Source organism: Alteromonas australica (assembly GCF_000730385.1).
Classification (GTDB): Bacteria; Pseudomonadota; Gammaproteobacteria; order Enterobacterales; family Alteromonadaceae; genus Alteromonas; species Alteromonas australica.
Genome location: NZ_CP008849.1, coordinates 1 through 57,671 on the forward strand (window position 1 = coordinate 1; position 57,671 = coordinate 57,671).

Annotated in this window: 47 protein-coding genes, 3 rRNA genes and 3 pseudogenes (1 of these 53 running past the window's edge); 26 read left to right on the plus strand and 27 right to left on the minus strand. The window is 45.2% G+C overall.

All coding sequences use genetic code 11. The features are described 5' to 3' along the window. Positions 1 to 103 precede the first annotated feature (103 nt). The 4 genes and pseudogenes from dnaA to gyrB all read left to right on the plus strand — a co-directional run bounded on the left by dnaA (position 104) and on the right by gyrB (position 6,391). Positions 104 to 1,666, plus strand: coding sequence for a chromosomal replication initiator protein DnaA (dnaA, locus tag EP13_RS00005; RefSeq protein ID WP_044055395.1), 1,563 nt, complete (start codon positions 104 to 106; stop codon positions 1,664 to 1,666). A gap of 32 nt (positions 1,667 to 1,698) precedes the next feature. After that, entirely contained in the window at positions 1,699 to 2,799 is a 1,101-nt protein-coding gene (gene dnaN, locus EP13_RS00010; protein ID WP_044055396.1) for a DNA polymerase III subunit beta, read from the plus strand. 73 nt (positions 2,800 to 2,872) lie between these two features. Next, positions 2,873 to 3,961, plus strand: a complete 1,089-nt coding sequence (gene recF, locus EP13_RS00015; protein ID WP_044055398.1) for a DNA replication/repair protein RecF — start codon at positions 2,873 to 2,875, stop codon at positions 3,959 to 3,961. Between the two features lie 8 nt (positions 3,962 to 3,969). After that, positions 3,970 to 6,391: pseudogene (gyrB, locus tag EP13_RS00020) on the plus strand (DNA topoisomerase (ATP-hydrolyzing) subunit B). A gap of 205 nt (positions 6,392 to 6,596) precedes the next feature. On the opposite strand, the gene EP13_RS00025 reads toward gyrB, so the two are convergent. The 3 genes from EP13_RS00025 to glyQ all read right to left on the minus strand — a co-directional run bounded on the left by EP13_RS00025 (position 6,597) and on the right by glyQ (position 10,126). Beyond that, complete coding sequence (locus EP13_RS00025) at positions 6,597 to 7,040, minus strand: hypothetical protein (RefSeq protein WP_044055399.1); 444 nt, start codon at positions 7,038 to 7,040, stop codon at positions 6,597 to 6,599. Positions 7,041 to 7,142: 102 nt separating this feature from the next. After that, on the minus strand, positions 7,143 to 9,218 hold the full coding sequence (gene glyS / locus EP13_RS00030; RefSeq protein WP_044055401.1) for a glycine--tRNA ligase subunit beta: 2,076 nt from the start codon (positions 9,216 to 9,218) through the stop codon (positions 7,143 to 7,145). A gap of 2 nt (positions 9,219 to 9,220) precedes the next feature. After that, on the minus strand, positions 9,221 to 10,126 hold the full coding sequence (glyQ, locus tag EP13_RS00035; protein WP_044055403.1) for a glycine--tRNA ligase subunit alpha: 906 nt from the start codon (positions 10,124 to 10,126) through the stop codon (positions 9,221 to 9,223). Between the two features lie 138 nt (positions 10,127 to 10,264). Here glyQ and EP13_RS00040 point away from each other — a divergent pair, with 138 nt between their 5' ends. Continuing rightward, positions 10,265 to 10,849, plus strand: a complete 585-nt coding sequence (locus tag EP13_RS00040; RefSeq protein WP_044055405.1) for a DNA-3-methyladenine glycosylase I — start codon at positions 10,265 to 10,267, stop codon at positions 10,847 to 10,849. 77 nt (positions 10,850 to 10,926) lie between these two features. Here the strand turns inward: EP13_RS00040 and EP13_RS00045 are convergent, their stop codons facing one another. From EP13_RS00045 to EP13_RS00060, 4 genes are all read right to left on the minus strand, one after another. Beyond that, positions 10,927 to 11,391, minus strand: coding sequence for a DUF2489 domain-containing protein (locus EP13_RS00045; RefSeq protein ID WP_044055407.1), 465 nt, complete (start codon positions 11,389 to 11,391; stop codon positions 10,927 to 10,929). Positions 11,392 to 11,410: 19 nt separating this feature from the next. Then, positions 11,411 to 11,923: a Der GTPase-activating protein YihI gene (gene yihI, locus EP13_RS00050; protein WP_044055409.1), complete on the minus strand. Its 513-nt coding sequence runs from the start codon at positions 11,921 to 11,923 to the stop codon at positions 11,411 to 11,413. A 53-nt stretch (positions 11,924 to 11,976) separates the two neighbouring features. Next, positions 11,977 to 12,624, minus strand: coding sequence for a class I SAM-dependent methyltransferase (locus EP13_RS00055; RefSeq protein ID WP_044058612.1), 648 nt, complete (start codon positions 12,622 to 12,624; stop codon positions 11,977 to 11,979). Between the two features lie 338 nt (positions 12,625 to 12,962). Further along, entirely contained in the window at positions 12,963 to 13,586 is a 624-nt protein-coding gene (locus tag EP13_RS00060) for a c-type cytochrome (protein WP_044055410.1), read from the minus strand. Between the two features lie 174 nt (positions 13,587 to 13,760). On the opposite strand from EP13_RS00060, the gene yihA reads away from it, so the two are divergent. Then, positions 13,761 to 14,402 carry a ribosome biogenesis GTP-binding protein YihA/YsxC gene (gene yihA / locus EP13_RS00065; protein WP_044055411.1) on the plus strand — a complete coding sequence of 214 codons (642 nt, stop codon included), beginning with the start codon at positions 13,761 to 13,763 and terminating at the stop codon, positions 14,400 to 14,402. 396 nt (positions 14,403 to 14,798) lie between these two features. Here yihA and polA read toward each other — a convergent pair whose 3' ends face one another. Beyond that, positions 14,799 to 17,594, minus strand: coding sequence for a DNA polymerase I (gene polA / locus EP13_RS00070; protein WP_044058613.1), 2,796 nt, complete (start codon positions 17,592 to 17,594; stop codon positions 14,799 to 14,801). 411 nt (positions 17,595 to 18,005) lie between these two features. Here polA and elbB point away from each other — a divergent pair, with 411 nt between their 5' ends. Further along, positions 18,006 to 18,659, plus strand: a complete 654-nt coding sequence (elbB, locus tag EP13_RS00075) for an isoprenoid biosynthesis glyoxalase ElbB (RefSeq protein WP_044055412.1) — start codon at positions 18,006 to 18,008, stop codon at positions 18,657 to 18,659. A 134-nt stretch (positions 18,660 to 18,793) separates the two neighbouring features. After that, the gene (locus EP13_RS00080; protein WP_044055414.1) at positions 18,794 to 20,245 is read left to right on the plus strand and encodes a TrkH family potassium uptake protein; all 1,452 of its coding nucleotides are present in this window, start codon (positions 18,794 to 18,796) and stop codon (positions 20,243 to 20,245) included. A gap of 14 nt (positions 20,246 to 20,259) precedes the next feature. Here EP13_RS00080 and trkA read toward each other — a convergent pair. From trkA to def, 4 genes and pseudogenes are all read right to left on the minus strand, one after another. Beyond that, positions 20,260 to 21,640, minus strand: a pseudogene (gene trkA, locus EP13_RS00085) (Trk system potassium transporter TrkA). Between the two features lie 24 nt (positions 21,641 to 21,664). Beyond that, positions 21,665 to 22,987, minus strand: a complete 1,323-nt coding sequence (gene rsmB, locus EP13_RS00090) for a 16S rRNA (cytosine(967)-C(5))-methyltransferase RsmB (protein ID WP_044055416.1) — start codon at positions 22,985 to 22,987, stop codon at positions 21,665 to 21,667. Next, a complete protein-coding gene (gene fmt, locus EP13_RS00095; RefSeq protein WP_044055417.1) occupies positions 22,987 to 23,943 on the minus strand; it encodes a methionyl-tRNA formyltransferase in 957 nt (318 codons plus the stop codon). The genes rsmB and fmt overlap by 1 nt, the downstream gene beginning before the upstream one ends. Positions 23,944 to 23,951: 8 nt before the next feature. Continuing rightward, complete coding sequence (def, locus tag EP13_RS00100) at positions 23,952 to 24,461, minus strand: peptide deformylase (protein WP_044055418.1); 510 nt, start codon at positions 24,459 to 24,461, stop codon at positions 23,952 to 23,954. A gap of 190 nt (positions 24,462 to 24,651) precedes the next feature. Here def and EP13_RS00105 point away from each other — a divergent pair, with 190 nt between their 5' ends. The 7 genes and pseudogenes from EP13_RS00105 to EP13_RS00135 all read left to right on the plus strand — a co-directional run bounded on the left by EP13_RS00105 (position 24,652) and on the right by EP13_RS00135 (position 30,311). Then, positions 24,652 to 25,743: a LysM peptidoglycan-binding domain-containing protein gene (locus EP13_RS00105; RefSeq protein WP_231497897.1), complete on the plus strand. Its 1,092-nt coding sequence runs from the start codon at positions 24,652 to 24,654 to the stop codon at positions 25,741 to 25,743. A 36-nt stretch (positions 25,744 to 25,779) separates the two neighbouring features. Then, complete coding sequence (dprA, locus tag EP13_RS00110) at positions 25,780 to 26,901, plus strand: DNA-processing protein DprA (RefSeq protein ID WP_044445859.1); 1,122 nt, start codon at positions 25,780 to 25,782, stop codon at positions 26,899 to 26,901. Position 26,902: 1 nt separating this feature from the next. Further along, positions 26,903 to 27,379 carry a DUF494 family protein gene (locus tag EP13_RS00115; protein WP_044055419.1) on the plus strand — a complete coding sequence of 159 codons (477 nt, stop codon included), beginning with the start codon at positions 26,903 to 26,905 and terminating at the stop codon, positions 27,377 to 27,379. 27 nt (positions 27,380 to 27,406) lie between these two features. After that, entirely contained in the window at positions 27,407 to 27,961 is a 555-nt protein-coding gene (locus EP13_RS00120) for a DNA topoisomerase family protein (RefSeq protein ID WP_044055420.1), read from the plus strand. 18 nt (positions 27,962 to 27,979) lie between these two features. Next, positions 27,980 to 28,555 (plus strand): Sua5/YciO/YrdC/YwlC family protein, encoded by a 576-nt coding sequence (locus EP13_RS00125; protein ID WP_044055421.1) that lies wholly within the window; start codon positions 27,980 to 27,982, stop codon positions 28,553 to 28,555. Further along, on the plus strand, positions 28,552 to 29,484 hold the full coding sequence (gene hemF / locus EP13_RS00130) for an oxygen-dependent coproporphyrinogen oxidase (RefSeq protein ID WP_044055422.1): 933 nt from the start codon (positions 28,552 to 28,554) through the stop codon (positions 29,482 to 29,484). Before EP13_RS00125 ends, hemF begins: the two co-directional genes overlap by 4 nt. Positions 29,485 to 29,637: 153 nt before the next feature. Then, positions 29,638 to 30,311, plus strand: a pseudogene (locus EP13_RS00135) (OmpW/AlkL family protein). Between the two features lie 49 nt (positions 30,312 to 30,360). Here the strand turns inward: EP13_RS00135 and EP13_RS00140 are convergent. Further along, positions 30,361 to 30,792, minus strand: a complete 432-nt coding sequence (locus EP13_RS00140) for a group II truncated hemoglobin (protein WP_044055423.1) — start codon at positions 30,790 to 30,792, stop codon at positions 30,361 to 30,363. Here EP13_RS00140 and aroE point away from each other — a divergent pair. Then, positions 30,791 to 31,612, plus strand: a complete 822-nt coding sequence (gene aroE, locus EP13_RS00145; protein ID WP_044055424.1) for a shikimate dehydrogenase — start codon at positions 30,791 to 30,793, stop codon at positions 31,610 to 31,612. The genes EP13_RS00140 and aroE overlap by 2 nt on opposite strands. Positions 31,613 to 31,680: 68 nt before the next feature. On the opposite strand, the gene EP13_RS00150 is transcribed toward aroE, so the two are convergent. Then, the gene (locus EP13_RS00150) at positions 31,681 to 32,232 is read right to left on the minus strand and encodes a gamma carbonic anhydrase family protein (RefSeq protein ID WP_081869405.1); all 552 of its coding nucleotides are present in this window, start codon (positions 32,230 to 32,232) and stop codon (positions 31,681 to 31,683) included. 54 nt (positions 32,233 to 32,286) lie between these two features. On the opposite strand from EP13_RS00150, the gene EP13_RS00155 reads away from it, so the two are divergent. From EP13_RS00155 to rrf, 3 genes are all read left to right on the plus strand, one after another. After that, a 16S ribosomal RNA gene (locus EP13_RS00155) occupies positions 32,287 to 33,818 on the plus strand. 233 nt (positions 33,819 to 34,051) lie between these two features. Then, positions 34,052 to 36,927, plus strand: a 23S ribosomal RNA gene (locus tag EP13_RS00160). Positions 36,928 to 36,967: 40 nt separating this feature from the next. Next, positions 36,968 to 37,083: ribosomal RNA gene (rrf, locus tag EP13_RS00165) — 5S ribosomal RNA — on the plus strand. The 16S, 23S and 5S rRNA genes sit together here, the layout of an rRNA operon. Before the next feature lie 83 nt (positions 37,084 to 37,166). On the opposite strand, the gene EP13_RS00170 is transcribed toward rrf, so the two are convergent. From EP13_RS00170 to EP13_RS00215, 10 genes are all read right to left on the minus strand, one after another. Continuing rightward, complete coding sequence (locus EP13_RS00170; protein ID WP_044055425.1) at positions 37,167 to 38,018, minus strand: DUF2785 domain-containing protein; 852 nt, start codon at positions 38,016 to 38,018, stop codon at positions 37,167 to 37,169. A gap of 158 nt (positions 38,019 to 38,176) precedes the next feature. Beyond that, a complete protein-coding gene (locus EP13_RS00175) occupies positions 38,177 to 38,704 on the minus strand; it encodes an acyloxyacyl hydrolase (RefSeq protein WP_044055426.1) in 528 nt (175 codons plus the stop codon). A 163-nt stretch (positions 38,705 to 38,867) separates the two neighbouring features. Further along, entirely contained in the window at positions 38,868 to 39,602 is a 735-nt protein-coding gene (locus tag EP13_RS00180; protein ID WP_231401211.1) for a substrate-binding periplasmic protein, read from the minus strand. Positions 39,603 to 39,704: 102 nt separating this feature from the next. Next, complete coding sequence (locus tag EP13_RS00185; RefSeq protein ID WP_044055428.1) at positions 39,705 to 40,496, minus strand: type 2 periplasmic-binding domain-containing protein; 792 nt, start codon at positions 40,494 to 40,496, stop codon at positions 39,705 to 39,707. Positions 40,497 to 40,542: 46 nt separating this feature from the next. Further along, positions 40,543 to 43,614, minus strand: coding sequence for an error-prone DNA polymerase (locus EP13_RS00190; protein ID WP_044055429.1), 3,072 nt, complete (start codon positions 43,612 to 43,614; stop codon positions 40,543 to 40,545). Continuing rightward, on the minus strand, positions 43,614 to 45,014 hold the full coding sequence (locus EP13_RS00195) for a Y-family DNA polymerase (RefSeq protein WP_044055430.1): 1,401 nt from the start codon (positions 45,012 to 45,014) through the stop codon (positions 43,614 to 43,616). Before EP13_RS00195 ends, EP13_RS00190 begins: the two co-directional genes overlap by 1 nt. A gap of 2 nt (positions 45,015 to 45,016) precedes the next feature. Continuing rightward, positions 45,017 to 45,700: a translesion DNA synthesis-associated protein ImuA gene (imuA, locus tag EP13_RS00200; RefSeq protein ID WP_044055431.1), complete on the minus strand. Its 684-nt coding sequence runs from the start codon at positions 45,698 to 45,700 to the stop codon at positions 45,017 to 45,019. A 126-nt stretch (positions 45,701 to 45,826) separates the two neighbouring features. Continuing rightward, positions 45,827 to 46,342, minus strand: coding sequence for a hypothetical protein (locus tag EP13_RS00205; protein WP_231401212.1), 516 nt, complete (start codon positions 46,340 to 46,342; stop codon positions 45,827 to 45,829). Beyond that, entirely contained in the window at positions 46,339 to 48,099 is a 1,761-nt protein-coding gene (locus EP13_RS00210) for a DUF885 domain-containing protein (RefSeq protein ID WP_044055432.1), read from the minus strand. The genes EP13_RS00205 and EP13_RS00210 overlap by 4 nt, the downstream gene beginning before the upstream one ends. 42 nt (positions 48,100 to 48,141) lie before the next feature. Further along, complete coding sequence (locus EP13_RS00215) at positions 48,142 to 48,477, minus strand: DUF1820 family protein (RefSeq protein WP_044055433.1); 336 nt, start codon at positions 48,475 to 48,477, stop codon at positions 48,142 to 48,144. Between the two features lie 158 nt (positions 48,478 to 48,635). Here EP13_RS00215 and EP13_RS00220 point away from each other — a divergent pair, with 158 nt between their 5' ends. Continuing rightward, a complete protein-coding gene (locus EP13_RS00220) occupies positions 48,636 to 50,273 on the plus strand; it encodes a M28 family metallopeptidase (RefSeq protein ID WP_044058618.1) in 1,638 nt (545 codons plus the stop codon). An 87-nt stretch (positions 50,274 to 50,360) separates the two neighbouring features. Here the strand turns inward: EP13_RS00220 and EP13_RS19315 are convergent, their stop codons facing one another. Continuing rightward, positions 50,361 to 51,200 (minus strand): adenylyltransferase/cytidyltransferase family protein, encoded by an 840-nt coding sequence (locus EP13_RS19315; RefSeq protein ID WP_231401213.1) that lies wholly within the window; start codon positions 51,198 to 51,200, stop codon positions 50,361 to 50,363. 117 nt (positions 51,201 to 51,317) lie between these two features. Here EP13_RS19315 and EP13_RS00235 point away from each other — a divergent pair, with 117 nt between their 5' ends. Next, positions 51,318 to 52,382 (plus strand): CDP-glycerol glycerophosphotransferase family protein, encoded by a 1,065-nt coding sequence (locus EP13_RS00235; protein ID WP_044055434.1) that lies wholly within the window; start codon positions 51,318 to 51,320, stop codon positions 52,380 to 52,382. 90 nt (positions 52,383 to 52,472) lie between these two features. Here the strand turns inward: EP13_RS00235 and slmA are convergent, their stop codons facing one another. Further along, a complete protein-coding gene (gene slmA, locus EP13_RS00240; protein WP_044055435.1) occupies positions 52,473 to 53,060 on the minus strand; it encodes a nucleoid occlusion factor SlmA in 588 nt (195 codons plus the stop codon). A 128-nt stretch (positions 53,061 to 53,188) separates the two neighbouring features. Then, complete coding sequence (gene coaBC / locus EP13_RS00245; protein WP_044055436.1) at positions 53,189 to 54,391, minus strand: bifunctional phosphopantothenoylcysteine decarboxylase/phosphopantothenate--cysteine ligase CoaBC; 1,203 nt, start codon at positions 54,389 to 54,391, stop codon at positions 53,189 to 53,191. A 180-nt stretch (positions 54,392 to 54,571) separates the two neighbouring features. Between coaBC and radC the strand changes: the two genes are divergently transcribed. From radC to EP13_RS00270, 5 genes are all read left to right on the plus strand, one after another. Further along, positions 54,572 to 55,249: a RadC family protein gene (radC, locus tag EP13_RS00250; RefSeq protein ID WP_044055437.1), complete on the plus strand. Its 678-nt coding sequence runs from the start codon at positions 54,572 to 54,574 to the stop codon at positions 55,247 to 55,249. A gap of 93 nt (positions 55,250 to 55,342) precedes the next feature. Then, positions 55,343 to 55,702: a hypothetical protein gene (locus EP13_RS00255; RefSeq protein WP_044055438.1), complete on the plus strand. Its 360-nt coding sequence runs from the start codon at positions 55,343 to 55,345 to the stop codon at positions 55,700 to 55,702. A gap of 100 nt (positions 55,703 to 55,802) precedes the next feature. Further along, positions 55,803 to 56,495 carry a YjbF family lipoprotein gene (locus EP13_RS00260; protein WP_044055439.1) on the plus strand — a complete coding sequence of 231 codons (693 nt, stop codon included), beginning with the start codon at positions 55,803 to 55,805 and terminating at the stop codon, positions 56,493 to 56,495. Further along, positions 56,492 to 57,232 (plus strand): capsule biosynthesis GfcC family protein, encoded by a 741-nt coding sequence (locus EP13_RS00265; protein ID WP_044055440.1) that lies wholly within the window; start codon positions 56,492 to 56,494, stop codon positions 57,230 to 57,232. The genes EP13_RS00260 and EP13_RS00265 overlap by 4 nt, the downstream gene beginning before the upstream one ends. Beyond that, on the plus strand, positions 57,229 to 57,671 hold the start of the coding sequence (locus EP13_RS00270) for a YjbH domain-containing protein (RefSeq protein ID WP_044055441.1). 1,675 nt of this gene lie beyond the right edge of the window; the window shows 443 of its 2,118 coding nt (coding positions 1-443); the start codon lies at positions 57,229 to 57,231; its stop codon lies beyond the right edge, outside the window. Before EP13_RS00265 ends, EP13_RS00270 begins: the two co-directional genes overlap by 4 nt.

Here is a 57,671-nt window from a genome sequence, read left to right on the forward strand (position 1 = left end):
CTACCCGACACAATTTCCACCGTTCTTATTAAGGTGCGCATTTCGGTGCCTTGTTTTCTATGTTGTGGGTTTCCTAGCGAGTCACGGGAGCTGTATACCTACCATGTCATTATGGAATCAATGTCTTGAGCGACTTCGCCAAGAATTACCAACCCAGCAATTCAGTATGTGGATTAGGCCATTAGTTTCTCAAGAAGAAGAAGGGACTGTTGCCTTATATGCACCTAACCGTTTTGTATTGGATTGGGTGCGAGATAAGTATTTAGATAACATTACAGGGTTACTTCGCGAGTTTGCAGGTAGTGACGCTCCGCAACTGCGCCTTGAAGTGATGAGTCGAGAGTCATTAAGTCGAAGCAGAGCTAGTTCGCCTAATTCAAGCGGAACGACAGGGTCTAATGCGTCTGCTGGCCATGGCAATTCGAGCCATGCTAGTCACCATGTTACTGCGCCTAGTGCACCCGTTTCGTATAGCGAGAATCAGGGCGTTCCGTCTACGCGATCGCAAAATAATCCTTATGTGGGATCGCCACAAAATCAACAGTATGATCAAAGGCGGGATCATGCTGCACATGCACCAGTGCAACCACAGCGATCGCAACCTGCTTCACCCAAGGTGATCCCGATCCCTGAAGCAATGAAGCATAAAAGTAATATCAACCCAACCTATCAGTTTGATAACTTCGTAGAAGGTAAATCTAACCAGCTTGCGCGTGCTGCAGCCACGCAAGTGGCTAACAATCCAGGCGGTTCATATAATCCACTGTTTATTTATGGTGGTACGGGTTTAGGTAAAACTCACTTATTGCACGCTGTGGGTAATGGCATAGTCGCAAACAATGCTGATGCTAAAATTGTTTATATGCACTCTGAGCGTTTTGTGCAAGATATGGTTAAGGCGTTACAAAATAATGCTATTGAAGACTTTAAGCGTTTTTATCGTTCAGTCGATGCTTTGTTGATTGATGATATTCAATTTTTTGCCAACAAAGAGCGTTCGCAAGAAGAGTTCTTTCATACCTTTAATGCGTTGCTAGAAGGTAATCAACAAATCATACTCACCTCAGACCGTTATCCTAAAGAAATTGATGGGGTAGAGGATAGATTAAAATCTCGTTTTGGTTGGGGACTAACTATTGCTATAGAGCCACCAGAACTGGAAACCCGTGTTGCCATTTTAATGCGCAAGGCAGCAGAGAACAGAATTCACTTACCTAATGAGGTCGCCTTCTTTATTGCTAAACGTTTACGTTCGAATGTACGTGAGTTAGAAGGCGCATTAAACCGTGTCATTGCCAATGCAAACTTTACTGGCCGCCCTATTACTATAGATTTTGTCCGCGAAGCGTTACGAGATCTATTGGCGTTACAAGAAAAGTTAGTCACAGTGGATAATATTCAGAAAACTGTCGCAGATTATTATAAGATTAAAGTTGCTGACATCTTGTCTAAGCGCAGAAGTCGAAGTGTGGCCCGTCCAAGGCAAGTCGCCATGGCGCTAGCGAAGGAGCTAACCAATCATAGTTTACCTGAATTGGGTAATGCTTTTGGTGGCCGAGACCATACGACGGTTCTACATGCATGTCGTAAAATAGAGCAGCTTAGAGAGGAAAGTCATGATATAAAAGAAGACTATAAGAACCTCATACGGACTTTGTCTTCGTAAAAAATGACCTTGAGAGGCGAGATAGCACTGCGATGAAATTTTCTATAAGCCGCGAACAGTTTTTACAACCCCTGCAATTGGTATCGGGTGCCGTTGAGCGCCGTCATACTTTGCCTATTCTTTCAAACATACTCATAAAAGTGAGTGAAGACGCACTTTGGCTAACGGGTACAGATTTAGAGGTTGAGTTAATCTCAAGCGCTAAATTAGACGGTGATTTTACTGAAGGTGAAATTACCGTTCCAGCCAAGAAGCTCTTCGACATCATTCGAGGAATATCTGAAGGTACAGATATTCATTTCAGTTTAGATGGCAATAAAGCACTCATTCGTGCTGGTCGTGGTCGCTATACGTTATCGACGTTGTCAGCAAATGATTATCCTAACCTTGAAGATTGGGAAGGCGAAGTAGAGTTCGAGCTATCTTGCACGGATATGAAACGCCTTATCGATGCCACCAGTTTTTCGATGGCGCAGCAAGATGTTCGCTATTATTTAAACGGTATGTCGCTAGAGACTGAAGAAAACGTTATTCGTACTGTCGCTACTGACGGTCACCGGTTAGCCTTATGTCGTCTCAATTACGAAACCTCATTGCCATCTCGCCAAGTTATTATCCCGCGAAAAGGGGTGTTAGAAATATCTCGTCTAATTAGCGAAGATGATAAATCGATAAAAGTACAAATTGGTGCAAATCACCTTCGTATTTTTTCGAACGACTTTATTTTCACCTCTAAGCTAGTAGATGGTCGTTTTCCTGATTATCGACGAGTGCTACCACAAAATGGTGACAAAGAAATTACTGCCAGCAAAGCGGTATTAAAAGACGCGTTCTCTCGTGCGGCTATTCTCTCAAATGAAAAATTCCGAGGCGTCAGGCTAAATCTAGCCTCAGGTGAGTTGAAGATTACTGCGAATAACCCAGAGCAGGAAGAAGCAGAAGAAATTGTTGATGTGCAGTATCAGGGCGATGATTTAGAGATTGGTTTCAATGTTGCCTACCTTATTGATGTCTTAAACTCACTAGGGTCTGACACCGTTAAAGTCAGTTTGTCTGATTCTAATGCCAGTGCATTAATAGAGGATAATGCTGACGACGCGGCTTTGTATGTGATCATGCCAATGCGTCTTTAATTTTGTATTCTTGTCTTAAGGTGAGCTGTATACATACTGCAGCTCACTTTCGCGTTTTAGTTAGAGTTTCCTCATGAAACTGGACCAAGTCCAGCTTACGAATTTTCGTAATATAAAGTCAGCTTCGTTTTCACCTTCATCTTCATTGAGTGTGTTTCGTGGAGTAAATGGTAGTGGTAAATCATCAATTATAGAGGCTTTATATTATTTAGGGTTTGGGCGGTCGTTTCGTACTGGCAAGCCAAGCTCTGTCATCCAGCATGGGGAAGAAGGATTTAGTGTCTTTGCATCGTGTAAAGATGAAAATGATGTGCCAATGAAGCTGGGGTTTCAAAGAAGTAGAAGTGATAGCTTTCTTTGCAGCATTAACGGTGAACATTCGTCTAAGCTTTCTAAACTTGTCAGCCTAGTACCCACGCAACTCTTTACGCCACAAAGTACCGATTTGATTATAGGGTCGCCTTCAGAGCGTCGAAAGTTTTGTGATTGGGGATTGTTCCACGTGGAACATGGTTTTCAAAAGCTAGCCAATCAATACACAAAAGTATTGAAACATCGCAATGCGTTGTTGAAGCAAGGCGCGAATTTACAGCGTCCGGAAAATCGTTATTGGGAACATATTTTCATTGAAAATGCTGAAGCACTATCGAAAAAACGCGTAGCGTATGTGGAATCGCTCATTCCAATCTTCGAGCGTTATGCTAATGAATTTCTACCAGACTTCGATGTGGTACTTTCATATCAAAAAGGTTGGGAAAAAGACGCCTCTTTAGCAGAAAGCTTAGTTAAAAAAAGTGAGTATGATGTTAAAATGGGACATACCACTTCTGGGCCTCACAAAGCCGATGTACGGTTAAAAGTGAATGGGGTTAATGCACAGGAGTTATTATCGCGGGGACAACTGAGAATGGCTGTCGCTGCGTTACAAATGGCGCAAACTGCGTTGTTTAATTCGCTTACCAACAGAAAAAGCATATTTTTGCTAGATGATGTTGGTGCGGAACTAGATGCTGAAAAGCGAGAACGATTTATTGACGGGTTGTTATTTATGGATACGCAGGTTTTCGTTACTGCTATTGAATCTTCGCAACTCGAATTTATACAAAAATACAACGAAAAGAAAATGTTTCACGTGGAACATGGAAGCGTGAAAGAGGAGTAAAAGCTAGTATGTCAGAACAGAACAACTACGACTCGTCGAGTATTAAAGTACTTAAAGGATTAGACGCCGTACGTAAACGTCCCGGTATGTATATCGGTGACACAGATGATGGTACGGGACTTCACCACATGGTATTTGAGGTGGTCGATAACTCAATTGACGAAGCACTAGCTGGGCACTGCTCAGATATTGTCGTGCAAATACATTCAGACGGTTCTGTCTCTGTCTCTGATGATGGTCGAGGGATACCCACCGAAATCCATTCGGAAGAAGGCGTTTCTGGAGCGGAAGTTATCATGACCGTACTCCATGCCGGCGGTAAGTTCGATGATAACTCTTATAAAGTATCAGGTGGATTACACGGCGTAGGTGTATCGGTAGTAAATGCGCTTTCAAGCCGATTAAAATTGCGTATTCGCCGAAATGGTAAAACCCATGAGCAAGAATACAAGCATGGTGTGCCTCAAGAGCCATTAGCCGTAGTAGGTGAAACGGAAAAAACTGGGACTACCATTCGTTTTTGGCCTAGTGAAGATACGTTCACGAACACGCTATATCACTACGATATCTTAGCTAAACGTCTTCGCGAGCTTTCATTCCTAAACTCTGGTGTTTCAATTCGTCTTAAAGATGAACGCGACGGTAAAGAAGACCACTTCATGTATGAAGGCGGTATCCAGGCATTTGTGGAATATTTGAATCAAAAGAAAACACCCGTGCATCAAAAGGTGTTCCATTTTGCTTTGGAGCGAGAAGATGGCATTTCAGTAGAAGTGGCCATGCAATGGAACGATAGCTTCCAAGAAAACATCTTTTGCTTCACAAACAATATTCCTCAGCGCGACGGGGGTACTCACTTAGCGGGGTTCCGTGGTGCATTAACGCGAACGTTAAATAACTACATGGAAAAGGAAGGCTTAAATAAAAAGGCTAAAACCAACGCCAGTGGGGATGATGCCCGAGAAGGTTTAACGGCCGTTATTTCGGTGAAAGTTCCTGATCCTAAGTTCTCGTCTCAAACCAAAGATAAGCTAGTATCTTCAGAAGTGAGACCAGCCGTAGAGTCAGCGATGAATGAAAAGCTTGCAGAGTTTCTACTGGAAAACCCAGTAGAAAGTAAAATAATTGCAGGCAAAATTATTGATGCAGCGCGTGCGCGAGAAGCAGCACGTAAAGCCCGTGAAATGACCCGTCGTAAAGGCGCGTTAGACTTAGCAGGCCTTCCTGGAAAGCTCGCAGATTGTCAGGAAAAAGACCCGGCACTCAGCGAACTGTACATAGTGGAGGGTGACTCTGCCGGCGGTTCAGCTAAGCAGGGTCGTAACCGTAAAAACCAAGCAATACTTCCGCTTAAAGGTAAGATTTTAAACGTAGAGAAAGCGCGTTTTGATAAAATGTTGTCTTCACAAGAAGTGGCGACGCTAATTACCGCATTAGGCTGTGGTATCGGTAGGGATGAATATGACCCTGAGAAATTAAGATACCATAGCATCATTATCATGACTGATGCGGACGTGGATGGTTCACACATTCGTACACTGCTGCTAACTTTCTTCTATCGTCAAATGCCTGAGATAATTGAGCGTGGTTATGTATATATTGCTCAGCCGCCACTTTATAAAGTGAAGAAGGGTAAACAAAGAACAGTATCTGAAAGACGATGATGCGCTGACCAACTATCTCACCTCTATTGCAATAGATGGCTCTTCGCTGCATACAAGCTCGGATGCGCCAGGGATCACAGGACTTGGTTTAGAAAATTTAGTGAAGCAGTACCAGAATATTGAAAAGATGATTGCGCGTATGAGACGTGTAATGCCTTCTTCAATTCTATATCGCATGCTATACACACCTACGCTAAATCTAGCCGATTTAAAAGATGAGGCAACACTATCTAATGTAGCTGAGCACTTTGTCGCACAGCTTACCGAGCGTGAGAAGGATGGTGCAACCTATCGCTATGAAATAAGAAGAGATGCAGAACTCAGCGAATTCTACATCACGATTATTATGCGTATGCACGGTATCGACTACGAATACATCATTGACCATGAATTTATTGAATCTCCAGAGTATCAACGACTGAAAACGTTGAATCTCGAAATCAATGACATGATGGGCGAAGGCGCATACATTCAACGTGGTGAGCGTAAGCAACCTGTTGAGTCATTTAAAGAAGCACTTGAATGGTTGATGAACGAAGCTAAACGTGGCCAGTACATTCAACGCTATAAAGGGCTAGGTGAGATGAACCCAGAACAGCTTTGGGAAACCACCATGGATCCTGAAAGCCGTCGTATGTTGCAAGTTACCATTGAAGACGCTATTGGATGTGACCAATTATTCACAACCCTGATGGGCGATCAGGTAGAGCCTCGCCGTGAGTTCATTGAAGCCAATGCACTTAACGTAGAGAACCTTGACGTGTAGTGAAAGCGTGTTGCCCCTTAGTGCCATTTATTATGGGGCGTTAATTCACACGTTTAAAACGAAAAAACCGACATTTTTATGTCGGTTTTTTTATATCTACAAAAAAGAAAAAGCTGAGTAAGAGCAAAGGTGAAGCGTGCTAAAAAAAAGGAAGCGCGCTATCCTGCTCAAGAACACGGAGCAATAGAGGGGCAAAGCGAAGCGACTACTCTCGTGTGATCTTAATGGCTATTTCGCCGCTGCCAATGTCAGTAATGGCGAACCGATAGTTGCCTGTATTAGAGGGCGTGAATTGTAGCGTCTCAGAGGCTTGTTCACAGGTTAAATACACCTCAGTGTTTAGCATCACAGGCTGGCCTTTATATTTGCCTCCACAGCTTTGCGAGGGCGTCCATTGGCTATCAGACAGCTTGAAGTCATAAGGTTGTCCATCCGCAATTAATTCCACATTAACGTGCCAATTAACGCCATCTTGCTTAAAGCGATAGGCGGGTGTTGCCTCCCACCAATTAAATACGCCGCGCAAATAAAGATCTTCAACTGCAATACGTGGCGATGAAGACGGCAATTCTGGCAACGCTATTTTACCGCTGCTTGTACATGCGCTAAGTAGAAGGGTAGCTGTAACAGCTAAGAGTGACTTTTTCACATAAACTCCATCTATATAAAAAAGCCCAACTATTGCTGGGCTAATTTCTACCTATCGTTCTGTGCTGCGTCGCAGGTAATCACTTATGCGACTAAACTCAGTTTACGATTTAGCTAACAAAGAAATATCAGCTGTGGTTAAAAATAACTGCCTCAATAATGATAGTAAAGCTAGCCGGTTAAGTTTAATCGCTTCATCCTCAGCCATCACCATAACATTGTCAAAGAAACTATCGATAGTGTTTCTTAGCGTCGCAAGGGTAGATAAGATCACTGGGTAATCTTGAGCTTCGATGGCGCCAGCAACTTTTTCTTTCGCTTCCATTAAGGCGCTATGCAAAGCAATTTCCGCCTCTTCTTGTAACAAACGGCTATCTACGTCAGCCACCGATTCGTCTACTTTTTGTTTAGCGAGAATGTTAGCAACACGCTTATTGGCAGCCGCTAGTGCTTCTGCTTCATCCAACGTCTTGAATTTAGCGACAGCATTTACACGGGCAAGGTAATCCGCTGGTCGAGTCGGACGGCGCGCAGAAACAGCCTGAATAACATCAATGGCTACGTTTTGATCTTGTAGCAGGGCAACGAAACGGCCCAAAACAAAATCAACAACTTGTGTTTTGTACTCGCTGTTCGTTAACTTATCGCCGTAAACTTCACCTGCTTTTTCTACCAATTCAGACAAATCTAGTGGCAGAGACAACTCAGTGATAATACGTAAAACACCAATAGCGGCTCGGCGTAACGCAAAGGGGTCTTTATCACCCTTTGGTAATTGGCCAATACCAAATATACCCACCAGGGTGTCTAGCTTGTCAGCAAGGGCTACAGCCGCGCTGACACTATTAGAGGGTAGAGCATCACCGGCAAAGCGCGGTAGATACTGTTCGTATAGCGCCGCTGCAACTAACGTGTCTTCACCACCATTCAAGGCGTAGTATTTACCCATTACACCTTGAACGTCTGGAAATTCCATAACCATATTGGTCATTAAGTCGGTTTTAGCTAACAGACCTGCACGTTGTGCTAGCGTTGCATCAGCATCAATGTGTGTTGCAATGAAAGCAGACAAGCTGGCAATACGTGAAGATTTTTCTTTTAAGGTGCCTAATTGCTTTTGAAAAAGTACACTGTCTAAACTTTCTAGACGACTTTCTAGGCTATGTTTCTTGTCGCTATTAAAGAAAAACTCCGCATCTGCAAGACGCGGTCGTATCACTTTTTCATTACCAGAGACAACTTGAATAGGGTCGCGACTTTCAATGTTACTCACAAAAAGAAACTGATTTGAAAGGTTCCCATCGGCGTCTAAAAGCGGGACGTATTTTTGGTCGTCCTTCATGGTGTAGATAAGCGCTTCTTTAGGGACGTCAAGAAACCCTTTATCGAAACTGGCTTGCATAACCACTGGCCACTCAACAAGTGACGCTATTTCTTCTAATAGTGCTTCATCAAAGTCTGGTGTTAAGGAAAGCGTTGCTGCAGCAGATTCTAATTGCTCTCTAACCTTATCTTTCCGTGCTTGGAAATCGGCAATAACATACTGAGCTTCTAACGCTTTTGCGTAATTATCAGCATGATCAAGCTCAAATCGCGCTTCGCCATGAAAGCGATGACCTTGAAGGGTTCTGCCGCTCGTGAGACCTAGAGAAGTAATATTAACCACTTCACTACCATAAATGACCGCCAACGTATGAACAGGGCGAATAAATTGCGTGGTATTGTTACCCCAACGCATTGGCTTTGGAATAGGAAGTTTAGAGACGGCTTGATTTAGCATGCCCTCTAATAACGCGGCTACCGGTTGGCCTGGTACATGGGCTTTATGTAGCAACCATTCACCCTTGTCGGTAACGAGTCTTTCGGCGTCTTCAACATTAATGCCGTTTCCACGCGCCCAGCCTTGAGCGGCTTTGGTCGGGTTTCCATCTGCATCAAAGGCAGCTGATACCGCAGGCCCACGTTTTTCTACGGTTTTGTCTGATTGACCTTCAGCTAACTGAGACACATAAACCGCAAGACGACGAGGGGCTGCAAACCAGTTAACTGAGGTAAAGGCTAAATCTGCACTGGTGAGTGCAGCTTCAAATTGAGTAGCGAAAGCCTCACCTAAAGACTTGAGCGCCTTTGGTGGTAGTTCTTCTGTGCCTAGTTCAATAAGTAAATTTTCTGTGCGCACGCTTACGCCTCCTTGTTACATAAGGGGAAGCCAAGTGCTTCGCGTTTTTCAAAGTAACTTTCTGCACAGGCTTTGGCTAATGTTCTTACGCGAAGAATATAGCGCTGTCTTTCGGTTACCGAAATGGCATGTCTTGCATCTAGCAAGTTAAACGCATGCGATGCCTTCATTACTTGCTCGTAAGCAGGCAAAGGTAAATTCGCTTCGATTAACTTCTTGCTGGCAAGTTCACATTCATCAAATGTGCGGAAGAGAGAAGGAACATCAGCGTGTTCAAAATTAAAGGTTGATTGCTCAACTTCATTTTGGTGGAAAACGTCACCATAGGTGACCTTACCTAAAGGCCCATCTGTCCATACCAGGTCATAGATGCTGTCTACGCCTTGCACGTACATCGCTAAACGCTCAAGTCCGTAGGTGATTTCGCCGGTTACCGGTTTACACTCTAAACCACCCACTTGTTGGAAATACGTGAACTGGGTGACTTCCATACCGTTAAGCCAAACTTCCCAACCCAGACCCCATGCGCCAAGTGTGGGAGATTCCCAGTTGTCTTCTACAAAGCGGATATCGTGTACCAGCGGATCGAAACCTAATTCTTTTAATGAGCCAAGGTATAATTCTTGAATATTATCTGGAGAAGGTTTCAACATAACCTGGAATTGATAGTAATGTTGAAGGCGGTTAGGGTTTTCACCGTAGCGACCATCAGTAGGGCGACGGCAAGGTTGTACATAAGCACTACTCATAGGCTCAGGCCCCAAAGAACGTAAAAACGTCATTGGGTGGAAGGTACCTGCACCAACTTCCATATCAAGGGGCTGAATTATGACGCAGCCCTGGCGCGCCCAATAATCCTGAAGCGCAAGGATCAACCCTTGAAAGGTTTTAATATCGTATTTCTGCATACATCCGCTGCTTATTGGTTAACTGACTCTGTAAAGGTGGGATAGTATACAATTACTGGGGCCTAGTATGTAGGTGTAAAGCGTTAAAAATCGCCTACAATCACCTTGAAGCGCATAATCTTGACGAGGAGTTTAGCTGTGTCTAATGTCGTACAACGCTGTAGCTGGGTATCTAATGACCCCTTATACCAAAGTTATCACGATAATGAATGGGGCAGACCTGAGCTAGAGAGCCAGCCGCTATTTGAAAAATTGTGCTTAGACGGTCAACAAGCCGGGTTGTCGTGGATTACCATTTTAAAAAAGCAGAGCGCATACCGTGCAGCGTTTCATCAGTTCGACCCACAACGCGTGGCCGCGATGACGGAGGAAGAATTGTTAGCTTGCATGGAAAATAAAGGCATTGTTCGTAATAAATTGAAAATTCACTCAATCGTTAAAAATGCGAAAGCCTATTTAGACATTGAAAAGACAGCATCATTTAGCGACTTTATTTGGCAGTTCACAGAGGGGAAAACTATCATCAATGAATGGGCATCACCTCAACAGATTCCAACGTCAACAGACGAATCTAAAGCAATGTCAAAGGCACTAAAGAAGAGAGGCTTCACCTTCGTAGGAGAAACCATTTGCTACGCGTTTATGCAGGCTGTAGGCATGGTCAATGATCATCAAACAAACTGCCATTGCTATGAAGAGGTATGCAAGCAAGCGCGTCGGTAAATCGAGATTAATGAGAAGTGACAACGCCGCAAACTAAAAAAGCACATGGGGTGAATCCATATGCTTTTTTACATTGGCTATTTTAGGGTAGGAGAGAGCTCGCAACAGTAGGACTTAAGGCTAGATAATTCCCCAAGCACCTTTGACTCATATTCAGATTCTATATGTTCTCTCGCTGCATCTTGTTTGCGCCTTTCCTGTTTACTTAGCTTTTGCCGTGCTTCAAGGATGGCGAACCCACTGACTTCGACGAAGAGCGCATGTATCTGTGGATAGCGAGCGCTATAATCTATAGGCGAGGGGACCGGAAGCGCATTTAGCAAATTAACAATTCTAATGACCCCTTCGGAAAGGTCGCACTGTTGTTGCTCCATGGCTTTTGCAATAGTAAATATGCTTTCCGAGATGGTCGCTATACGTTGTTCTCTCACTTGCTGCTGGCGTTGATTTTGCTGCTTTAATAAAAACAGCAATCTACCAGCATAAAACCCAAGCGCGATAATAATACATGCTGCAATAGCTATAATTACTGCCCAAATCATCGTCTAACTGCTGCCCGTACTATTTTTTGAAGTCGTTAATGTCTATAGCGTTTAAATCGTCAAAAGGATCCATTTCATCGTCTTCATCGTCGTTATCCACAATACCTAGCAGATCACAAAGAATACGATGTCGCGCCATTTTCTCATCAACATAAGCTTGTTGCTCTTTGGTAAGCGGCCTATCTTCGTCAAGCTTATCGAGCAAGGAAGCTAATCGCTGGTCGGCTTCAAGAGCGGCAAGCTCTTCAGCTGGCGTCGCATACTTCTTCTTTTGTAGCGGCGTATTAATAGGGGCCGCATTTTGCTTAACCAACGCTATAGGCTTTTTACTGCCATGACGCGGATCTTTATTTTCCTGGCGTTTATTGCCAGAAGAGGTGGTGCTTTCTACATTGTGGCGCGAACCTGCTGGTCTACCTTTGCGCTTTTTAGGGCGAGGGTTTTCGCTTGTGCGTTGTTTGCTTGGATTAAAATCAGGATCTTTACGAACCCCAATTAGACCAACTTTACGCGATTTCTTTGAACGTCCCATAAATTACAGTATCAAATCTGGTGAATAGAAAAGTCTATTATAGCGCGAATAGGCTAAACCTTCTTCATGAAAACCACATCATTGCTGGGAAATTCGACAATAAAACCGTGTTGCTCTGCAAGATAGGTAAAAGTATCTTCGCTAAAAAAACTTACATGGGTGGGATCGTTTTTATAGTGCCATTGAGCAAAACGGGTTTTATCAATGACGCGTTTAGTCATTATCGCGAGCATACCGTTTGGTTTAAGCATTTTTAACCAAAGCGCCCATTCTTTGTGGGGCTGATGAAAGTGTTCGATGGCTTCGGTACAGGTAATAATATGATATTGCCTAGTGAGGTTTTCAGGCTGGTTGGCGAAAAAAGGGTCGTAGAGTGCAACCTCAGCACCTTTCTGTTCCATCAGTTGTGCTAAGACAGGTTCAGGACCACAGCCAAAATCAATAACGCTAACCTGCTTAGAAAGATAAGGCTGCAATGGGTGCAGCAGGCGGGATAAAAACCTAACATAGCCTTCATCGTCTGCGCTATTTTCATGCAAGCTGTATTCTAATTTCTCTACGTCTTTTGAAGGTAAGTTGTTTGGGTGAACGTAAACCAAATGGCATCGTGGGCATTGCAAATACTCGCGCTTCCTATCTTGGTGATAGTGTTCGGCTGGAGTATCTGTTTGGCAAAGTGGGCAACGAGGTAATTGAATCATGATTTTTAGGCAAGAAAAAAGGTGATGGTAAACCATCACCTTACTTTGTATGAGTGTCTGATGACACCTCTCCCGTTATTTACACTTCAATGTGCAGCTGGCTTCCCTAGTTGTGCAACTCTCCTTATTGTTTTTTTTAGCAGAGCGCTTTTTGTTTTTGGCCTTCGTGGCGCTTTATCCAAATCTTCCATGCTGATTTTTATTATTATTATTTTGTTATCTCGTCTGTAGTATTACACGAATGCCTACAAACTAAGCCGCTAGATTACACGAATAATTATAAAATACAACTGATCTGGTAACAAAAATTTAACAACATTGTATTTATCTTGAACTAATTAATGTAAGCCCGCGATATAATTAGATAAAATTTCGATATCTTCGTCGGTAAGTTTCATCGCGATATCACGCATCATGCCGTTCATATCGTTGTGACGCTCACCTGCACGAAATGCCTTTAGCTGAGAGGCTGTATAGGTAGCGTGCTGACCACTGATATCTGGGAAACCTGCTAACCCCATGCCGTTCCCTTTTGGTCCGTGACATGCAATACATGCGGTCACGCCACGTGACTCATCACCACCTTGGTAAAGTGCGCGGCCTGCTTCTACGTATTGCTCAGGTGTTTCACCTGCTTTTGCATCTTGGCTAGAGAAATAAGCAGCAAGGTCTTTCATGTCTTGCTCTGACAATGGTGCAGCCATGCCATTCATCACTGCATTATTACGGCCTTCTTCACCGCCAGTCTGTGATGCAAGTTTGAATTCCATCAACTGTTTAACTAGGTACTTCTCATGTTGACCCGCTATCTTAGGGTTCATGTCGATCATACTGTTACCATCTGGCCCATGACAGGCTGCGCATACAGCTGACTTCGCTTTACCTGCCTCGGCATCGCCTTGTGCCATAACAGACGTAGACAAACCTAAAGACATACACACCAACAAACACAGTTTTTTCATAATAAATCTCTTAAATGGATCCAACGGCTCGCGTGATATACGTGATATCATGCGTATTTTACACATTTAACGCGTCAGAAAAACCTATTCCATGATAAAACTATGGTTTTTAGTCTGTTTTAACATTAAAAAGCTGTAAACCAGACGTTGTGACGCATGTGGAGGTAAGTCTAGATGTCGTATTACACCAAAGCAAAATTCTTTACCAGTGCACCGGACATTCGTCACTTAAAAGATGATACCGGTATTGAAGTGGCTTTTGCTGGTCGCTCCAACGCAGGAAAATCCAGTGCATTAAACACCCTGACACGTCAAAAGAACTTGGCGCGCACCAGTAAAACACCGGGCAGAACCCAGCTCATCAATATCTTCGAGCTAGAGGAAGATCGCCGATTGGTGGATTTACCTGGGTACGGTTTTGCACAAGTACCTATTGCCATGAAGAAAAAATGGCAGCAATCCCTAGGTGAGTATCTTCAAAAAAGAAAATCACTGAAGGGAATCGTTGTACTTATGGATATTCGCCACCCCTTCAAGGACCTCGACCAAGACCTTATTCACTGGGCGGTCGACTCGGACATTCCTGTTTTAGCGCTGCTCACAAAAGCAGATAAGTTAAAGTCTGGTAAGCGAAAAGCCCAGTTGTTGATGGCCCGTGAAGCGGCATTGGCATTTATGGGTGATGTCACGGTACATACATTCTCTTCATTAAACAGACACGGTTTACCTGAGCTTGAAGGGGTGTTAAATCACTGGCTTCAGCTTGATAGAGACAAAGGTGATGTGGACGATGACACAAGCGTGGTGGACGCATAAAAGAAAACCCCACGAACTCGTGGGGTTAAAGAGAGAAAACACATAAAAACCGTAGATATAGAGCACGCTAAATTAAAATAGTTCAACGTTATCTGAAAAAAAGTGATTTATTCCATTTTTGCGAGAGTAGGTTGAATTAGGCAAGCTGGGTAGGGCACAACAGATTTACCCACGAAGATGTAGTGGACAAAATATAACGGGCATAAAAAAACCCCGACAAAGTGTCGGGGTTAAAGCAAAGGTTTGAAAACAGCTTTCTCACCTCTGTACCCTACACTGCATAGGGTACAAGAATATCTGTAAAAGGCAACCCTTTTTGTAATTAAATTACCAAAAACTACAAAATTTAATGGATTAAGTTACCAATACTGTAATCTAATTACCAGTTATGGGCATCTAATGGGCTTCATCCCAATTATTTCCGACGCCGGCTTCCACCACCAAAGGCACATTTAAACTTGCTGCCGTTTCCATTAATTTGACGATAGTCGCCACATGCTTATCTACGTGTTCTTCTTTAATTTCAAATACAAGTTCATCGTGCACTTGCATCATCATAGTGACATCATCTAAGGAGGAAGTCGTAATCCAATCGTCTACCTTTATCATCGCCATCTTTATAATATCGGCTGCAGTGCCTTGCATGGGAGCGTTTATTGCTGCTCGCTCTGCACCTTTTCTACGTGCGCCATTACTGGCTTTAATATCAGGTAAATACAAGCGACGGCCAAATACGGTTTCTACATAGCCTTTCTCTTTTGCAACTTCACGGGTGCTGTCCATATAGTCTAAAACACCAGGGTAACGCTCGAAGTACAAATCCATATAACTTTGCGCTTCCTGGCGAGGTACATTTAACTGTTTGGCGAGGCCAAATGCACTCATACCGTAAATAAGACCGAAGTTAATGGCTTTTGCACTTCGTCTTTGTTCGGTTGTCACCTCGTCTAAAGCCACACCGAATACCTCACTTGCGGTAGCTTTATGGATATCTTCGCCTTTTGCAAATGCACTTAGTAACCCTTCATCGGCCGATAAATGAGCCATAATTCGCAATTCAATTTGCGAATAATCGGCTGCCACAATCTTGTAGCCAGCACGTGGGACAAACGCTTGCCTTACTCGCCGTCCTTCTTCATTTCGAATGGGGATATTTTGTAGATTAGGATCTGTTGACGAGAGCCTGCCCGTCGCCGTTACGGCTTGGTGGTAAGACGTATGCACTCTGCCGGTACGGTGATTGATCATTTTGGGCAGTTTATCTGTGTAGGTGTTTTTCAGCTTTGTAAGGCCACGGTATTCCATGATCTTTTGAGGAAGCGGGTAAGAAAGTGCCAACTCTTGAAGCACATCTTCCGACGTTGAAGGCGCACCCTTAGGCGTTTTCTTGATAATGGGAAGCGCCATCTTTTCAAACAAGATGTGCTGAAGTTGTTTGGTAGAGCCTAAATTAAAGGCTTCACCTGCTTCTTCGTGAACCTCTTTTTCAAGCTCGGCAATTCTGGTGGCGAGATCTTGGCTTTGTTGATTCAGCTTTTGACTATCAATAAGTACGCCTTGTTGCTCCATTCTAGACAGGACACAGGCCAGTGGCACCTCTACATCAATAAGCAGTTGTTTAAGTGGCTCAATATCAGACACCTTTTCCCAAATAGCTTGATGAAGGCGCAGAGTAATATCGGCGTCTTCTGCTGCATAAGGGCCTGCTTCATCAAGAGGAATTTGATTAAAGGTAAGCTGCTTGGCACCTTTTCCCGCGATGTCTTCGAAATGAATGGATTTGTGACCAAGGTAGGCCAGGGCCAAAGAATCCATATCGTGACGTTGGGCAGTACTGTTAAGTACGTAGCTTTCTAACATAGTGTCAAAACCAATGCCGTTTAATGTAATTCCATAATTTGCCAGTACATTTTTATCGTACTTAATGTGTTGACCCACCTTAATGTGGGTAGACGAGGTAAGAATTGGCTTTAACGCTGCCAGCACCTTGTCCCTAGAAAGCTGTTCTGGAGCATCTGGGTAATCGTGGGCAACGGGAACATACGCCGCTTTCCCCGGTTCTATACAAAATGAAACACCTACAATTTCCGCTTCCATGTAATTTAAGCTGGTGGTTTCAGTGTCAAAGGCAAACAGGTCTGCTTGGTTGAGTTTTTCTACCCATTCATCAAACTGTGCTTGATCAAGCACGACTTCGTAGGCTGATTTATCAATGGGGATGCCTGAAGAAGCTTGAGAAGAAGAGGCACTGCTTACTTTATCAGACGCCTCACTACTGCCTTGAGGGCTTCCAGCGCTATCACCACTGAGTAAGGCGGTGACTTCTGAATGCCAACGCTTAAACTCGTACTCTGCAAAAAGTGATTGGAGCTGTTGGTGGTCTGGCGCTTGGGGACGAAGTGCCTCAATTTTGTAATTTAAATCTAAGTCGATACTGATAGTGGCAAGCCTATAGGAAAGGCGCGCTTGCTCTTCGTATTCTTGCATTTTCGCTGCCATGGATTTGCTACCACGGAAAGACAAATCAGCGATTTTATCGAGGTTTTGATAAATAGCATCAATACCGCCTATGCCATTGAGCAAGGCTTGGGCACTCTTATCGCCAACACCCGGAACACCAGGTATGTTATCAACCTTGTCTCCTTTGAGCGCGAGGAAGTCGATAACCAATTCGGGGGGGATCCCAAACTTAGTATTAACCCCTTCAATGTCCATAATCTGATTGGTCATCGTATTGATTAGCGTAACATTCTCATTCACCAACTGAGCCATATCTTTGTCGCCCGTACTGATGAGCGTATCTATACCATGGTCTGTGGCTCTGCAAGCCAAGGTGCCGATAACGTCATCGGCTTCAACCCCAGACTCGACAATCAATGGAAGACCCATGGCTTCAATAATGGCATGTAGCGGGGCTATTTGACTGCGAAGTTCATCCGGCATAGGGGGGCGATTCGCTTTGTACTCTTTATAAATGTCGTCCCGAAATGTTTTGCCTTTAGCATCAAAGATAACCGCCATGTGAGTGGGGTTATACTGCTTTATCAGGCTTTTAAGCATATTAACTACGCCATAAATAGCGCCTGTATCCTGGCCTTTCGAGTTAGTAAGAGGAGGCAGTCCGTGGAAGGCTCTAAACAGATAGGAAGATCCATCAACGAGTATAAAAGGGGGCTTTTTAGATTCAGTCATCGCCATGCAGTTAATTCAGCTTATCATTAGCCGCAAGGATGCCATAGGCAGGGGTGGATCACCATAGAGCAAGGCAAGAATAATACGATCCTTGTCTGTGGATAACTTTGTGATCTACCGTTTAGGCAAATAAGATCGAGGCGATCTTTGCCAAGTTAAAGATCACCTTCTAACGCAATAAAAATAGGGGAACGAAAGCTAAGATTGAAGACAGCTTACCTGCGACTCGCCATTCCTTATAATGTGGATAACTTGGTGAACTTGTTTTTTTGGTTTAACCAAGTTGGTCAAGTAATGTAGCATAAGAAATTAACAATCTTACACCGTTTATTAATAATTTTTTTTCTGGCGTTGACTGTTTTATAGCCAAAAATAGTATAAGTCAGTTTGCTCAAGGTCTAGGAGGCATTTATGAAAAAAGTGGCGGTTATTTTAAGTGGCAGCGGCGTATTCGATGGGGCAGAACTCCACGAAGCGGTATTAACCCTATTAGCCATTGAGCAGTGTGGTGGAAGCTATCAATGTTTCGCGCCAGATAAACCTCAACTGCACGTTGTGAATCATTTAACCTCAGAGGTTAGCGAAGGTGAGACTCGAAACGTATTAGTTGAATCTGCCCGTATTGCCAGAGGCGACATTAAACCTGTTACGGAATGTCATGTTGAAGATTTTGATGCGTTAATCTTACCTGGCGGCTTTGGTGCAGCGAAAAATCTGTGCACGTTTGCCGTGGCGGGGCAAGATAGTGAACCCGATAAAGAAGTATTACGCATTTGTCAGGCGTTTGCCAACGCGAAAAAGCCGGCGGGGTATGCGTGTATTGCGCCGGCATTAGCCGCCAGTGTTTACGACACAGGGGTAAAACTCACCATAGGTAACGATGAAGCTACCGCGAACGGCATCAATGCAATGGGCGCTACCCATGTCAATTGCGCCGTAGACGAGGTGGTGGTTGATAATGAAGCTAAATTGGTGACGACGCCTGCATACATGTTAGCCCAGTCAATCAGTGAGGCGCATGAAGGGATCAGCAAAATGGTAGAAACCGTATTAGCAATGAAATAGTAATAAACCCTTAACAAGGGTTTTCTCTTGTGTGGTAAACGCCCTATAATCAGTTGAGGTTATAGGGCGTTTTATTGCCCCAGCATCCCCGCCACGACTTCGGGTAACACAATAACAAAAAGGCAAAAAGCAGCATGCACTATCGTGCGATTATACGTATTTTGGGGCTTCTCATTGCCCTTTTCAGTGTCACAATGATACCACCTGCCGTTGTTTCGCTTATATACCAAGATGGCAGTGGTTTGCCTTTTACGCTGGCGTTTTTCCTATGTGTGCTAGGGGGCATCGCCCTGTGGTATCCCAATCGATTAGAAAAACATGATCTGCGTGCGCGGGAAGGCTTTTTGATCGTTGCGCTTTTTTGGTCTGTGCTTGCCAGTGTTGGGGCCATACCTCTTATCTTATTAGAACAGCCTTCTATGTCGGTTACCGACGCTTTTTTTGAATCGTTTTCGGGGCTAACAACCACAGGTGCCACCGTTATTGAAGGCATCGATTTTCTGCCACACTCTGTGCAGTTTTACCGTCAGCAGCTACAGTGGTTAGGCGGTATGGGTATCATCGTATTGGCCGTGGCTATCTTGCCAATACTTGGTGTGGGGGGAATGCAGCTGTACCGTGCGGAAACGCCAGGGCCAGTGAAAGATAACAAAATGACGCCACGCATCGCAGATACAGCCAAGCACCTTTGGTATATATATCTGAGCCTTACTATTGCTTGTGCTGGCGCGTACTGGTTGGCCGGTATGAATCTTTTTGATGCTATCTGTCATGCATTTTCTACCGTTGCTATTGGCGGTTTTTCAAATCATGACGCCAGTCTAGGGTATTTCAACAGCCCCTTAGTGAATATCGTGTGTACGGTATTTTTGCTTATTGCGGCACTTAATTTTTCTCTGCACTATGCGGCGGTAAGTAGCCGCTCGGTAAAAGGCTATTTTAAAGATCCTGAATTTAAGGCGTTCTTCTTTATTCAGGCTACCCTTATTTTAATCTGCTTTTTAGTGTTGGTGTTGTCGGGGTTTTATGAGTCGGCTGAAACCGCCCTCGACCAAGCCATGATTCAAGCGGTCTCTATTAGTACCACCGCAGGCTTTGCGACCACCGACTTTTCCGTATGGCCTACTTTCTTACCTATTCTTCTTATTTTTTCCAGTTTCATTGGCGGGTGCGCTAGCTCCACAGGCGGTGGCTTGAAAGTGGTGCGAGTTTGCTTACTGTTTTTACAAGGCAAGCGAGAAGTTGATAGGCTCATCCACCCCAAAGCGGTGTATGCCGTTAAGCTAGGTGAGCGGGCAATGCCAGATCGAGTTGTAGAGGCCGTATGGGGGTTCTTTTCAGCATACGCCGTCGTGTTTGTGGTATTGATGGTAGGGCTTATTGCCACCGGCTTAGACAATTTAAGCGCATTTACCGCTACCGCTGCTATGTTAAATAACTTAGGGCCTGGCCTGGGAAGTGTGGCGTCCAATTACGCTGATGTTAGCGACCCTGGTAAATGGATTTTAGTGGTGGGGATGGTATTCGGGCGATTAGAAGTATTTTCGTTACTGGTACTGTTCTCGCCCACATTTTGGCGTAGCTAGCGATAGCATATCTCTTAGCCAAAAAAGAACGCACTTGGTTGGAAGAGTTTTTCTACATCACTGATGTATTTCTTATCTACCAAGAACAGGATAACGTGGTCGTTGGCTTCTATCTTGGTATCACTGTGCGCAATGATGACTTGTTCATCTCTAACCACTGCTCCTATGGTGGTACCTGGAGGCAGTTTTATATCACTAATTTGCCGGCCAACAACTTTAGAGGTGTTTTCATCGCCATGGGCAATGGCTTCTATTGCTTCAGCTGCGCCACGTCGCAATGAATACACATTGACAATATCACCTCGACGAACATGGGTTAATAGCGCAGAAATGGTGGCTTGTTGCGGTGAAAAAGCAATATCGATTTCGCCGCCTTGCACTAAATCTACGTAGGCGCTGCGCTGGATCAGCACCATGGCTTTTTGTGCGCCCATACGTTTGGCCAGCATGGCAGACATGATATTGGCTTCATCGTCATTGGTTACCGCAATAAAGGCATCCACCTGTTCGACGTTCTCTTCACTTAATAACTCTGGGTCAGACGCGTCGCCGCTAAATACAATGGTTTTATCTAAATGGGCAGACAGGTATTTGGCGCGTTCGTGACTATATTCAATCAGCTTTACGTTGTGTTTGTGTTCAAGCTTTTTAGCCAGGCCTGCGCCTATTAATCCGCCCCCGGCAATCATTATGCGCTTATAGCTAGACTCCAGTTTTTGCAATTCGCTCATTACGGCACGAATGTGCTTAGTGGCAGCGATAAAAAACACTTCCGTCATCTGCTTCAATAACGGTGGTACCTAATGGCCGAATTGGACGACCGCGACGATAAATTGCCGCCACACGGGTTTCCACGTTGGGCATATGGTCTTTTAATGCTGAAAGCGCATGGCCGACAAGAAGACCACCATAGTATGCCTTTACTGCGACTAGGCTTGCTTTGCCATCCGCAAATTCAACCACCTGCAATGCCCCGGGGTAATCGATAAGGCGTTTAATGGCTTTAGTAACAAGTTGTTCAGGCGCAATAATATGATCAACCGGTATGTCTTGTTGTTTGTATAATTGCTCTTGATAGATGATGTATTGTTCTGAACGAACACGGGCTATCTTGGTGGGCGTTTTAAATAAACTATAGGCCACTTGGCAGGCCAACATATTGCTTTCATCGCTATTGGTGACCGCGATGATCATGTCAGCGTCTTCAGCCCCAGCTTTCCTCAGTACGTCGGGATGAGAGCCTACGCCGTTAACTACCTGTAAATCTAATCTGTCTTGCAGTGCACGCAAGGTAACAGGATCGGAGTCGATAACTGTAATTTCGTTTTTTTCTCCAACCAAGTTTTCAGCAAGTGTTCCGCCGACTTGGCCTGCGCCCAAAATGATGATTTTCATCTAACTTAACGTGCCTTATTGCTTTTATTTGCTAATCGACTTTACCAGCCTCGCATAATAGAAACCATCCATTTGTTGCTCGCCGGGTAAAATCTGTCGGCCTGGCTTCTCAGGGGTTTCTGTTTTAACGATAGGGCTAAGTATTGCGTCTTCATTATTCGCTAGGAAACGTTGGATTTGTTCGCGGTTTTCTTGCGGTAAAATAGAGCAAGTTGCATAAAGTAATGTACCCCCTGGCTTCAATGTCGTCCACAAGGTATCAAGAATTCGGCGCTGTAATAAAGCGAGGTTGTCAATGTCACTGGCTTTGCGTAGCCACCGGATATCAGGATGACGACGAATAACGCCCGTGGCCGAGCATGGGGCATCCAGAAGAATGCGATCAAAGTGTTTGCCGTCCCACCAAGAAGACAGATCGGAGGCATCGCCTTGTTTAATCTCTGGGTTATGCCCAAGTCTATGCATGTTTTCGTGCACCCGAGCTAAACGGGAAGCATCAGCATCTAAGGCAAGGCAATATGCAAGGGAAGGTGTGCGCTCCAGAATGTGCCCTGTTTTGCCGCCTGGTGCTGCGCAACAATCGAGAACACGTTCGTTGGGTTGTGCATCAAGGTACTGAGCAGCCATCTGGGCAGCGCCATCTTGAACGGCAAAGTGCCCTTCGTGAAAGCCGGGTAAACTGGTAATATCTTGTCGCTTAGAAAGTAAAATACCGTCGCCATGCTGGTCGCTTAACTGAAACTCAATGTCTGCGTCTTCTAAGCTCGCGATAAAATCGGCACGTGAAATTTTACCTTGGTTTACTCGCAACCAAATTGGTGCCATCGCATTGGTAGCCTCTCGAACGGCATCTGCGTCATCGAGATAGGCATTATCTATGGCTTTGTACAACCACTTCGGAAGCCCGCTTTCTATAATGGGGTTGTCGATGGCTTTATCCGCCAAGCCATCTCGCTCAAAATTTCGAAGTACAGCATTCACCAAACCTTTAAGTCCGGTGCCGCCTAAATACGGCGCTGCGTTAACGGTTTCGCCCACCGCCGCATGCTGGCTCACTCTCGAAAACGCAAGTTGATACAAACCGAGTAAGATTAAGTGTTCAATCACCTTCTTATTGCCTTTCAAGGGTCTATCTAATAGCCCTCTAAGCCAATTCTGTAGTAAGGGCAGCTTGCGCATGACGCCTAACGACATCTCCTGAATCCACGCGTTGTCTCTGGGATTGTGACGTCGTTGAACGCGCTCTAAACAGTCTCTGGATGACTTGCCATTTTCTAAAATTTGGTAAATAACCCACGCGCAATCGGCACGCAGGTTCTTTTGTTTGGGAAGGGGAGTGGGTTTCACTAGTCGTCCAAGGTGTTAAGAGAAGTACCAGGTTCAAACCATGCCTTACGTGCATTAACCACGTCTACGGCGGGCAAGGCTTTTTTCCCGGGAATTTGCAGCGAATGAATACGCAAACCACCACGGCCTGTGGCCACAACTATCCCGTGCTTATCTGCTTGGATGATAGTGCCTGGCGCATGCCCTGTGGGGAGGTCGTGCACGACATCAGCGGCCCAAATTTTAATATTCTGGTCGGCAATGGTGGTCCAGGCCACAGGCCACGGATTAAACGCCCGGATGTTGCGCTCTATCTGCTGGGCATCATCACGCCAGTTAATAAAGGCTTCTTCTTTTGAGAGCTTTTTAGCGTAGGTGGCGTCTGCATCATTTTGCGGGCTTGGCGTAAGCGACGCTAAGTTATCTAGCGTGTGTAAAAGCGCAGTAGGGCCTAAATCGGCTAACTTGTCATACAATGATGCGCTGGTATCGGTGTTGGCAATGGGAATGCGAGCAATATGAAGCATGTCGCCAGTATCAAGCCCTTCATCCATTTGCATAATGGTGACACCCGTTTCATCATCACCGGCCCACACCGCTCTTTGAATCGGTGCAGCCCCTCGCCACTTAGGTAAAATTGAACCATGCACGTTTAAACACCCTAACTTGGGCGCTTCTAATACCGCAACAGGAAGGATTAACCCATAGGCCACAACCACCATAATATCCGCATTCAGTGCCTGTAGCTCGGCTTGTGCGTCACTGCTTTTCAGCGAAGCTGGCTGATAAACAGGAATCTCATGGCTAAGCGCCATGGCTTTCACTGGACTCGGGGTTAGCTTTTTACCTCGTCCTGCCGGGCGGTCTGGCTGAGTATAGGCGGCAACCACTTGATGGTCGCTATTAAGTAAAGCCGCTAAGTGCTTGGCAGCAAAATCGGGCGTACCAGCAAATACAATGCGTAATGGTGTAGTCACATCAACCCTTATGCACGCGCTGCTAGGCGAGCGTCTTTTTCTAATTTTTTACGAATACGTTGGCGCTTAAGCGGTGAAAGGTAATCGATGAACAACTTACCTTTTAAATGATCAAGTTCGTGTTGAATACATATGGCCAAAAGACCTTCAGCATCAAGTTCAAAGGCTTCACCTTCTTCATTTAACGCTTTAACAGTAATCTCTTCAGCGCGTTCCACTTTCGCGTAATTACCTGGAACCGAAAGGCAACCTTCTTCGCTAATGGTACTGCCATCTTTGCGGGTTATTTCAGGATTAATGAATACGCGGGGCTCGTTTTGATCTTCCGATACATCCATGACAACAACTTGAACGTGACGGTTTACTTGCGTTGCCGCCAAGCCAATGCCATTTTCGTCTTTCATGGTTTCAAACATGTCAGAAACAAGTTGTTTAATTTCGTCGTTCACTTCTTCTACCGGCTTTGCCACGGTACGAAGGCGTTCGTCTGGAAAACTTAATACGTCTAATATAGCCATGTGTCGCTTACTTAACCTTTTCGCTGTATAAATTCATATACGATCTAATAGCCAGCACACTTTACAGTGCCTGTTGAGTTACTATTCTAACGTATATCACGTCATTTAGTGCACTTTTTTAGTCAAACTCACTATTCTGAGTTATTAGTGCATATAACGTTATTGTCTGAAATTTCAACAGCAATGGGCAGTGAAAAAACTACAAATGTTTAATTTAAAAAAGCGATTACAACAGGCCACGTTAGGTATTCTGGTTTTTATGATGCTGATAAGTGTGCCTGCCTCTGCCCGCCAAGTTAAGACCGATGCGCCGCAGACCTATACGGTAAAAAAAGGGGATACCCTGTGGGACATTGCCTCTGTTTTTCTTGATGAGCCATGGGTGTGGCCGGAACTATGGCGAACCAACACGCAAATACAGAATCCACACCTTATTTACCCAGGCGACGTCATCAATTTAGCCTTTTTTAATGGTCAGCCAGTGATGTCTTTAAAAAGGGATAAGCCGGTGATTGTCCTTAGCCCCGCTTCACGCAGAAGCGCGAAAGCTGTCCCTATTGATATTCTGCCTGCCTCCGCCATTCAGCCCTATATTCATCATCACCACTTGGTGAATGAAGACACCTATCAGACCTTGCCTTACGTATTAGGCAATCATCATGGGAATGTCCGCTTTGTCGATGATAATTTAATTCTTAGTTCGCTAACAAACGGTACTGAGGATCAGTTACAAGTGGTAAGAAAGCAATCTACTATTTATGCACCAGATGGAGAGGTACTTGGGGTACAGCTTACTCATATTGCTAATACAACACGGTTTTCTTCTGCACAAGATGGCGTAGATGTCCTAAGAATGACGCAATCTTTTCAAGAAGCGAAGCGGGGCGACAAACTCATTCCCTATACGCCGGATCGCATGCCAGATTTACATCTTCAAGCGGCTAAGCAACAACAGGGTGTAATCGTAGGCGACTTACACGATCACAATTTATTAGGGAAGTATGATGTGGTCATTGTTAATTTAGGTAACGCTGACGTGGCGCCCGGTATGGTAATGGGTGTTTACACGGCGGGCCCCGACATTATAGATGGAAAACGGCCACAGTATATTGATGAGCCAGGCGGTACCGACGGACTCAATCTCTTTTCAAAAAAATTGGCACAGCCAGCACTTAAAGTTGGCGAAATCATCATTTTTAAAACGTTTAATAAGGCGAGCTACGGCCTTATATCGCGGGCAAGTGAAGGCATAACAAAGGGGTTTATTGTAGCTAAGCCCTAACAATACGCCCATTGCCGCATACAACCAGGAGCGGCAATGAACACCAGCAACTTGACACACTTAAACCCGCACCAAAAAGCGTGGTTAATTCTTGCATCAGCAGTGAAAGTGGGGGCGGGTAAGTGGCTTGATGCCATAGACAAACTGCATCTTGATGCCATTGAAATCACCAAAATGCACGGTGAAGGGAATCTACAAAATCCTAAATTGGCCGAGCTATGCCAACATATCAACCTTCAACTGGTGTTGCGTGTTGAGCAATGGTTGGCACAAAGTCGCTCACATCATGTTGTCACCATAACTTGCGAACACTACCCTCGCTTATTGAAGCAACTAAAAAACCCTCCGCTTATCTTGTTCGTATTAGGTAATGTGACGCTGCTCAATGCACCTCAAGTTGCGATTGTAGGCAGTCGAAATTCGAGTTTTCAAGGTAGAGATATTGCAAAAGGGTTTGCCGAACAATTAGTTAACCATGGTGTGGTGGTCACCAGTGGCCTTGCAACGGGTATTGATGCATCCGCGCATAAAGGCGCGATGATTCAAAACGCGGGGACCATTGCTGTTATGGGGACTGGGCCTGATAAGGTTTACCCAACGAAGAACACGGCGCTTCACCAAGACATCATTAGCGCGAATGGTGCCTGTATTACAGAGTTTTTCCCAGGGGTAACCGCCAACCCTTGGCATTTCCCTCGGCGAAATAGAATTATTGCCGCGATGACACTGGGTACTTTGGTGGTTGAGGCGAAAATAAAGAGTGGCACCTTGATAACTGCGAATTTGGCCGCAGATATGGGGCGAGAAGTATTTGCAGTTCCGGGTAGTATATCCCATGCTTATTCTGAAGGTTGCCATTGGCTCATTCAGCAGGGCGCTAAACTGGTGACGCGTGTTGACGATATTTTCGACGAAATTGCAGTTCAACCTTATGCTTATTTAGGTAAGGACAACAACATTAGCGAAAAAAGTGAAGTGAATAACTTGGCAACCGATAAATTATTAGATAGTGTGGATTACGACATCACCGCTATTGATGTAATAGCGCAGCGTTGCAATATGCCTGTTCAGCAGGCTATGGCAGAATTATTAGAATATGAGTTGCGTGGTCTTGTAGCTGCTATCCCTGGTGGTTACGTTAAATTGAGGGGGAAATAAAATGTTCGACATCCTCATGTATCTGTTTGAAAACTTCATTCACAGCGAAACTGAAATTCGTGTAGATCAGGACGAATTAACGGAAGAGCTTGTGCGCGCGGGTTTTCATCACGATGAGATTTACAAAGCATTAGCGTGGTTGGAAAAATTAGCTGCGTTACAAGAAACAGATATCAATCCTTATTTCTGTAAAGGGATTAGCACTAGCTTAAGTCGAATTTACACCCATGAAGAGCAAATGCGGCTTGATGTAGAGTGTAGAGGTTTCTTATTATTTCTTGAGCAGGTGGCGGTGTTGGATGCCTCAACCCGAGAAATGGTGATAGACAGAGTGATGGAAATAGACTCCACGGAATTTTGTCTAGAAGACCTTAAGTGGGTCGTGCTGATGGTGTTATTTAATGTGCCAGGAAAAGAAAAAGCCTACGCACAAATGGAAGATTTATTATTCGATGAACCCGATGGCGTGTTGCACTAATGTGCAACTCGTCACTGTAGTTACGCTATGTCGAAAATCGATCATTCGCTGTTTTCTGCTGATGCTCACGCCCTTGAGCATAATTTTGGCCAGTGTCCGCAGTGCAACAATCGGCTGGAAATAAAACACAGTAAGTCTGGTCCCTTTATCGGTTGTAGTGGGTATCCGCAATGCGAGTTCAGTAAACCCCTTCACGATAATCAAACCGCACTTTTAAAAACGCTAGAGGGCGTTCAGTGCCCTGAATGTTCGTCTGATTTGGCCATTAAAAAAGGCCGATTCGGTATGTTCATTGGCTGTACTCATTTTCCCTCGTGCCACTATATATCTGCCATAAAGCAGAAAGAAGACACCCAGGTTGCATGCCCTAAATGTGAAAAGGGGCAGTTAACTGCTCGCACAAACAAATATGGCAAACAATTTTTCGCGTGTAATCATTATCCCCAATGCCGATATGTGCTAAATTTCAAACCCATTGATGAAGCTTGCCCAAACTGCGGTTGGTCTGTACTCATAGAGAAAAAGGGGCAAATATGTTGTCCTCAGCCCAGTTGTGGCTTCAAGAAAGAACACATTAGTTAACTTTAGAGACACGTTAGAATGACGAGTGAAAACCAGTATTCGGTAGCCAGCCAAGATCCTATGGTGGCGGCATTCGAAAACGGTATGTTATTGGTATATCCCACCGAAGCGGTAATGGGCATAGGTTGCGATCCTGACAGCGAATCTGCAGTGTTAGCGCTTCTAGAGATAAAACAGCGACCCATTGAAAAAGGCGTTATTCTCGTTGCAGCCAATTATTCCCAACTTTTACCCTATGTAAATGACAACGCCATTCGCCCTGATATGCGCACAGAGATTTTCTCTAGCTGGCCTGGACCAAATACGTGGTTATTGCCCAAGTCGACATCAGCGCCAATGTGGTTAACCGGGAAGCACGATAAAATAGCGGTGAGGGTATCTAATCACCCAACAGTGCGAGCCATGTGTGAAACGTTAGGAAAGCCAGTTGTCTCCACAAGCGCCAACCTTACTGGCCAACCCCCAGCACGAACCCTCGATGAAGCAAAAGCTATTTTTGCGGACAGCGTGTTGTATGTAGAGGGTAGTGTAGGGGAGAGCAGCAAACCAAGTACAATCAGAGATGGCGAAACTGGGGACATTATAAGAGCATGAGTGAAGCACTGACATTAGATGGCAAAAGCGCGAAAGACATTATTGAGCAAGTAAAGCACTACCTGTTAAGCCTACAAGACAATATTTGTCAGACGTTAGAGTTAGCCGATGGCAAAGGGCAATTTGTAGAAGACAGCTGGGTAAGAGAAGAAGGTGGCGGTGGCCGTTCTCGTGTAATCAAAAACGGAGCGGTTATTGAACAAGGCGGTGTCAACTTTTCTCATGTTTTTGGTAGTCAAATGCCCGCATCTGCAACAGCTAATAGGCCTGAGCTGGCGGGGCGCAACTTCCAAGCCATGGGCGTTTCACTTGTTATTCATCCCCACAATCCCTACGTGCCCACTTCGCATGCCAACGTTCGTTTCTTCATTGCCGAAAAAGAAGGTGAAGCCCCCATTTGGTGGTTTGGCGGTGGGTTTGACCTCACGCCATTCTATCCATTTAAAGAAGATGTTGTGCACTGGCACGATACTGCGAAAAAGCTTTGTGCGCCTTTTGGTGAAGCGGTTTATCAAACCTATAAAGACTGGTGCGATAAGTATTTCTATTTGAAACATAGAGACGAAACCCGAGGCGTGGGCGGATTATTTTTCGACGACCTCAACGAATGGGGATTTGAAAAATCCTTTGCCTTTATGCAGGCTGTAGGCAATGGTTATCTTGATGCTTATATCCCTATTGTCGAAAAACGAAAAGAAAACCAGTACTCAGCGCGAGAACGGGATTTTCAGTTGTATCGCAGGGGGCGTTACGTTGAGTTTAATTTGGTGTTTGACAGAGGCACGTTGTTTGGCTTGCAAACGGGCGGAAGAACCGAATCTATTCTTATGTCGATGCCACCCCTAGCCAGATGGGAGTATTGTTATACCCCAGCACCAGGGAGTGCAGAAGCAAAGCTGACAGATTGGCTGAAACCAACAAACTGGTAGTAATTTGCGCCCTGCTAGAAGGGCGCATTTGATCTATATCAATCATGATGACTACGTAACGTCACTGGATTAGGCTGTTTGCGCTGGATCAAAGGTTGATAAAATTAAACCTGTAAAGTGCGTGTATCTTCTACAACACACAAGAGACACACTATGCGCACAAAGACACTTTCAGCACTATGCCTTTCCGTTCTAATGGCTTCACCTGTCGCCCTAGCTCATCAACAAGGTGATTGGATCATTCGAGGCGGCCTTACCTCAGTTGCACCTGACGAAAGCGCGTCTAATATCACCGCAGGCGGCAGTGACTTGGGGGTATCGCTCACCATCGATAACAATACCCAGCTAGGTTTAAATATCGCTTATTTCGTGACGGACAATATCAATATTGAATTATTGGCAGCTACGCCATTTACTCACGATGTAAACTTCTCCCTACCCGATCCGCTAACAACAGGAAATAAACTTGGGGAAGTCACGCATTTACCCCCACACTCACTGCTAACTATTACTTCAACAATCCTGATTCAGCATTCCAACCCTATATTGGGGCGGGTATAAACTACACTTTCATCTTTGACGAGGAATTTACTGACGCCAATAGCGATGCGGGTTTAAGTGATTTGTCTCTGGATAATTCATTTGGGTTATCAGCGCAGGTGGGAATGGACTACAACATAGATAAAAAATGGCACATTAATGCATCGGTGCGGTTTATTGATATTGATACCGAAGCATCTTTTAACGTGGGTGATGCAAAAGGTAGCGTAGACAGTATTGAAATAGACCCTTGGGTGTACACGGTTTCTGTAGGTTACACTTTTTAGCCTGACGCAAAAAACGATAAGCATACCGACAACAGTGTCGGTGTGCATCTTACTTGGTATTAATCATATGCTCGGCTAGCTGATCTAAGGCCTGTAACAGCTTTTGCGCAAGGGCCACATCACTTACTGTTGTCATCATTGCTTTGCGCATGCAGTACATCCATTGTTCTTTTAATGCTGGCGACACAGTAAAAGGTAGATGGCGCGCGCGTAACCTAGGGTGGCCAAACTCTTGCTGATAAATATCGGGGCCCCCAAGCCACAAGCTTAAGTAAAGAAAGAACACATGACGGATCCTGTCGAGTGGTTGAGGATGAATGGACAATAGCTCGGCGGCATAAGTATCATTTTCCATCACGTCGTAAAACCTATTCGCCAATTCCCGAACCTTCTCTTCTCCACCTATGCGGTAATATGGTGTAGTCTCATCAATCTGTTTGTCACTTTTTTGTTTTGATTTAAAGAAATCGCGTATCGCCATGAAAAAATTCGCTGTATTTGGAAACCCTATTGCTCAGAGTTTATCACCAACTATTCATCAAATGTTTGCTCAGCAATGTAATGAAGACATCTCCTATGAAAAAATACTTGCCCCAGAAGAGGGTTTTGTAGAGGCAGCCACCCGTTTTTTAGCGCAGCCAGATGCTATTGGGTGTAACGTCACCATGCCGTTTAAGCTAGATGCTTATCATTTAGCACAGGTGGATGATCAAGCGGCGAAAGATGCCAAAGCAGTAAATACATTAATGAACCATGAGGATGGAACCATAAAGGGGTTCAACACTGATGGCGTAGGCTTGGTGAATGATTTACTTAATAATGGCGTAGCCTTAAAAAATAAACGAGTATTGCTCATTGGCGCCGGTGGTGCAGCGAGAGGGGTGATTTCACCCTTACTAGAGGCGGGCGTGGCATCTCTTATTATGACCAATAGAACAATCGCTCGGGCAGAGCAGGTGGCAAATGAAACCAACCACACTCGCTTGTCGGTTGTGTCACTTGATAATATCGCAAGTGTCAAACCCCACGTCATCATTAATTCCACAGCGGCAAGTTTGCATAATGAACTGCCTTGTCGCATAGACGCAAAAGTATTAGAGGATTGTGAGGTGGTCTATGACATGGTTTATAAAAATTCCCCGACGTTGTTTATGCGTGAAGCAAAAGCGCGAGGCGTGAATCAGTGTCTCGATGGGCTAGGTATGTTAGTAGAGCAAGCTGCTAGCGCTTTTCAGATTTGGACGGGGAAAACACCACGAACACAAACAGTAGTATCTGAGTTACGCGCCATAGTGAGTTAAAAAGAGCCTCGGAATGACGATACAGCGTAATCACTCGTGGCAGGTTACGCTGTATAAAAGCAAGGGGATTACCCCTGTGACAAATACTCATTTTTGAGATTAACGTAATTCACGGCAGACTGTTTCAAAAAAGCCCGTTCGGACGCGTTTAACGGACGCTTCTTCTGCATCGGGTTGCCCACATACAAATAACCGCTTTCTAATCGTTTATTTGGCGGCACCAGCGTACCCGCCCCTATAAACACATCGTCTTCCACTACCACGCCGTCCATTATTATTGCGCCCATACCAACTAGGATTCTATTCCCTAAGGTGCAACCGTGCAGCATACACTTGTGACCAACGGTAACATCATCACCAATGATTAATGGAAACCCATCAGGGTTTTGTGGTGACTTACGGGTAACGTGAAGTACGCTGCCGTCTTGTACATTTGAGCGTTGACCTATTCTTATTTTGTTTACATCACCGCGAGCTGCCACTAAGGGCCATATGCTGGCGTCGTCTTCTAATATAACGTCGCCTACTATTATCGATGACTCATCAACATAGCAGCCTGCACCAAGTTGCGGGTAAATAGAATGATAAGTACGTAGCGCCACTTTCCCTAAAATGCGCATCCGCTTCGGGGGAAAAGCAAAACAGCAAGCCTCCTGAACGCCAGAAAGAATATTTAATTGAAGAGTTTGATCATGGCTCAGATTGAACGCTGGCGGCAGGCCTAACACATGCAAGTCGAACGGTAACATTTCTAGCTTGCTAGAAGATGACGAGTGGCGGACGGGTGAGTAATGCTTGGGAACTTGCCTTTGCGAGGGGGATAACAGTTGGAAACGACTGCTAATACCGCATAATGTCTACGGACCAAACGGGGCTTAGGCTCCGGCGCAAAGAGAGGCCCAAGTGAGATTAGCTAGTTGGTAAGGTAATGGCTTACCAAGGCAACGATCTCTAGCTGTTCTGAGAGGAAGATCAGCCACACTGGAACTGAGACACGGTCCAGACTCCTACGGGAGGCAGCAGTGGGGAATATTGCACAATGGGGGAAACCCTGATGCAGCCATGCCGCGTGTGTGAAGAAGGCCTTCGGGTTGTAAAGCACTTTCAGTTGTGAGGAAAAGTTAGTAGTTAATACCTGCTAGCCGTGACGTTAACAACAGAAGAAGCACCGGCTAACTCCGTGCCAGCAGCCGCGGTAATACGGAGGGTGCGAGCGTTAATCGGAATTACTGGGCGTAAAGCGCACGCAGGCGGTTTGTTAAGCTAGATGTGAAAGCCCCGGGCTCAACCTGGGATAGTCATTTAGAACTGGCAGACTAGAGTCTGGAGAGGGGAGTGGAATTCCAGGTGTAGCGGTGAAATGCGTAGATATCTGGAGGAACATCAGTGGCGAAGGCGACTCCCTGGCCAAAGACTGACGCTCATGTGCGAAAGTGTGGGTAGCGAACAGGATTAGATACCCTGGTAGTCCACACCGTAAACGCTGTCTACTAGCTGTTTGTGACTTTAAGTCGTGAGTAGCGAAGCTAACGCGCTAAGTAGACCGCCTGGGGAGTACGGCCGCAAGGTTAAAACTCAAATGAATTGACGGGGGCCCGCACAAGCGGTGGAGCATGTGGTTTAATTCGATGCAACGCGAAGAACCTTACCTACACTTGACATGCTGAGAACTTTCCAGAGATGGATTGGTGCCTTCGGGAACTCAGACACAGGTGCTGCATGGCTGTCGTCAGCTCGTGTCGTGAGATGTTGGGTTAAGTCCCGCAACGAGCGCAACCCTTGATCTTAGTTGCCAGCATTCAGTTGGGCACTCTAAGGTGACTGCCGGTGACAAACCGGAGGAAGGTGGGGATGACGTCAAATCATCATGCCCCTTATGACCTGGGCTACACACGTGCTACAATGGATAGAACAAAGGGTCGCGAAGCCGCGAGGTCGAGCCAATCCCATAAATCTATTCTCAGTTCGGATTGCAGGCTGCAACTCGCCTGCATGAAGCCGGAATCGCTAGTAATCGCGGATCAGCATGCCGCGGTGAATACGTTCCCGGGCCTTGTACACACCGCCCGTCACACCACGAGAGTTTGTAACACCCGAAGTCGGTGGGGTAACCTTTTGGAGCCAGCCGCCTAAGGTGGGACAGATGATTGGGGTGAAGTCGTAACAAGGTAGCCGTATCGGAAGGTGCGGCTGGATCACCTCCTTTCTAAGGAATCGTGAGCGCTCACGTCAACAAGTATTTTCAAAAAAGTGTCATATTCCTTTTGTTTGCTCAAAATACCCTCACTATGCATATATATCGTACTGCTTTTCACAGTTTTTATGGATACCAACCTTCTCTAGAGGCGGTTGCCTAAAATAATGGGGGTATTGGTACTACTTGCAGAAAGGTATACCATCGTTTCCACAAATAAAGGTTTAAAGGACAATAACATTTTTTGTTAAGTGACGAAGCGTATACGGTGGATGCCTTGGCAGTTAGAGGCGATGAAGGACGTGTAAGTCTGCGAAAAGCTGTGGTGAGCCGACAAAATGCATTTGAGCCACAGATGTCCGAATGGGGAAACCCACCTGTTTACCTAGGTATCGTGTACGTGAATACATAGCGTAACGAGGCGAACGAGGGGAACTGAAACATCTAAGTACCCTTAGGAAAAGAAATCAAACGAGATTCCCCTAGTAGCGGCGAGCGAACGGGGAAAGCCCTTAAGCTTCATTGATTTTAGCGGAACGCTCTGGAAAGTGCGGCCATAGTGGGTGATAGCCCCGTACGCGAAAGGATCTTTGAAGTGAAATCGAGTAGGACGGAGCACGAGAAACTTTGTCTGAACATGGGGGGACCATCCTCCAAGGCTAAATACTACTGACTGACCGATAGTGAACCAGTACCGTGAGGGAAAGGCGAAAAGAACCCCTGTGAGGGGAGTGAAATAGAACCTGAAACCGTATACGTACAAGCAGTGGGAGCCCTTCGGGGTGACTGCGTACCTTTTGTATAATGGGTCAGCGACTTATATTCAGTGGCAAGCTTAACCGTATAGGGTAGGCGTAGCGAAAGCGAGTCTTAATAGGGCGCTAGTCGCTGGGTATAGACCCGAAACCGGGGATCTACCATGAGCAGGTTGAAGGTTAGGTAACACTGACTGGAGGACCGAACCCACTCCCGTTGAAAAGGTAGGGGATGACTTGTGGATCGAGTGAAAGGCTAATCAAGCTCGGAGATAGCTGGTTCTCCTCGAAAGCTATTTAGGTAGCGCCTCAGACGAATTCCATTGGGGGTAGAGCACTGTTAAGGCTAGGGGGTCATCCCGACTTACCAACCCTTTGCAAACTCCGAATACCAATGAGAACTATCCGGGAGACACACGGCGGGTGCTAACGTCCGTCGTGGAGAGGGAAACAACCCAGACCGCCAGCTAAGGTCCCAAAATATTGCTAAGTGGGAAACGATGTGGGAAGGCACAGACAGCTAGGAGGTTGGCTGTATCACTGCCACCCTTTAAAGAAAGCGTAATAGCTCACTAGTCGAGTCGGCCTGCGCGGAAGATGTAACGGGGCTAAGCAATATACCGAAGCTGCGGCAGCAAGTTTACTTGCTGGGTAGGGGAGCGTTGTGTAAGTGGATGAAGGTGAGTTGTAAAGCTTGCTGGACATATCACAAGTGCGAATGCTGACATGAGTAACGATAATGGAGTGAAAAACTCCCACGCCGGAAGACCAAGGTTTCCTGTCCCATGCTAATCAGGGCAGGGTAAGTCGGCCCCTAAGCTTCCGATCTAATGCGTAGTCGATGGGAAACGGATTAATATTTCCGTACTTATATAATCAGTGATGGAGGGACGGAGAAGGCTAGGCAAGCTTGGCGTTGGTTGTCCAAGTGAAAGTGCGTAGACCGAGAACTTAGGTAAATCCGGGTTCTTAAAGTCGAGACACGAGACGAGCCACCTTTAAGGTGGTGAAGTTGTTGATGCCCTGCTTCCAGGAAAAGCTTCTAAACTTATGATTATATGAACCGTACCCCAAACCGACACAGGTGGTCAGGTAGAGAATACTAAGGCGCTTGAGAGAACTCGGGTGAAGGAACTCGGCAAAATTGTACCGTAACTTCGGGAGAAGGTACGCCTCTGTGTGTGAAGACTTCGCGTCGTAAGCACATGGAGGCCGCAGTGACCAGGTGGCTGGGACTGTTTATTAAAAACACAGCACTCTGCAAACTCGTAAGAGGACGTATAGGGTGTGACACCTGCCCGGTGCCGGAAGGTTAATTGATGGGGTTAGTCCTCGGACGAAGCTCTTGATCGAAGCCCCGGTAAACGGCGGCCGTAACTATAACGGTCCTAAGGTAGCGAAATTCCTTGTCGGGTAAGTTCCGACCTGCACGAATGGTGTAACCATGGCCACGCTGTCTCCACCCGAGACTCAGTGAAATTGAAATCGCAGTGAAGATGCTGTGTACCCGCACCTAGACGGAAAGACCCCGTGAACCTTTACTGTAGCTTTACACTGGACTTTGAGCCTGCTTGTGTAGGATAGGTGGGAGGCTTTGAAGCGTGGACGCCAGTTCGCGTGGAGCCATCCTTGAAATACCACCCTGGCATGCTTGAGGTTCTAACTCTGGTCCGTGATCCGGATCGAGGACAGTGTATGGTGGGCAGTTTGACTGGGGCGGTCTCCTCCTAAAGAGTAACGGAGGAGTACGAAGGTGCGCTCAGACCGGTCGGAAATCGGTCGCAGAGTATAAAGGCAAAAGCGCGCTTGACTGCGAGACAGACACGTCGAGCAGGTACGAAAGTAGGTCTTAGTGATCCGGTGGTTCTGTATGGAAGGGCCATCGCTCAACGGATAAAAGGTACTCCGGGGATAACAGGCTGATACCGCCCAAGAGTTCATATCGACGGCGGTGTTTGGCACCTCGATGTCGGCTCATCACATCCTGGGGCTGAAGTCGGTCCCAAGGGTATGGCTGTTCGCCATTTAAAGTGGTACGCGAGCTGGGTTTAGAACGTCGTGAGACAGTTCGGTCCCTATCTGGTGTGGGCGTTGGATGATTGATGGGAGCTGCTCCTAGTACGAGAGGACCGGAGTGGACGAACCGCTGGTGTTCGGGTTGTCATGCCAATGGCATTGCCCGGTAGCTACGTTCGGAACGGATAACCGCTGAAAGCATCTAAGCGGGAAGCCGGCCCAAAGATGAGTCATCCCTGACCTTTAAGGTCTGGAAGGGTTGTTATAGACGATGACGTTGATAGGCAGGGTGTGGAAGCGTTGTAAGGCGTTAAGCTAACCTGTACTAATTGCCCGAGAGGCTAACCATACAACGCCTACCCGCCATAAGGCGGGTTTTTCTAATAGGGACTTGGCGACCATAGCGTTTTGGACCCACCTGAACCCATTCCGAACTCAGAAGTGAAACGTATTAGCGCCGATGGTAGTGTGGGGTTTCCCCATGTGAGAGTAGGACACTGCCAAGCAAATTCTTAAAATTCGGAAAGCTGTTTGTTCTCTACACATTCAATTCGTTCTTGCTTTGAGTCCATCAAAACCCTTTCTTACTTTACCTTACACGTCTTAACTGTGCTAGCGCATGTGCGTGTACCAGTGCAATCCTTTCGTTCTGTTTATCGTAGCTTGTCAGTAATAGTCGCCCTAAAAAGCCCTTCACATTATGCATGGCTGCTAGTCCTTTCTTACTTTGATAAGCCGCTTCCCAACTACCGTTGGGGGGTAAAGACACGTCTTCTAACCATTGAGTAATAAATGCTTCACTTAGCTCTTTTCGTAAGAATAGGTAAATACTGGCTCTTGCTAATCTATCCGGTTCATTTGTGTGATAGAAAACGACTTGGCTTGGGTTGATCACTGTTTTCAATGATTGTGCTAAGGCAATAAGTTGGTGTTGAGAAATACGTTCATTTAACGCTAGCTGCAAGACTAGATCAGCAGTATGAGGAATTTGATGAATATAGCCGTACTTATCATCAAAGCCAGTAAAGTCTGTGGTGGTTTTAAATAGAAATATTGCTGTTTCTACTAACGCCTTGCGCTGACTCTCATTAAGAAACGGCGTAATTCTATCAACGCGAGCAATTTCAGCTAACCCTAAGGTAAGAAAGGCTTTGTGGTACTGTTGAGCACGCGGATTGCGCAACTGTTCTTGAATATCCGATATCATACTAACAAGCGCGGCCTCACTGACCTGACCCGTGCGCAGAATATGGCTAAATGTTGTCAATGCGTAGTCATCCCTTATAGCAGGAGAAGGGGAGGCAAAGCAGGGAAGCAAACTTGCTGGCGCTTGCGCCGTTATTTTAGTGTTTTTCTCAATATCGCAGTCAGGGGTTGGGTTAGCATACACAGGCAATGGGTAGCACATACCGCACAATAGTAGGGTGTATTTTAGGTTCATAAGGGCGCTTTATTCTTCTTTGTATACCTTACTCATAGCCTATCTATAGAGTAATAGACATGGATTAGCGGTAGGTACTAGGGAAATGTAGGTTGAATTGCGTTATACGGTCACCAACCGTTGAGCCCAACGCATCGGTGACCATAAGAAATCGGTGTTTAAAAGTGGTAGGCGTAAGATAAATTAAGGAAGTCTAGCCCAGGGTTATCGTTGTTTAGGCCGCCATTAGAAAAGTGCATATAGCGTAATGCCACATGCTGATTTTTATCCAACTCTATAAATACACCTAGCCTATCTTCAAATTGATAATTTGAGCCTATATCTTTACCTGCAACCTTTTGATCACCAATATAACTAGCGCCTATACCAGCTTCTAAATAGACGGGGTATTTGTCATAAAGTGTGGTTACTTGTTTCATGAATACCGGAGTAAGAGACACGCCATAACTGGTACTGTGTGTATCATCTTCACCATATTCCCATACCACTGCGCTCACTTCCCAATACAACTTAAGATCGCCAAACCAGTCAGTCGCTAGCGTTTGTTCAACGGGGCGATACGCAAACCTCACGCCATCAATATCGTCAAAACCGTGCATGTAATCCACACTGACAGTTTGCTTAGCAAGCGCTAAGGTAGGCGTGAACAATGCGAAAATTAATAAATGTTTGAATACCTTATTCATGATTACTCCTTATCTATGCTCTAGATAAGCAAAATCATGACCACTGAATAAAGGGCATATTTTTCAATTGGTTATATTTATTTTTATGAGCGGGCTAATGGGCGGGTGTTTCAGTATTACTTACCTTTAGTATTTCTTACAGTGGGAAATACTTAAGGCTCGACTACTGATTGTTTGCCGTTTCGTTGATACCAAGAGTAAGCTGTTTTACCAACGCATCAGGTTGTTTTATCTGGTAGGATTTTACAATTTGAGACACTTCACTAGCATGTTCAATTAAAAACTGATTCAGCTGCGCGATAACCTCAGGTTGATTGACGGTTGAAAGCTGAAAGGGCACATCTTTATAAGGAAGGGTAATATCCAGTTCAATGCCAGCGAGTTGTGGGTAACGTTTTACAAAATAGTCCACCACATGATACTCAAGATCAATCGCATCTGCCTTACCCTGATTTACAAGTTGTAAGCCCTCGTAAACGTCGTCGACTTCAATCACTTTAACGAGGTTACTATTGATTCGCTGCTTCCATTTAACCGGGGTAAAGCCTTTAGGTACTGCAAGGGTTTTAATGGATGAAATAGTGTGACCCCGTTTCTCTTCAGTGAGGAAACTGCCGGTTAGCGTGTGAACAAGTGGTTCGGAAAATACTTTCTTTTGCGTAGCCTGAATACCGTTATCCCAGCGAGGGTTGTCAGGAAAGACGAAATCTATATTCCCTTTTTGTAGCTCTATTTGTAGGCGTTTCACCGGCAAACTTAAATACACTAATTCATGGCCGGAGTACTTAGAGAAAGCTTCTAATATCGCCCAGGCTACCCCTCTATCTCTGGATGAGGTGAAATCATAGTGAGGGAAGTAGTCAAGGCGCTGTGCACCAATAACGAATTTATCGGCCATACTGTTAGCACTGCATACACTAAAAATAGTGAATGCTATTAGTCTCAGAACCCATGTGTTCACTTTTGATTTCATCGCGTTAACGTCATCCTTCGTTACTCATTATTGCCATACTTGCGCTTCAGAGACACGTTGCTCTTTCATCAATTCTGGCTTAAGTTTGCGAAAACTTATAATACCGTATGTATTTTTTATTTCCCTTATCTTATTTGGGTTATTTTCAATAAATTGATTTAGCTCATCAATAATACCTTTGTGGCGCAATGATGAGAGCATGAAAGGGATTTCATTATGGGGTAGGGTAAGATCTAACGTGAGAGGCGCCAGTCCATTCACATTTTTGCTAATATGCGAAGCAACATGCATTTCTAAGTCAATCGCATCTACTCTGCGCTTTTGTACCAACCACATTCCTGCCTCAATATCGGATACCCATACCAGCTTAGTTTGTTTTTTGTCTACCTGTTGCTGCCAATTCACTGGCGTAAACCCTAATGGCATCGCTATTCGCTTAATGCGAGCCATGGTATTACCTGTGTTATCTTTTGATACAAAGGTGCCCGTAATGGCGTTGGTTAGCGGAGAGGAAAAGTACTTGTCGGTATTTTTAGTGACTTGGTTGTACCAACCAGGGTTGTCAGGGTACACAAAGTCTACATGGCCTTTCAGTAGCTCCAGTTGTAAGCGACGTATTGGCATGCTTAGATAAATAAATTCATGGCCAGAGTGTGCCGAGAAGGCTTCAAGAATGGCCCAGCCTACGCCTTTGTCCTCTGATGCAGAGAAGTCATAATGCGGGTAGTAGCCAATATTTTGCGCGCCAACGATGTACTTTTCTGCGCTTAGTTGCGTGCTAAATAGCATAAGCAGTAGACAAAGTAATATCTGCTTCATACGTTACTCCAATTCAGCATTAATGTTTTACCACCGAGTCTCAGCTTTAATGAAAATCCCGTGAGGTTAACGACAAAGACGCTAACCAGGGCGTTCGGTCTATCAGCTTACCTGCAATAATATGAATGACTCCCTCTTTAGAGCGCTCAATCACGCCATTGACTTGAAGTAGCTTCGCTTTTAAAAACGTGGGTTGCTGCGCTCTTGCAGTAGATACCCATACCACAACATTCATGTTGCCAGTGTGATCTTCAAGGGTAAGGAAAGTAACCCCTGCTGCGGTTCCCGGTGCTTGGCGTCCTGTCACACACCCAAGTACCTTTACCACCGACTTGTGCGTTTTTCCGTGTAACTTATCTGCCGTTGTAATGTAGTTAAGTGACTTTTCGCGGTGTAGTAATGCCACAGGGTGATCGTGTGTACTCAGCCCAGTAGCCGCATAATCTTCAAGTAAGTTGTCTGCATCATTTGGCGTAATGGCCAAACTATCATTATTAGGACAGTCATCGAATAATGGCAGGCTTGCTTGATTGTCCATCATTCGCCATCGCGCTTGATAGCGGTTACCCGTTAGCGCATTGAACGCCCCTGCACTGGCAAGTGCTTCAAGTTCGTCCCGCCTGATGTTTAGGCCTTGTATTGTTTCAATGCGTGTAAACCCTTCAAGGGGGCGTTGCCTGCATAACTCATGGGCGGTTGCCTCTCCCAGCCCCTTAATTATAGCTAATCCCAATTGAATTTTCTTATAGCCTTTATGATAAACCACCTGATGTTCGTAGCATGATTGGTTGATACAAGGGGGGATTACCGTAATCTTATGACGTTTTGCGTCTTGCACCAATTGAGAGGGAGAGTAAAAGCCCATAGGCCAGCTATTCAGTAGCGCCACGTAGAATTCAACCGGAAAGTAAAACTTGAGCCAACAGGATACATAAGCTAGCACCGCAAAGGACGCTGAGTGAGATTCCGGAAAGCCATAGCCGGCAAAGCCTTTTATTTGTTCGAACAGGTTATGGGCAAAATTCTCGTCATAGCCTCTTGCTACCATGCCTTTTATTAATTTATCGCGAAATTCGAAAATTCTGCCGTCTTTTTTCCAACTGGCCATAGCACGGCGAAGTTGGTCGGCTTCTCCACCGCTAAACCCCGCAGCAACCATAGCAAGTTGAATCACTTGCTCCTGAAAAATAGGGACGCCCATGGTGCGTGATAGCACGTCTTTTACTTCATTCGAGGGGTAGCTAATGCTCTCGTTTCCATGACGCCTTAATAAGTAGGGGTGCACCATGTCGCCTTGAATGGGCCCAGGCCTGACAATGGCGATTTGCACAACCAAGTCGTAATAACAGCGGGGCTTAAGCCGCGGTAACATAGACATTTGAGCCCGTGATTCAATTTGAAAGACACCCACGGTATCGGCTTTACAAATCATGTCGAAAACCTGAGGGTCGTCTCCCAGTTTGGTAATGAAAGGAATGCTCACAGGAACAGGGTAATGTTTGTTTATTAATGCGAAGGTGCGCCTTATTGCGCTAAGCATGCCTAATGCTAATACGTCCACTTTGAGTAGCCCTAAGGTCTCTATGTCGTCCTTGTCCCATTGAATAATGGTTCGCTCTGGCATAGCGGCGTTTTCTACGGGAACCAGTTCATAAAGGGGGCCTGAACTAATGACAAAGCCCCCAACATGCTGTGATAAATGCCGCGGGGTACCCAGTAATTGCTCGGTGATATTAATCAGCTGCTTTACGCGTTTGTCATCTCCCTTAAGGCCAAGCTCCTCCAGTTGGGATTGCCAAGGAATAACACTGTCTCTACGGTTAATTTGTTTCACAATAAAGCTCAGTTGAGACTCATTGAACCCCAGTGCTTTACCGGCGTCCTTAAAGGCTGATTTAAAGCGATAGCAAATGACGGTGGCAGCGATGGCCGTGCGTTCGCGCCCATATTTTTTATAAATGTATTGAATAATTTCTTCCCGTCTTTGATGCTCAAAATCCACATCAATGTCTGGGGGCTCGTCACGCTCTTTAGAAATGAAACGCTCGAATAGTACATTAATTTGCCGAGGGTCTACCGCCGTAATTTCTAAGCAGTAACACACCACAGAGTTCGCGGCTGAACCTCTGCCTTGATACAAAATTCCCTGCTGTTTGGCAAATTGCACAATGTCGTAAAGCGTCAGGAAAAAGTAGGCATAATCCTGCTCTTCTATCAGCTTCATTTCCTTTTCAATTATGGCCCGTACTTTTTTGCTCAGGCCTTCAGGGAAGCGTATGCGAATGCCTTTTTCAACACACTGGCGTAAGTAGGCTATGGCTGTATAGCCTGTAGGCACCAATTCGGCAGGATACTGATAACGTACTTCATTGAGTGAAAAGTGACAGCTTCCAGCGAGTACAGATGTGTTGTCTATCCACCGTTCGGGATAGAGTTTTTGAATTTTATTGATGGGCCTTAAACTACGCTCTGCATTACTGATTGCATGGCGACCCAGGTTGCTCACGGTGGAATGTTCACGGGTAGCCTGTAATACATGTTGCAGGGCTAAGTCGTCGCTATGGTGCATTAATACCCCCGTGCAGGCTACTACGGGGAAGTCGTAGTGCTGTGCTAGGCGGTTATAGGTCGCAAACCTGTGATGGTCGTTACCGTCGAGTAAACGTTGAGCCCCAATATGGGTGTGAATAGCCGAGTGTTGACTTAGCCATTTGGCCCAATAGTCGTCGTGGGCTTGCTGAGTACTAGGCAGCCAGATGAGTTTGCAGTGCCGAATAGTACGCAAGTCCCATTCCGCTAATTGGTATTCCCCCTTTTTCGAGCGCCTTCTGGCATTGGTAATGATACGGCATAGCTCAGAATAGGCGGCCTTATTTGGACATAACAACACGAAGGCAAAAGTGTCGTCAAAAACAAAATAGCTACCCACAATCAGTTTTATGGGTAAACGTTGCTGGGTAATAGACGCATAAGCGCGTACCACACCTGCCACCGAGCATTCATCCGTTATGGCTAGTGCGTCGTAGCCTAAAAATGACGCCGTGGTGACCAGTTGAGCGGGGGAAGATGCACCGGTTAAAAAACTATAGTGACTTTGGCAAAAAAGCTCGCTGTACATTAGCTATATATTCCCTGCATCCACCATCGCTTGTGATGATCTTTAAACACGAGTAAGCGCCTGCCTTGTAGCGTTTGCGCAATAAAGTAATCCCGTGGTTGCGCTTCTTCTTCCCACCACAGGGTTTGCAATCGTAATGGGCCAAAACAAATTTTACTGCCTTGCGTGAGAGGTTTTGGTTGGCTAAACAAAAAGGTGGGTGCTGCATCAAACTGGTAAGTCTCGGTGGCATGCTGTACATCATAGGTACACATTTTCTCAAAGGCATGACTGTTACCCATCAAAGGTTGTTGTGTGCTTGTGTCGCCCAACTTTGCTTTTAAGCGGCCAATAAGCTGTTTTTGCGCTAATGTGGTGAAGCGGTTCGAGAATAAATCGCCGTTGTCGCCTGCGGTCGGCTCAAATTCGCAACATGTCAGGGTTAACGAAATAGCGGGGGCGGGTAACGCTAAGCGCTCTGTCTTGAGTACGGCCAGCTCCAGCCAATCTTTTAGTGCTGTTGTGGGCAAGGCGGCGTTTACCGCCAGCCGTAGGGGGCTTACCTCTCTGAACGAAATACGAAATTCAATGGCGGACGTTGTAAGGTTACGGGCTCTTAAATAATGGCTCAGGGTTTCAAGCTGAATGTTAAGGTAAGGCTGTAAGTGTTGGGTGTTTTCTACTTCAAACGACAAAGCGGTGGTTTTTTCAAAGGTATCGCTAGGCCTAAATACTTGTCGTGTGGGAAAGGTCTCTCCTCGTAAGGCGGTAAGGTAGCGAATGGTGTCATTGGTGAAACGACGGCCTAATTCGTGAACTGGCATACTGAGTAATTGCCCTACTTGAGTTATGCCCACTTTTGCTAGCGACGTAATGGCTTTACTGTCTAACTCTGTTTGAGAAAGGGCGCAGGTGGAGAGACTTTCCCTAATATCTGCAGTCTGGATACTCACTTTATTATGATGATTTTTGGCTAGCAGTCGCGCAGCTTCTATTCCCCACGCTGTAGCATAATTATAGTGAATGCCTGAGAGAGAGATTTCGTGGGTTAAGGTACTCCACAATACCTCGTAGCTGCCGTAATACTGCACTAAGTTATCTAAACGTATTGCCAAGCTATTTGTGTCTTCAAGGACAATATCCGAAGCTAATGGATATAATCGGTGAGCCAAGCTAATCAAAGTGTCTCTTTCTGCCTCAGCACGGTAAGTTAAAATATTGACATGAGGACAAAGGGCGGCGGTTTGTGCTAAACCAAACCCCACGTCTAGCCCCGTGTCTTTTGCTGGGGGATTTAATTGTACGACAGCGTTATTTTTTTCGTTATATACCACCGTTGGCACAGGGCAAGGCGATGCACTTTGCTGTGACACATAAGTGTCGAGGGTGAGTTGGTAGCAATGAAAGTAGGCCCAAAGCATGACTAACTCACAGAGTGTAGAGGGCGCGGGTTCCTTTTGTTATTCAACATTGCCCATTGAATGGCGTGATTGCTAGGCGTCCAAGTAAAGGGAATAACAAGGTTATTGATTGGCCAGCCCTGCCGATGTTTCAGAATATCCACCACGATGTTGCTTTCTTTTACGGCTAATTTGATATCAAGTACCACCGGAAGGGATGTCATATTTTTATTCAAGTGTGAAAATAAAAAACATAGAGCATCGTTGTGGCTGGCCGCCACTTGCAACCGACGGGCTTCTTTTGGTGATATTGCGTTACTCCATAACAGTACGCAATGACATGCTGCGCTTTTAAGGCATTGCTCAGCCGCCCATAAGGCGTCGGCGTCGTTAGTGGGAGTGATGATCAGTACTTGCTCTATGGCAATGCCTTGGCTAACAAGCCAAGGGGCTTGTAGTTCAGCCGGTGGGTTAATGAATACACGTAATTTATGCTCCCGAGGCTGACTAATCACTTGTTTAAAGAGCGACAATTCCCCCGAGCCTGTTGCGCAGGACACTCTAATCATGCCTGATGTATGAATACCACCTTGTAATACCTCATCTAGTTTATCCACACCCAAGGCAAAACGTGCGCATGCGCCATGCTGATCACGGGCTCGCCATAGGTTTGGATTGTTATGTAAAAGAGATAATGGGTCTTTCATAAACACTATAATACTGTATGCATGTACAGTATTATAATGTACGTACTTGGGTTTTCAAGCAAAGCGGCAGCGTTTCACGCTGCCTTTTAGCTAACTCAATGAAAAATAGAAATAAAGGAAGGGTAACTAAGACGCTTGGTTTTCTTTTTGTGCAGCCGACTTTGTGGTGCCACTGATGGTGATTGTAATAAGCTGACAAGCGGCAATAAACCCATCAGCTGAGTTTTTAGACCAAGCCATTCGAACATTACTTGGCATTTCCTTTAGTACTTCTTGCAGGTCTGTCAGGCTTAATTCTTCATTTTTTAACACCTGATTAAGCGCTTCTTCAAGGGAAGCTCCTTTTTCACAGCAGGCCATTACAATGGTGGAAAAGTTACTCATAAGCACCATAAAAGCAGCATGCTGCTGGGCATTAATAAGCCTGCGTTTAAAGGCGTTTTCAGTGCGAGTAGACAGGTTTTTCTCTAATGCTTCTGTCACCAGCACTAGGTTGCGGTACGCATGAGAAACCTTACTATTGCTTTGTTTTGCCGAGGTGCGTGTAAGGGCTAATTCCCTTTGCAAGTTTTGCATGCGAAGCACAAGGTATACGGAAAATAGGAGAAGAACTCCCATCACTGCAAATGCCACCACTATCATTGTGTTATTGCCTTTTGTTGTTTTATAAATGTATTGATGTGTTGCTCTAAGATAAACAAGGGAACCGAACCATTTTCTAATACCGCCCGATGAAACTTACGTACATCAAAATGCTGTCCCAATGCCTTTTCTGCTTTTTTACGTAATGCTTTTATTTTTATCTCACCAATTTTGTAAGATAACGCTTGCGCGGGCCAAGATATATAGCGGTCAATTTCCGTATTCACATTGTGCTCAGAAAGGGCCGTATTTTCCATCATATAATCTACCGCTTGCTGACGGCTCCAGCCCATAGTGTGCATGCCAGTATCAACCACTAAGCGACACGCCCGCCACATTTCATAGCTAAGACGACCAAAGTTATCATAAGGGGTTTCGTAAATACCGGCTTCTATCCCCAGAAACTCTGAATACAGCCCCCAGCCTTCACCAAAGGCGGAAATATAAGTATTGCGGCGCACCATGGGAAGCGCGTCTAACTCTGCCGCCAGCGATATCTGTAAATGGTGGCCAGGCACAGCTTCATGCAAAGTGAGAGCAGGCAAGGCATACAGCGGGCGCTTATCTAGGGCGTAGGTGTTTACCCAATAATAACCAGGTTTATCATCGCCACTAGGATGAATGTAGCGGCCAGTGGTGTACTTAGGTGCAATATTATCGGGTACTGGCGCAACGCCATAAGGGGTGCGGGGTAAGTATTCAAAAAGTGAAGGTAACTTAGCGTCCATTTTTTTGGCAATAAACGACGCTTCTTTTAGCAAGTCTTCCGCTGATTCTGCGTAAAACTGTGGGTCCTCACGGAGAAATTGAATAAAATCGTTGATATCACCGTGGAATTTGACCTCATCCACAATGCGTTGCATTTCTTCTCGAATGCGCGTTACTTCGCGAAGCCCGAGCTGATGAATTTCTTGCGGCGTCATATCCGTGGTGGTGTAGTGCTTGGCTCGGTTAGCATAGTAGGCGTCGCCTTCGGGCCAATGCTGAGCGGCAATAGACTGGCGAGCGCCAGGTATATACTCATTTACCATGAAGTGATAAAACATCTGATAGGCCGGTAATACGCTTTTCTCAACGGCCTCTCTACCGGCAGCGTTAAGGGCTTTTTTCTGAGTAGCTGAAAAGTAATCAGGAAAAGACGTAAAAGGCGCATAAAAGCCACTGTCTTCAGGCCGGTCAACTAAATAGGCTTTTATTGCCTCATCAAATCCTTTCAGCACCACCTTCGGTTGCGTATACCCTTCTTTTAAGCCTTGGCGCATATAGCTAATTTGTTGTTCAAAGTAAGGCGGCAAACTATGGAGCCGGTGAATGTAGGCGAGGTAATCTTCGTCGGTTTTGAAACGAGATAAGTGAGGTAATCCGGCCATGGTAGCGTGGAAGCCATATTCCGAATTAATTGGAATAAGGTGCGCGCGAAAGCGGTATTGATCAATATAATCATCTAACCGGTATTTTTGCATGAGCAAAGCAATAAAACCGTCATTGGAGAGGTTATCAACATTATATTTCTCCAACGCGTTTCGGTATTGAACCCACATACCGTGCTTGCGAGCTAATGCTTCAGGAGAAATATCAGGCAGTTGTGCCGCTAAAGAATGGTCGCCGTGACGAGATGCAAGTAGCGGTGACACGCTGAGTTCATATTGCCAAATTTCCTCTAGCAAGGTGTAAAATTCGGCATCTTTAGCGGCGGTGGCAAGTGATGAAAAACTTGCCAAGCTAAGCAATAAAGCAAAAAAATAACGAAAAGTCATTAGGCCTCCGGCAACCTTAGTGCCGGAAACAAACCCGGCGGGTTACTCTTTGTTTGGTGTATATATGGGTCGGGGGAATGACGTTACTTTATCAGACTTATTGTCTAATTGAGTAATTTTAGCCGTTCCTTTTTTATTCACAGCATCAATACGTAAGACATTATGCATAGGTATATAAGTTTTTGAAACATCGCCAAATTCTGACTTCAGTTTTTCATGACTAGGGTCTACCACTACACTGGTGTGGGTGTCCCATACAAAGTCACCTATTTCAACGAAGCCAAAAAGCGCGCCTTGGGTTAGGGTTTTTACGTACAGTTCGTAGCGTTCACCGTGACTAATAAATTGTATTCGATATAAAGGTTCGTTGTTACTCATGGTTTGTTCTTAGTTGCTCAAATAAACACTATGCCAAAGAAGCGGAAGTTTACATTGGTCTATTTATACGGGCAATGATGGAAAAATACAGGGTTAAATATTGCCAAAGCACTTCTGTACGATACTATGTTGGCAGATTTAAAGACGGTGAAAACATAATGATAAAAAAACTACTTATAGGTGGTGCAGTGGCGGCAATGACATTGTCGGCATGTGCACAAAAACCTGAAACGACAGACAGTGGCTTTAATCCTGATACACAACGAATAAAGTCACACTTATTTTTTCTTGCAGACGACTTGTTAGAAGGCCGTGACACAGGGTCGAAAGGCCATGAAATGGCGGCGTTATACATAGCCACTGAATTTGCTAAATATGGTTTGAAGCCAGCTGGGACCGACGGTTACGTTCAACGCGTTAACTTTCGTAAGGCTAATCTTATTCAAGAATCGCCAGCGTTTACCCTTACCCGTGGCGGCGAAACCATTAATTTTGAATACCCCAAGCAATACTTAGCAGGCCCAAGCCTACTTTCCACTGACGCAAAAGTAGAAGGTGAGTTAGTGTTTGTCGGCTACGGTATTGTGGCTGACGAACTTGACCATAACGACTACGAAAATATGGATGTAGACGGCAAAATAGTGGTAACACTTGCCGGTAAGCCAGGCGACTTCCCCTCAGAAGAAGGCGCTCACTTTGCTTCAGGGTATCAAAAACAAAAATACGCTGCTGAGCGTGGCGCTATTGGCATGATCACCATCACGACGCCAAAAAATGAAAAAGTTCGTCCGTATCAAAGCCGTTTAAGCTACATTCATACTCCCCGTATGGCATGGCTAAACGAAGACGGTGAGCCAGCGAATACCTTTGCACAAATAAAAGGTGGTGCTTACCTTAGTGAAGGGGCAGCAAAAACCTTATTTGACGGCGCAGAGCACTCGCTAGAAGAAGTGTATGCTGAACTAGAAGCAGACAAAGTGCCTAAAGGTTTTGAACTACCAGGTACAGTTTCTCTTAGTAAACAAAGTACTCACGAAGTGGTAAGCAGCCCCAACGTAGTAGGTATGCTAGAAGGTTCAGACCCCACTCTGAAAAACGAGTACGTGGTATTCTCTGCACACTCAGACCACATTGGTTTTGCGAAAACGGTAAAGAAAGACAACATCAATAACGGTGCCATGGACAATGCCTCTGGTACCTCTGTGATGCTTGAAACGGCGCGTTTGTTTAGCGAAATGAAAGAAAAGCCTAAACGCTCAATTTTATTCGTTTCGGTAACGGGTGAAGAAAAAGGCTTATTAGGTGCAGACTACTTTGCCCGTAACCCGACCGTTCCTGTTACTTCAATGGTGGCTAACGTTAACCTAGACATGCCTATTTTAACTTACGAGTTTGCAGATGTTATCGCCTTTGGTGCAAACCACAGCGATTTACAAGACTCGGTGGAAAAGGCCGCTGCTAACGCAGATATTGAACTAAGCCCAGACCCATGGCCAGAACAAGCCTTATTCACTCGCTCTGATCACTATGCGTTTGTAAAGCAAGGTGTGCCTGCGGTGTTTATGGTACCAGGCCTAAAATCGAAAGATCCTAATGTGGATGGAAGCAAGGTATTCGGTCAGTTTTTATCAACTCACTACCACAAGCCTAGCGACGATATTCACCAGCCGTTTAACTGGAATGCAGCAGAAACCTTTACCAAGGTAAATGCACAAATTGGTTGGACACTGGCAAACCAAGAAGACAAGCCAAGCTGGAATGAAGGCGACTTCTTCGGTACCACCTTCGGTCAATAAGACAGTAAAAAAAAGAGCCAGACATCATCAGTCTGGCTCTTCTTTCTTTATCGCTATTCTCGCGGCTAACGGCTAACGGCTAACGGCTTACAGCTTGCGCTTTAATACGGTAGAGCTAACATTTGGCGTATAGTCAAAATACACCATTTCACAAGTGACGCTTGGGTATTTACCCTTCCAATCCGACCCCACCGAGATAGCATCAATACGATATTCATCCACCACTTTTTGCTTATTCTTATCGACTTGTGGGATAACTTCGTCCACATAGCGGTTTGACTCTAATATAGAAATTCGCTCTTCAAATGGAATGAGGGGAGGGCGACCTTTCGACTGAATAATTAACTCATCGGTAGACACGCCTACAATTAAATAGTCACATAATTGCTTGGTTTTTTTCAGGATATTGAGATGGCCTTGATGGAAAATATCAAAGCACCCTGAGGTATACATACGACCGTACTTCTTACCTGAACTGATTTGCGGAACAGAAAGCAATGCAAAGTCGGCCTTAAGGGTAGATAACAACTCATCACGATAAATGTCATCTAAAGGCAAGACAGATTTTAAGTTAGGTGGGCTAGGCCAGCTGGTGTCTTCAAATTGCTTCTCACAAAATGTGACAGGGCTATCGTAACGTGGAATAACATGAAAATGCACGGCGGGATCGACCATCATCAGCATAAGGTAATTAATTTTGCTGAAGTTGAAGCGCTTTTTCAGTATCCTCTCGATATCAGCAATAACCTGTTTTTGCTCTCTAGCAGCCTCTTCAGAGATATCGGCATATTGATAGACATCTTCTTTGCAAATAAGTACCAAAGAACCAATAGTGACTTGGCCTGGTCTTAAGAGTACATGCCAGTAATCGTAAGTCTTAATAAGGCTTTCTGGGTATCCGAACTTTGATAATGTGGCGTTTAGCATGGCTCTCAACGATTAGTTTATAAATTGACATCTCATTATAATATAAACAAAGAGTTACGCTAGTTAGCAAATTTACAAAGTTACTTTTCTTATTGTAAAAAGAGTCTAATTATCTGTATGAATATTGTTTTTGACACCGTGAATGTCTACTACTTGCCTCAATTTCTTCCTATTTGTGAAGAACTCACTCGACGAGGGCATCAGATAACGTTTGTTTGCTATAAAAATAAGAATAGCGAAGATAAATTTACGCAAGTACTCACCGCGCTTGCCTATAACTATCATTGGGTAGAAGACGACAAGTCTGCCCGAGACTATTACGTAGAACATAAGCCAGACTGGATCTTTTTTGGTAACGCTTTTGCGTACTTAGATGAAATCCATCAAGCCAGCAAAACCGCTCAGTTAGGGCATGGCGTAGGCCCAAAACCCAGCTATTATCATAAGTCGGTAACCCCAATGACCGTGCGTTTTATTGAGGGTGAGTTTAGGCTTAAAAAAATAAGAGAGCTATATCCCAACGACAACTTTGTGCAGGTGGGCTTCTCCAAACTCGATCCGCTTTACAACAACACAGAGGCCGGGCTCGATTATGCCAAGCTAGGTTTAGACAAAAGCAAAAAGACGCTGCTGTTTGCCCCTACTTTTAACCCAAGTTCATTAGAGCGCTTTCCTGATGATTGGCCTCGCTACTTTGAAGATTTTAATATTCTTATTAAGCCTCACACCTTCACCTACACCCGTGAAGCTTATAAAAATCAACGCAAGAAGCTAAAAAAGTGGGCGGCATTTGAAAATGCGTATGTGGCTAGCGAATACGAATTGTCTCTTCTGCCGTTTATGAAAGACGCTGACATCTTATTAAGTGAAGCCTCCAGTACGTTATTTGAATTTGTCGCACTGTCTAAGCCGGTGATTGTATGCAATTTCTTCAAGTTGAAATGGTCTTATCGCGGAATTTTCAAATACCGTTTCGAAAAACGATTTGGCAAAGACAATGTTATTTATGAAAACATAGGGCTGCACATCAATAGCTTTAGTGAATTAAGAGAAGCGGTAGAAAAGCAATTGGCCGAGCCCTCTTTGTACGCCAAGGAACGGGCAGAATATACACGAGACCATACTGGCCCTACCGACGGCAAAAGCTCAGCACGTATCGTGGATTACTTAGAAGCATACTAACGAAATACGCCTTCGGGCGTGAATAGTACTAAGGTAAGGCGAGGTGTGCGTGAGTGTTAGCCTGTGCGGCGAAGGCACAGGCTAAACGAGTTAGATAAACAGCTGTTTAAATACTTGCCACTGTTCACTGAATTGTTCGGTGGGTTTACGGGTGAAGCCGCTACGAATATAAAGGTTAATTCGACCGTCCACATAACAAATCATCAAGTTGGCAATAACTTCTTCTTCTGCCGATAAGGTCTTGCCTTCACGCAACTTGCGCTCTCTTAACACTTGCTTCATTTGCGTTTCTAGGCGCTCATATAATTTCGCTATACGGGCACGCAAACGGTCTTGCTCTCCCATTAAGGCATCACCGTTTAATATGCGGGTAATCCCTGGGTTTTTCTCAGCAAAGCCTAAAATAAGATGCAAAATAAGTTGGCAGCGAGCCGCAGAGTCTTTTTCTTCGTTCACAATTTTGTTGATGCGTGTGAACAAGGTTTCTTCAATAAACTCTATAAGTCCTTCAAACATACGAGCTTTGCTTGGAAAGTGGCGATAAAGCGCCGCTTCAGACACGCCCACTTTTTCTGCAAGTTTGGCGGTAGTAATACGTTGACCAGCGTTAGTTTCCAACATTCCCGCTAAGGCTTGTAAGATTTGCGCTCTGCGATTTGTTTTTTTGACAGCAGGCATGATGAGAGTAATTCCTCCACAATCGAGCAAGAATCGCTCGTATTCCATGTTAAGTTGGCCAAAGCCAATGGCGTTATAATTTGTCGTTATTATTATCGACGTAATAACCGCTTTATTAAGTCGTGTTGCTAATTTTTATTATATTGCTGCGCTATTAAACTCACCAAGCCTTTCGCTAATTCAGCTTTACTGGAGGCAGGTAAGTGTTTATCGCCGTCGTTCCAAATTACATGCAGCGCATTGTTATCACTGTTAAAGCCTAACCCTTCTGCGGTGATATCGTTGGCGGCAATCATGTCTAAACCTTTATTCACCAACTTGCCGCGGGCGTAGGCCTCTACGTTTTCACTTTCGGCGGCGAAACCCACACAAAATGGCTTGTTCTGACGGGCAGCGATAGTAGCTAGAATATCAGGGTTTTTAATAAAAGTAAGTGTTAACTCATCGCCTACTTTTTTAATTTTATTTTCAGCCACCTGACTGGCTTTGTAATCTGCCACGGCGGCAGTCGCAATAAAAATGTCAGTGCTTTCAGCATAAGTTTCACAGGCCTTAAGCATGTCGTCAGCCGAGAGTACATTGTGGCGCTGACAGCCTTGAGGCGTGGGCAAATTAACCGGTCCTGCAACCAATGTTACCTGCGCGCCTGCTTTTACCGCAGCATCAGCAATCGCGAACCCCATTTTTCCCGAGCTATGATTCGAAATAAATCGTACAGGATCGAGAGGCTCTCTCGTTGGACCTGCGGTAACCATTATTTTTAAGCCTGCTAACTCAGACGTTGGCTCACTAAAGGCGTGATCTACGCAGTCGGCAATATCTACGGGTTCTACCATACGGCCAGCGCCTACGTCACCACAAGCTTGTTCTCCACTTGCAGGCCCAATAAAGCTGATGCCTTGTTGTTTTAACGTAGCGACATTGCTTTTCGTAGCCGGTGCTTTCCACATTTGCTGGTTCATTGCCGGGGCAATCATGATTTTCGCCGTGGTGGCTAAATATAATGTGGTTAACAAGTCGTCTGCCAACCCCACCGTTAATTTTGCCAGCGTGTTGGCGGTAGCGGGGGCTATAAGCAGTATGTCTGCCCACTTAGCTAACTCAATGTGCCCCATGGCCGCTTCTGCGGCAGGGTCGAGTAAATGTTGATGCACAGGGTTGCCCGATACTGCTTGAAGCGACAAAGGGCTAACGAACTCAGCGGCGGAGGCTGTGAGAACCACGCGCACATTGGCACCTAGTGCAGTAAGCTTACGCACTAAGTCTGGTGCTTTATACGCGGCGATTCCACCACTGATACCGAGTAAGACATTTTTGTTGGCTATGGGCATAGCGAAAACCTGCTTTTAATCATCTCATTAGCCTATCATGAAGCATGTTTTTAAGGTAGCTGAACGAAAGTACATACCCATAAATAGGCACGGAAAAAGCGCGTTTCTATTCTTTTGGTCAGTCGTTAATAAGGGGAATGAGCGGTATAAATAGAGGCCTACGTTTACACAAGGATAACTATGTCAATTAAAGTGTGGCCTATACAAGAACGTCCCAGAGAAAAGCTGCTGACGCTAGGTTCGCATCACCTCAGTGACGCAGAACTGATTGCCGTGGTACTGGGGGCGGGAACCATGGGAAAAACAGCTGTTGCATTGGCAAGAGAGCTGCTTGGTGAAATGGGCTCCCTTCGAGAAGTGGTCAACAGTACCCAAGCTACCTTTACTAAAACGCCGGGAATAGGCCCATGTAAGTACGCGCAGTTTCAAGCGGCCTTTGAAATCTTTAGGCGCAATTTAGAAATACCCTTGAAGCGCCAAGATGTCTTTCATAATGTCGACGACACTAAAATTTATTTACAGGCTGCGTTACGGGATTGTCAGCAAGAAAAGTTCGGCATGCTCATGTTAGATAGCCAACATCAGCTTATCGCTTTTAGGATTATGTTCACAGGGACAATAAATAGTGCCGCGGTGTATCCTAGAGAATTAGTTAAGCAAGTAATGAAAGACAACGCTGCCGCGATCATTTTGGTCCATAATCATCCTTCTGGCGTAGCAGAACCGAGTCATGCAGATATTCGATTAACCCAAGAGATCCGATCTGCAATGACCATGATCGATGTCGCCGTGCTAGATCATTTTGTGGTTGGAGACACAGAAACTGTTTCATTTGCACAGCGAGGCTTGTTAAACTAAGTATCTAAATTTTTTTTCGATTATAATGTAGTCAAGTAGTTGAAAATGATTTAGCATAGGATTCTAATGGGTAAGTTTCAGAAAAGGACTAATATGAAAAAGTCAATTATTGCTTTATTCGCGGCTGCTACTATGGTTGCAGGCGTAAACGCACAAGATGAGGCCGGTGGCACAGGTTTAGGTGTGACTACTGGTGGTTTAGTGGGAACAGGTGTAATTGGTGCAGCGATTGTTGGCGGTATTGCTTCTAACAACTCTGCAACCACACCTGACGATGACGATGATGTTGTTGATCCAGTGCTTAGCTGTGAAGGCGACGACGAGATCGTAGACGGTGTATGTCTAGGTACAACAAATACCTTAACTAGCACAGTAACGGTATCTGGTACTCAAACAGTAACCAAAACAATTACTGTTCCTGTTACCTTTACCTACGCACCGACTATTCAGTAAAAATAGATTCGTGTGAAAAAGCCGCTTTTGTTAGCGGCTTTTTTATTGATAAAAATAAAGTTTCGCACTTTCCTTCCGTCTATTGCTGAAGCACTTTTCAATGAAAAATAAACACTTCTTGCTTATTGTAAGCCTTATGTCTCTTTTGATGACGGGATGCTCATCAACCACGCAGTCATATATCAAAACCATTCGTTTAGCGTTAAAAGATCGCTCCGTAAATTACACCCTTGATGAGATCGCCAACAACAAGGGCGATCTTATGCAGATCAAAGCTGGGGAGCGGGATCAAGCATCACTAGGTTTAGCCTTCATCGATGGCGACAAGCATCGCTGGGTATCCGGAGACGGGGTTGTATTTACCCTGCATCACGGCGTAATAGTACAAACCGAAGGGTTAGACAGAGATTTGTACTACACAGGAAACTTATTACGTAATCCTCTGTCTGGTAAAGACAGACTCGCCTATGAGTGGGACCGCAAGGTCGATATTGAAGGCACTGGGTTTGGATTACCGGTTTTCTCCACATGGCGTATTGAGGGTGAAGAAACGAAAGACTATTTAGGTTTTTCCATTCGCGTATTAAAACTCTCTGAACAGGTTAGCTTCCCCGATTCCACCCCGTTTATTGAAACAGGCCTTGAGTGGGAAAACACCTATTATCTTGATGCTACAACCAAAGAGTTGTTAGCGTCTAAGCAAAAGTTCTCGCCACAGGGAGATGTCTACGACATGGTGTATTTAAGTCGCGTTGTGCGCCTTATGAAGAGCAAAGGAGTTATTGCACAATGAAACGATTAAACGTGCTTTTCCTTGGTGCGCTCATACTCATGGCGCCCCTTAGCGCATTTGCTCAATTAACCATACTGATCAATAAGCAGCCTTATGAATTTCCTCGCCCAGTAAGGTTAAGCAGTGTGTTGTCTGTAGTGGCAGATTCTGGCGACTGGTACTGGCCTGCCGCTGGGGTGTTTAACTTGAACGACGCTACCGCCGAGCGTGAGAAAGAAGCCATATTGTCTGAATTAAGAAAGTTATTGGCTCAGTATGAAGAAGGCTCAAATCGGCATGATGCCTTAAGTGGTTTATATACGCAGGTGGCTTCATGGACAGTGGCGACCCGCGTAGAGATGCCTGTGTCGTACACAAGGGCACGACTTTATCCAGAAGAAAATCCCATGTTTCAACCGGGGAAGTACTTGCTTAGGCTAAGCGGTCGACCTGATGTTATCCACTTTTCTGGCGTGGTAGAAAAGCCCGGTGCTTATCGCCATTCATCAGGTGCTGTTTACACCATAGCGAACTCCGTTAAGCATAGTGCAGGCGCTGACAACAGTACAGTGTATGTCATCGACCCAATGGGGAACGTTCACCTAAAAGGTGCAGCCTATTGGAATGTCGATTACGCGCAAATTATGCCGGGTAGCCAAATTTTTGTGCCCATTGCTGGCAATTTTATCGGCAACACAATGGATACGCTAAACCAGCGTATCGCACATTTAGCAGTACATAGGATCCTTGTGCAATGAGCGCGTATTTTCCATATAAGAGATCGGCACTCGCACTTTTTATAAGCAGTGCCTGCATGTTTCCAGTGGCCGCAGAAACCGAAAGTGAACGAACAGAGCTGGCGGTAGAACCTTCTCAAATGGTGCAAGGGGGGGCAGGGCTTATTCAGACTCCCACGGCACGAATGCGTGACGAAGGTGCGTTCGCTGCAAGTTATACCGATAATGGCGAATATCGTTTTTGGTCGGTAAGCCTTCAGTTATACGATTGGATGGAAGCCACCGCACGCTATACCGACGTACGCACGCGTTTATACAGTGACGTCGATTCGTTTAGTGGCGATCAAACGCTAAAAGATAAAGGCCTAGACGTAAAGTTTCGACTGTGGAAAGAAAGTTACTACTTGCCCGACATCTCTGTGGGCTTTAGAGATTTTGGTGGTACAGGTTTCTTTGAAAG

Bases quoted from the DNA above. Each gene is read 5' to 3' on its own strand.
- dnaA (WP_044055395.1), top strand. From the start codon at position 104: ATGTCATTATGGAATCAATGTCTTGAGCGACTTCGCCAAGAATTACCA.
- dnaN (WP_044055396.1), top strand. From the start codon at position 1,699: ATGAAATTTTCTATAAGCCGCGAACAGTTTTTACAACCCCTGCAATTG.
- recF (WP_044055398.1), top strand. From the start codon at position 2,873: ATGAAACTGGACCAAGTCCAGCTTACGAATTTTCGTAATATAAAGTCA.
- glyQ (WP_044055403.1), bottom strand. From the start codon at position 10,126: ATGCAGAAATACGATATTAAAACCTTTCAAGGGTTGATCCTTGCGCTT.
- EP13_RS00045 (WP_044055407.1), bottom strand. From the start codon at position 11,391: ATGATTTGGGCAGTAATTATAGCTATTGCAGCATGTATTATTATCGCG.
- yihI (WP_044055409.1), bottom strand. From the start codon at position 11,923: ATGGGACGTTCAAAGAAATCGCGTAAAGTTGGTCTAATTGGGGTTCGT.
- EP13_RS00055 (WP_044058612.1), bottom strand. From the start codon at position 12,624: ATGATTCAATTACCTCGTTGCCCACTTTGCCAAACAGATACTCCAGCC.
- EP13_RS00060 (WP_044055410.1), bottom strand. From the start codon at position 13,586: ATGAAAAAACTGTGTTTGTTGGTGTGTATGTCTTTAGGTTTGTCTACG.
- yihA (WP_044055411.1), top strand. From the start codon at position 13,761: ATGTCGTATTACACCAAAGCAAAATTCTTTACCAGTGCACCGGACATT.
- polA (WP_044058613.1), bottom strand. From the start codon at position 17,594: ATGACTGAATCTAAAAAGCCCCCTTTTATACTCGTTGATGGATCTTCC.
- elbB (WP_044055412.1), top strand. From the start codon at position 18,006: ATGAAAAAAGTGGCGGTTATTTTAAGTGGCAGCGGCGTATTCGATGGG.
- EP13_RS00080 (WP_044055414.1), top strand. From the start codon at position 18,794: ATGCACTATCGTGCGATTATACGTATTTTGGGGCTTCTCATTGCCCTT.
- def (WP_044055418.1), bottom strand. From the start codon at position 24,461: ATGGCTATATTAGACGTATTAAGTTTTCCAGACGAACGCCTTCGTACC.
- dprA (WP_044445859.1), top strand. From the start codon at position 25,780: ATGAACACCAGCAACTTGACACACTTAAACCCGCACCAAAAAGCGTGG.
- EP13_RS00115 (WP_044055419.1), top strand. From the start codon at position 26,903: ATGTTCGACATCCTCATGTATCTGTTTGAAAACTTCATTCACAGCGAA.
- EP13_RS00120 (WP_044055420.1), top strand. From the start codon at position 27,407: ATGTCGAAAATCGATCATTCGCTGTTTTCTGCTGATGCTCACGCCCTT.
- EP13_RS00125 (WP_044055421.1), top strand. From the start codon at position 27,980: ATGACGAGTGAAAACCAGTATTCGGTAGCCAGCCAAGATCCTATGGTG.
- hemF (WP_044055422.1), top strand. From the start codon at position 28,552: ATGAGTGAAGCACTGACATTAGATGGCAAAAGCGCGAAAGACATTATT.
- aroE (WP_044055424.1), top strand. From the start codon at position 30,791: ATGAAAAAATTCGCTGTATTTGGAAACCCTATTGCTCAGAGTTTATCA.
- EP13_RS00140 (WP_044055423.1), bottom strand. From the start codon at position 30,792: ATGGCGATACGCGATTTCTTTAAATCAAAACAAAAAAGTGACAAACAG.
- EP13_RS00150 (WP_081869405.1), bottom strand. From the start codon at position 32,232: ATGCGCATTTTAGGGAAAGTGGCGCTACGTACTTATCATTCTATTTAC.
- EP13_RS00170 (WP_044055425.1), bottom strand. From the start codon at position 38,018: ATGAACCTAAAATACACCCTACTATTGTGCGGTATGTGCTACCCATTG.
- EP13_RS00175 (WP_044055426.1), bottom strand. From the start codon at position 38,704: ATGAATAAGGTATTCAAACATTTATTAATTTTCGCATTGTTCACGCCT.
- EP13_RS00180 (WP_231401211.1), bottom strand. From the start codon at position 39,602: ATGGCCGATAAATTCGTTATTGGTGCACAGCGCCTTGACTACTTCCCT.
- EP13_RS00185 (WP_044055428.1), bottom strand. From the start codon at position 40,496: ATGAAGCAGATATTACTTTGTCTACTGCTTATGCTATTTAGCACGCAA.
- EP13_RS00190 (WP_044055429.1), bottom strand. From the start codon at position 43,614: ATGTACAGCGAGCTTTTTTGCCAAAGTCACTATAGTTTTTTAACCGGT.
- EP13_RS00195 (WP_044055430.1), bottom strand. From the start codon at position 45,014: ATGCTTTGGGCCTACTTTCATTGCTACCAACTCACCCTCGACACTTAT.
- imuA (WP_044055431.1), bottom strand. From the start codon at position 45,700: ATGAAAGACCCATTATCTCTTTTACATAACAATCCAAACCTATGGCGA.
- EP13_RS00205 (WP_231401212.1), bottom strand. From the start codon at position 46,342: ATGATAGTGGTGGCATTTGCAGTGATGGGAGTTCTTCTCCTATTTTCC.
- EP13_RS00210 (WP_044055432.1), bottom strand. From the start codon at position 48,099: ATGACTTTTCGTTATTTTTTTGCTTTATTGCTTAGCTTGGCAAGTTTT.
- EP13_RS00215 (WP_044055433.1), bottom strand. From the start codon at position 48,477: ATGAGTAACAACGAACCTTTATATCGAATACAATTTATTAGTCACGGT.
- EP13_RS00220 (WP_044058618.1), top strand. From the start codon at position 48,636: ATGATAAAAAAACTACTTATAGGTGGTGCAGTGGCGGCAATGACATTG.
- EP13_RS19315 (WP_231401213.1), bottom strand. From the start codon at position 51,200: ATGCTAAACGCCACATTATCAAAGTTCGGATACCCAGAAAGCCTTATT.
- EP13_RS00235 (WP_044055434.1), top strand. From the start codon at position 51,318: ATGAATATTGTTTTTGACACCGTGAATGTCTACTACTTGCCTCAATTT.
- slmA (WP_044055435.1), bottom strand. From the start codon at position 53,060: ATGCCTGCTGTCAAAAAAACAAATCGCAGAGCGCAAATCTTACAAGCC.
- coaBC (WP_044055436.1), bottom strand. From the start codon at position 54,391: ATGCCCATAGCCAACAAAAATGTCTTACTCGGTATCAGTGGTGGAATC.
- radC (WP_044055437.1), top strand. From the start codon at position 54,572: ATGTCAATTAAAGTGTGGCCTATACAAGAACGTCCCAGAGAAAAGCTG.
- EP13_RS00255 (WP_044055438.1), top strand. From the start codon at position 55,343: ATGAAAAAGTCAATTATTGCTTTATTCGCGGCTGCTACTATGGTTGCA.
- EP13_RS00260 (WP_044055439.1), top strand. From the start codon at position 55,803: ATGAAAAATAAACACTTCTTGCTTATTGTAAGCCTTATGTCTCTTTTG.
- EP13_RS00265 (WP_044055440.1), top strand. From the start codon at position 56,492: ATGAAACGATTAAACGTGCTTTTCCTTGGTGCGCTCATACTCATGGCG.